This window comes from Bacillus sp. CFBP9009 (assembly GCF_036541465.1).
Taxonomy (GTDB): domain Bacteria; phylum Bacillota; class Bacilli; order Bacillales; family DSM-1321; genus Peribacillus.
This window is the reverse complement of record NZ_JAZHFU010000003.1, coordinates 230,687-288,357: the sequence shown is the minus strand read 5'-3', so window position 1 is coordinate 288,357 and position 57,671 is coordinate 230,687. Positions and strand designations below refer to the sequence as shown.

Below are 57,671 nucleotides of genomic sequence, written 5' to 3'. Positions count from 1 at the left end.
AAAAAATTTAGGATAACAGAAAATTGCTGATAATAATGGTACTGATCTCATTATGAGCCATCCTAATAAACTATCAAATCCTTAGCAACTTTCTTAATCCACTTTTATTTTTAACATTATCTAAAAGCAAATGAGATAGCTTCCCTAACATTTCGGTTAATTCGATTTCAAATTCAATGGTGTTATCATCCGTTCCTGTAAATGCGTGCACAAGTTCGTGTATAAGTGTGCCGGCAAATGCTTGTATACTGCTCAGTTGGCTTCGTTTAATAAGAATTCGTTTATTGGATTCGTCCCATAAACCCAAGGCGTCTCCACTACTATAATTATCCGGCCGCATCGTTTCAGTAATCACTATACTCTTCAGAACACCCTTTTTGTTGGGGAACCAACCCACAATGGTATCTTTATAAGCGAATATTTCTTTCTCTTTTTTGCTCAAATTTTTAACATCCACAATTTGAAACTCGAAATTTTCATTCCATTCTACCGCATAGGTTTCTAAATTTCTAAAAGTATTTCCATTTAAATCTTTATTACTCTGTAATTTGCTAGCCAGGTTGTCAGGGATAGTAACAATTCGCATTCCTTCATCTTTTGCATAACTGAGGTATTTGCCTCCATCCATCAAATCATATGCTGTTAAAAACATTACTTTTTCCTGACTGTTTAATATTTTACAAGCGTGTAGCTGAACGTCAACCCATTGCAATTCGTCGTGAGCATTTCCCGTTTGGATCCTTTGCAAATCATCGACTAATTTCCCCGCAGAAACCGGACTGGAGCATTCTAATAAAATCGATTTCACTCGATCAGAGTACGCACTTCTTCCTACATTTGTCCGCTCTCTATTTAGGGACTGGAGCAGCTTCTTCGTCATAGAGGTAATATTATAAGAAAACAACCAATTATCTTCTTCTGCTACACATATTCCGTTCACATAAATTCTAGCCGGTTTCTCTTTATTTTCGATGAGAGAACCATACTTTGTTTCTTCTATAACTTTCTCTCCTGAATACAATAAAAAGAAATCTTTGGCCTTTTCAATATCATCATCCTCAAGCCCCATAAATATAAAATCTGTTCCTATTGCGTTTGGGATGGATGGTTCATTAACAATAGCGTGTAGGGTAACTACATCATCAAAATCACCTTTAGGTAACTTTTTGATCGTAATATCACTGAATTTAGATTGAATGATGATCTCTATTTTTCTTCTATCGAACGTAGCCAGAGCATCTTTTAATCCGACTCCAAACTTCCCTATTACTTTATTAGGGTTTTGGGTTTTCTCTATATTTTCATTTTGAGTTAAATGCTCATACTTTAAACCTCTTCCAAAGTCTTTGATATGCCACTTACCTTCTTCATCTTTGAAAATAATGGGTTCCTCAGTTCCGGACAGATTCGATTCATCTAAAGCATTTGCAATGATCTCCCGCAATGCGTGCGGAACGGTCCAGTGCTCCAAAACCTTTTCAATATTTAGGTCGAATTTTTTCATTGGTATAGGACCCCCTTTATAAAAAATAGATAAATTTGTGTTTAATTGAATTTTAAACCATTTTAATAAATAAATAAAAAGAATCTTTTTAATTGTATGTATACATCTTTATGCCCATATTTGAATTGCATACCTAGTATTGAAAAAACGGTAAAGTCCCTTATAAGATATTTTGTTATTGAATGAAGGTTTTATTATGTTTAGTGCATTAAAAAAGAGCAACTCATAATAAAATTGCTCTTCATTCCACTATCTTGGCTATTCGAACAGCTCTTTGAGATGTACTTGTTAGTTCAACAATAGGTGATTGGGATTACAGTGATTCTAATCCTCCAATTTTAAATATTCTTGAAATTCTTAGAATGAAATTCATTTTTTTGTGTATTGCTTTAACTGACTCTTCTATATCTTCCACATCATCGTTGTCAACAGTATGGAAGTTGATGTCTATCCCCCCACCATCCTTTAGAGCTTTAATAACCATAGTAAATTGTTTACCTAAATCCTGATCATTCACTAACGACTCCCACTCATAATCATTAATTTGAGTGTTTCTTTGAGATCTAAACCTTCCTTCAAATAAATTGCTTATCAATTTTTTTACTTCCTTCCCTATCTCTTCTGTTTCTATCCTGAATTGTTCGCTCATTTCCTATCCTCCCTTTTATAACTTAACTACATATATTAGATTCGAGAGGTTAGTGTTTTAGAACAAACAAATTAGTTTATCTAAAAGGACATCATTCAATCAATACCTATTTAACGACATTCTAATTTAATTTTCAGGTCGGTTGGAAAGTAATCGCAATAAGGTTATATAATAAGCTGCACTTTACGGTTTATAAACAAAAGTATTAAAGTCATTATAAATTTCATCAGCTCTCTTAAAAAATTTCATTTTTTCTTTTAAAGCTTTTTGAGATGGATAATATCTTTTTTCTTTTGGTAAATTTATTTTCTTTCCATTCAATGATTTATAGTAATCAGATTTTAGTAGAGAACTCACTTGCACTATATAATTTTCATCAATGATTATATAACCATCATCAAATAATTTATGTATATCAGCTCTGAGCAATAAACCATTCTGAATATGATTGCTTTCTTCCTTAACGTAAGGTTGTATGTGACACCCTTCTAGGACACCGGAAAAACTTTCATCTGTGATTACACATTTATCATAAATCTTGATTAACGAATCCTTAAAAGCAGGACCATCAATTCTTTTCTTCCTTTCAATTGTTTCAACATCACTTTTATCGTTGTCTACTAATTCAAAATCTTTAACTTTATAATCCACTAACTCTCCATATAAATCCTTAACAAATTCACTATTTATATTGTCTGTTACACCTTTATATATCCCTTTATAGGGATATACATTAAATCTCTCGGCAACTTTAGACCAATGATCCTTATGATTAAATTTTTCCACCGGAACGTTATTTGCCGCACTAATATCGACTGCCAATTTTACCATTCCACTGTATCGTAATGTAGCAGGAGTTACTTTACTATATTTAAAAACTTCTTTTATGATAGCTACCCTTCTGGATACTAAAAATTTACGATATCTATCCTTTTTTTCTACATTTCTTAATCCAGGGTCTACACCTCTTATAACATAGTCACTTTCTATAAGTGGACGTTTTTTAATATACCCTTTAGATTTACCATTCTTATCAAAATAATTTTTTTCCTTGATTGCTCTTTTTAACAAATCAATACACTTTCCAGATACTTTTAATTCTCTTTCGCCTACTCCATCGTTTAAATACAGTGAATTCTTTTCCCAATTAATATCATTTTCTTTCAAATTTAACAATTCGCTATATGCAGGCCCTTCACCTTTCCATAAGCCTTCAAATAGTAACCTAAAAGTAAGTGCATCCTGGGCATTAACGCACTGCTCTATAATTTTATCTAGCTCTGTTTCTGTTAAAATACTTCGTTCAGTTTTATTAACAAACTGCTCGTGCCAATTAGGTTCAACCAATAAAAAAGGATTGCTTTTGTCTGCCCTAAAATGTTTATAAAAATTAATATAGTTAAACATCAAATAATATTTAGTTCTAGAAGCATTCACAGTTGTTGTACCCATTTGTCCCATTAATTTACCTAAATCCACTAAATTGAAATCATACAAATCCTTTCCCAATTCTACTTCCATAGGAGAACTGGCAGCAAAAATACTACGACTTTGCCCTCCATAACTATTTTTCATATGCTCTATAAAATCCGTTTTAAATTTGTCGTTATAAAACATCAAATCCCCCCAATTTTAATTCTTCATTACAACTAAAAGGCTCCCAATCATTAAGTTAACATAGACTTTCAAACCATTGGTTTGTTTACAGAGTGTTTACCAGCCTTACGATACATTGTCTGCTTCAATCATTTCATATCATTCATATGGTGAAAATTATACTTTCCGGGCCCGAAGCGATCATACATAAAATTTCATTCAATCGATTCTTTCACCGTATAAAGTTTGATTGATAAATGCCATCATATAAGCTCCTTACCCTTGGTTTAGCATTGCAAATAAAACAAATCCAATGCCTATCGAGATAAATAGTCCATAAAACCCATTATATGACGTACCAATCCGAAGTATAATAGGTTGTAAGAATCACGACTATTTTACAATAAGGAGAAAATGCCAACCATAACTAAGTGATTATACCCAAAATGATAATTTCATTTCGGTTTATAACAATTTCAAAGAAATGCAGGATAATTAATTCTTTCTTACTAGTTAGATATGACGTCGCTGAGGGTGAAAAAAAGACTCTTGCCAATAGACTTTGGAATCACTTATCGGTTAAGCATTGGATCTATTAGGAGGGTCTTAAAAAATGAAGAGGATATTGTATAGCCTGATCTGTCTTGTTGTTCTTATTATTCTTTTGGTGCCAACGAGCGGTATGGCGGCAGCAGATACCACAAAGCCAACGATTTCAGGTGCTGCCAATACTACGGTTTATTTGAATCAAACTTTCAATCCTAAAAAAGATGTCACGGCCAAGGATAATGTTGATGGAAACATCACCAGTTTGATTGGAATTTCAGGTAAGGTGGATACCAAAAAAACAGGGAAATACACGCTGACATATAAAGTTAGCGACACAGCAAAGAATAGCACTAGCGTAAAGCGGGTTGTTACCGTCAAAAAGGACACTACCAATCCAACCATCACTGGGGCCACTAACAAAACAGCCTATCTTGGATATTCGTTTGACGCGAAATCCGGTGTGAAGGCGTCGGATAACGCAGACGGTACCATTACTTCTAAAATCAAGATTACCGGACAGGTCAACACAAAAAAAGAAGGAACCTACAAGCTGAAATATTCTGTGACGGACAAAGGAAAGAATACAAGAACGGTCACTCGTGTAATTACCGTTAAGAAGGATAAAGAAAAACCAAAAATCACAGGTGCTACCAACAAAACCGTTTATAAGGGATATTCATTTAACCCGAAAACAAGTGTAACGGCTACAGACAATGTGGATGGAAACATTACGAGCAAAATCACCATTAGTGGTAAGGTCAATGTTAACGAAGCGGGGATATACAAACTTCAGTATACCGCAAAAGACAAAACCGGGAATAAGACAATAATGTCACGTACTATTACAGTAAAAAAGGATACGACGAAACCGCAAATTACCGGTGCTGGAGAAAAGACTATTAATTATGGTACGTCCTTTGATTCAAAATCAGGTGTGAAGGCTACTGACGATGTAGATGGGGCTATAACCAGTAAGATGACGATAACCGGCAGCGTAGAAGTGCGAAAGGTAGGGACGTATAAACTGGTTTACAGTGTTAAGGACAAGACGGACAATAAAACAACGGTTACACGCACCATAAATGTAGTCGATAAAGTAAAGCCTACATTAATGGGAACAGGACTTGAGGATGTAGAGATAGCATTCGGAAGTCCTTTGGACCTTTTACGCGGAATCACAGCCAATGATAATGCGGATGGGAACCTTACCTCTCAAATCAGAGTAGAGGGTACAGTGAACTTTAATAAGGCTGGAACCTATACTTTAATTTATTCCGTCACTGATAAATCGGGGAACAAAACGACCGCTCAACGAAAGGTAACGGTCATTGATAATATCGCTCCAACAATTAGTGGGGTCGATAACATATATGTCCAATATTTTGATCATTTTGATCCAATGGAAGGGGTCACTTCTTCAGATAATAATGATGGAGACCTCACCTCTAAAGTGGTTGTTAAAGCAATTGGCGAGAAGTTAAATACTTCAGATTTATCTCTTTCAGGAGCTTACACATTTGAGTACTCCGTATCTGATGAAGTTGGCAATGCCACAACAGTAAAGCGTCAAGTGTTTTTAACTTATAGAGAAGCGGATATTTTTGGAGCAGATAATGTAAAAATCAATTTAGGTGAAACATTCGATCCGTTAGAAGGGGTAACTGCTACAGATTTGGGGAATGGAAAAGATGTCACCTCTTTTATTGAAGTGACTGGAGATGTAGATGTAAACTTCATAGGTACCTATACATTAATCTACCAAATTTCAAGGGAAAAGGGGTTTAGGTCGGGAGTTCATCGCCAAGTAACGGTTGTTGATAACATCCCCCCGGTTATCACTGGGGTAAAGGATAGGACAGTTGGTCAAAAAGATAGTCTGCCTGATTTACTTAAAGGGGTAGAGGCAATGGACAACATTGATGGCGATTTGACAAGAAAAATCTATGTTAATACTACAAACTTGAATACTTCAATCGAAGGAGAATATGTAATTACGTATTCTGTAACGGATCAAGCTGGAAATAAGACGGAAGTTCAATCTACCATAACTGTCAAGAAGGTTCCAGTGACAGAAATAGAAGTTTTCTCTGATACTGATTCTAGAATCGTAAAACCAGGAGAAACTTTTGAAGTGCATACCAGTGCCTATCCGCATAACGCTACCTTTCCACAGGTAACTTCTTGGGAATCTTCTGATGAAACTGTTGCGACTGTTGATGAAAAAGGTGTCGTAAAAGCTTTGGCGGACGGAACGGTTACCTTTACGGCTACAGTCGATGGTGTCAAAGGCTCAGTCACGATTACCGTTTCCGGAAAACCTGACCTCCGTTTCGATTCCTGGGGATGGGGACCCGATTATAGCACGAAGTTTATGAGAGTTGGAGGAGTGAGTTTCGACCTCATTAATTATGACAAAGAAACGGTCGCTATAGATAGCGTGAAAGTTTTTAATTCAGACGGTTCGGTTCTTCAAACCTACTCACCAGATGACTTACTTAAGATGGGCGTTGTAACTAGCATTGCACCGACATCTTCAATGAAAATGAGAATCGACTTTGAAGACGGGAAAGGCCCGATTGTAAACGGCAGTAGGCTTTCTATTTTTGCCACAATACCAAACGGCAATACTTATGAACATTCAATAAATTTCAGTGAATAAATATAAAGCAATTCAACTAATAGGAGCAGCAGATTGTATATCTGTTGCTCCTATTTCTATTATTTGGACCTAACGCACAATAGAGATGCTACAACAAGTAGGTTAGAAGAGACCCGTTTATAACGATGGAGCGGCTTTTGAGAATGAGCTTCTTTCATTAATTTTATAATCGATAACGTTGGCCAAAAAAGCACCGGAATGTTCGTTTCCCGAGGTAAAGGACCTTATGGTTGAAGTTAATAAAAAAATAATGGTTTATTCAAATGACTAATTAGATAAAATGTATATATATGTTAATATGAGAAATATATTGAATAGTGTGCATATATGAGTAATAAAGAAGCGGATCAATATAAAATTAAAAAAATTGCATTGGATAGAGCAGGTCTAAGAGCTTTTATGGGAAATCCCGAGGACCTCGAACTTTCTTTTTACGGAGTATTTATAGCTTCCATCCCCATTCTCATATTTGTAGGTGTAGTTTGGTACAATTGGTAATTAGTAAGTTTTCAACATTCAAATGGCCCCCAATTTAGGTGGCCTTTTGAATGGATTAAAGCACACATTAGACCAACAAATACAGGTTCTGATTTTTTTTATTTCTTTTTTTTGCATTGAGTCCAATTTTTCTTCAATATGGTCTAATTGATTTCTTGTTCAACTAATCTGCCAGCAAGTTGAATAAAAAAAGGATTGCCGCAGCAACCCTTATTTACGTTTCACTATTATTAAATGGCGAGGTGATTACCCTTTTTTGATTGTAGGGTGTTAAATCTATCTCTTTAGCAATTCGTTTAAATATCACCCGATTATCCTCGATACGATCCCATTTAAAAATACCAACAAATTGATACTTATAAGTACCGAATACAGGATCTTTAACCTTCATAAAAGTAATTCGATCTCTTTTCGTACCCTCAGAGAGTTGATAAGGTGTATAATCACTTTCCATTCTTCTTTCTTCAATTTCCGTCCAATTTTGATTAAAAAGGTTAATCCAACCCCGAGCATTTGAAACTTTCCCTTTCCCAGTATCAAAAGATAGCTGGGGGAACCACACCATATACTGCTCATTAAACTTCCAATAAGCTCTTTGTATAGCCTTATAATTCTTTCCTAGGCAACGCATTGCCTCAGTAATTGTACGGAACGTGTAGTCATCATAAATAGACAATGCCCCATTCTTGACCGCTAACTCTGCATAATCTTCATCTTCTGACCAAGGAATAATTTTTCTGTTAGAAGCCATTTTATTGATAAGTTGAACAATCTCTTCAATTTTTGTATGTATCGCTTCGATTGATTTGGTAGCATCTATTCGCTCGATCCTAATTTCATTTTCCTTAACTGCTTGAAACATTTTTCCAATCTCTAATGTCCGTATTTCATCATTAAGTGCATTACTTTTGTGATGTCCCTCATCACATTCTATCCCTAAATGAATCTGTGGGAAATAAAGATCAAGTAAGGCGTATTTGCCATCAGCTCGTTTCACATATTGTTGAGTGACGGGCTTTAAATCTAGCCGATTTAACCGATTCCAAATCCGGTTTAAAATATAATTCTCGTAGTCTTTCCTTTTAGTTCTCGAAAATGTTCGAACTAAATATTCTCTTTTCGCAACCATCATTTTCCCCCACGTTGTTCATACTAGTTTGTATCAGACACTTCCTAAATTGCATACCGAAAAAATATAAGAGATCTTTTACCGGCATCATATCACCACATAATACACTCTTCCCTTTAGGTCCATCAGAATAAAGAACCTTAACAGATGCAAATATAAGAAAAGCCTACAAGAAATGGCCATCTTTATTCTAAATGATTGTTTTTTAGTATATCAGTCATTCTTCAACTATTCTGTTCCCTTAGTTTAATAGAAAAATCTACAGCATTCTTTTACAAAGCCGTACAAAAATAAAATGGACTGAGCTACAATCCTTCACGAAAAAGAAAAACCACCCCGCGTCGCAAGCATAGGTGGTTAATCTCGCTAAAGTCTTTAGTTTTATTATATCCTATTTTCCCCCACGCTATAAACTAACTGTTTTAAGAAGCTGTAGTACGGATTTTCGATCTTTATGAGGAGATAGCTACACCACCTACCTTATTACTTCGCTCGATATATTTTTCAATTCCAACTCATAACATTAATACCATCTTATTAACTTTTTTCGGATAACCCTTGAAAAAAAATATAATATCTCTGAATTAAATAAGTTAATTCAAATAAATGGCTATTAAACTAATAATTTTAAATTAAGAAGTATTCCTAAAAAACATCGAAGAATTTTAAATACCGTACACTTATCTTTTATCTATATTCCGAGACAATTGTCGGCAATTTTTTTATTTTTAACTTTTTTATTTTTTTCTAGTCTCCCCTTGAAAACGATTGTTTTTTAAAAATATAATGTGTCCGAATTAAATAAGTAAATTCAAATTAATTACTATTAAACTAATAAATTAGAACTAAGAGGAGAAATAAATTATGCCAAAAAACATCGAAGATTATCCAATGATTTTAACAGCCGTACACTTATCTGAAATTTTGATGGTGTCTAAGCCAACCGCTTATGAGTTAATGGAACAAAAATCTTTTCCACTTATTAAATTAGGTCGCAGCAAACGCGTGCTCCGTGATGAATTTTTTAACTGGCTGACGCAGCAACAAGTGAGCAGCTTATAAAACCGGAAGTGCGTAGTGGTCATATCTAATGAACTACTTACTTCCATTACATAATTATTATCAAACATTTACGGTGGTTAGCATAATGAGAGGTAGCTCAAAAAAGAGAGGAAACTCTTGGACATATCGTAGATTTTGAGAAAAATTCGCTAACAGGTGAATGTAGACAAAAAATAAAAAGCAGATTCATACGCCAAAAAGATTCACAAGCAATACTTTTCAAGCTGCAATCTGAAAACTAGAGGAAAAGAGCGGCTTATAGAACGGAAAGTAAGTGGTCAAACTGATACTAGACCACTTGCTTTCCATTGTTCTAACACGAACTATAATAGGATATGGGGGCAAGCAAAATGAAAGGCACTGTTAAACAAAGAGGAAATACTTGGACATATATTATGGATATAGGGCGAGACCCTATTACGGGTAAACGAAGGCAAAAAACAAAAGGCGGGTTCTCTCGAAAAAAAGATGCACAAGCTGCTCTTCGAAAGATTCAGACTGAACTGGATGAAGATCGATTTATCGATCCGAGTAAAGAATCCTTTTCATCCTATATGGAATTTTGGTTTACGTCCCATTATCAAAAAAGGATTAAAGAAACAACGGCCTCAAGCAGAAAGTATTTGATGGATAAGCACTTAATAAGGGAAAATCCTTTTGCCAACAAAATGCTTTCAAAAATTACGACCGAAGATATCGATGCTTTTTATAACCTCAAATTAGATGAGGAGTATAGTACAAGTACCATACGAAAATTACACCAGTTGTTAAATCAGGCCTTCGGTCAAGCTGTAAAGTGGAAAAAGATTAGTTTCAATCCGGTGATCAATGCTGATCCACCCTCGGTGAAAAAAGAAGAAATGAAGATATGGTCCTTGGATGAGATTGAATTGTTCCTTAATCAATGCAAGGGAGAACGACATTATCTAACCTTCTTGATCGCCATTTATACGGGTATGAGGAAAGGTGAGCTCCTTGGGTTAAAATGGAGCGATATTGACTTTGAAAAAAAAGTCATCCGGATACAACGGTCCCTTTCTCACATTCCTAATAAAGGGTATCAATTATCCACGCTGAAAACGAAAAAATCAAAACGGCAGGTTCCGATTCAAGATTTCCTGATCAAGGCATTAAAGGCACATAAGGAACGTCAAGAAATACAGAGAAAAAGACTTGGGGAACATTATCAAGACCAGAACTTAGTCATTTGTACGGAGATTGGCACCTTTCAAGATCCACGGAACGTGTTACGTGTGATGAAGCGTATCAGTAAAGCGGCTAACGTAACACCCATTCGGTTTCACGATATCCGGCACACACACGCTTCCGTCTTGATTTCTGAAGGGGTAGATATCGTCAAAGTACAAACTCGTTTAGGACATTCGAAACCTAGCATCACGTTAGAGCATTACGCCCATATGATGCCAAACCAAGATGATGAAGTGGCTGATATTTTCCACAACGCCCTTCAGAAGTCCCGTTAGCAAAATGTGAGCAAATCACTATCGTTGATCTAAACTCATCTAGCAAGACAAAATAAAAAAAGGCCCAAATCCTTGTTACATAAAGGATTTAAGCCTTTGTTAGTTGATGACCTGTGAGGGATTCGAACCCACGACCCCTTCCCTGTCAAGGAAGTGCTCTCCCACTGAGCTAACAAGTCGTATGTAATGACTGACTGGTAACTTAAGTACATAATTTATTATAAGTTTTTTTGTTAAAAAGTCAACGCATTATATTAAAAAAGTTTTAATTTTTTCTTATTTTATTTCCCCACTCCGCAAAACACGAACGAACATTCCCTTTTCACTTGCATATAAAACGTATGTTCGCATATAATGATAGCAAGCAAGTCAGCAAAGGAGTGACAGGGAATGAAATATATACTTCGTAAACATATGGAAGAAAATGCTCCATTGGAGATAATTTATCTCTCCGAACAAGGTAAGATTACGCAGCGGAAAATTCAGGTGCTTGAAATTTATCCAGGCCATATTCACGCATTCTGTTTTCTAAGGCAGAAAAAACGGACATTTAAAGTGGCCAACATCCTTTCTGCCCGCCTCATTAAGGCCAGGTTTGATAGGTCTGGCTGAAGAAGAGTTAATCAAGGTTCAACCGATTAACTCTTCTTCTTCCTGGATGCCCTTTTCCTGTTCGGTTAACGATTCTTCTTCATCTCTCAGACGGTGAGCTAACCTTGAGGCGGCACTCGCGGCAATGCTTGCAACGATATCATCCAGGAAGGTATGAACGATTCCTTCTTGCTTCTTATCAAGTTCGTGTATGACGCCTATTTTATTTTTATCCAAATGGCCAAAGGTCGTTACAGCAATGCTTCCGTAACCGAGTACTGCACCAAAGGCAATCGTTTCATCCACTCCGAATAGCCCTTCATCAGACTCAACAATCGATTGCAGGGGTTCTGATAGCTTTTTTTGCTCGGCCAGTTTATCCAGCTCCACACCGACTAAAATGGCATGTTGAATTTCCCTTTTCAACAGGACACGCTCAACGCTGTGGATGCATTCCTCCAGCTTAAGATCAGCTTTGTACGGGAACTGCAATTCATAAACGATTTTTGCAATTGCCTCCACACTGACACCACGCTCTAATAATGTTCGTTTAGCCGCCTTCGTTACTTCCCTGCTGTGTACCTGTACATCTGCCATTTTATTCGCCACCTTTTTTATTGTATTATTTTTCTATATCCTTTTATTATAACACCTTATTATTCAAATTTTTAGAAAATACAATGAAAATTTTCTATTCTAAAATCTTGTCACGGGAAAAAGTCGCAAGGCTATGCTAAAATAATCAAGTAAGTTGTTTTTCATAATTAATTATCATTGAGGTGCGGGAGAATGAGTTTACGCAAAGGCACAATTAAAGAGTACATGTTTAAAAGCGAAGCTTTAGCAGAAGAATTGGAACTGCTTGTTTACTTGCCTGCTAATTTTTCGCCACTGTATAAATATTCGCTTGTGATTGCTCAGGATGGCCGTGATTATTTTCAAATGGGTCGAATTGGTCGGGTAGCAGATGAACTGTTAGGGAACGATGAGATTGAGAATATCATCATTGTCGGCATTCCCTATAAAGACCGCTTTGACCGCAGGCGCAAATATCATCCGGACGGGGAACAGCACATTGCATACATACGTTTTCTTGCCCATGAACTTGTCCCGTTTTTAGATGATGAATTCCCAACCTATCAAATGGGACATGGTCGAACTTTGATCGGTGACTCTCTTGGCGGTACAGTTTCTTTATTGGCCGCCCTAAAGTATCCGCATACATTCGGGAAATGCATCATGCAGTCGCCACTTGCCAATGAAGCAGTAATGGATGCTGTACGTAATTTTGAGGATCCGCATCTCCTCGAACTTTACCATGTGATCGGGACTGGAGAAACAGATGTTCCGACGACGGATGGCAAGAAGGCAAACTTCATAGAGCCCAACAGGGAATTGCATAAATTAATAAATCAAAAAGGATTTCCTTACTTCTATGAAGAATTTGAAGGTAATCATACCTGGAAATACTGGCAGGCAGATTTAAAACGAGCACTATTGGAAATGTTCTAATCCTCTCTTTTTGAGATGGTTTCAAGAAAAACATGACCAACTATAAAAAAATATCAGGAGGTTTTATTTATGAAATATGGTGTTGCAATTTTCCCTTCAAAAAAACTTCAAGATTTAGCTAACTCCTATCGCAAACGGTATGATACGAAATATGCTTTCATACCACCGCATCTGACGCTTAAACCAACGTTCGAAGCGACGGATATGGAAATTTCAACAATCGCGGATCAATTAAAAGACATTGCTCGTAAGTGCAGGCCTTTTACGATAAGCGTTACGAAAACGAAGTCTTTCCAACCTGTAAGCAATACTATTTATTTCAAAGTGGAATTATCCGAAGGGCTTCAAGAGCTGCATGATGCACTTAACAATGAGGATTTCATGAAAAGTGAAAGTGAACATGCATTTGTCCCGCATATTACCATCGCTCAAGATTTATCCGATAATGAGCATTCTGATGTTTTAGGCCAATTAAGCATGCTTGACATCAGCCATGAAGAAGAGGTGAAACGAGTTCACTTGCTGTATCAACTTGAAGATGGGGCATGGACCGTTTATGAAACATTTAGATTAGGAGCTGAATGATTTCGTGTTTGTAAAAATCGCAGAGAACAGCCAAGAGCTTGAAAATGCTTATATGATCAGAAAAAAAGTGTTCGTCCAAGAACAAAACGTCCCTCTTGAAGAAGAGATTGATGAATATGAACAAGAGTCTACACATTTCGTTTTATATGATGATCAGCATCAGCCAATCGGTGCCGGCCGTTTCAGGGTCATCGACAACATCGGTAAAGTCCAGCGCATTTGTGTACTATCATCGGGCCGTAAGAATGGTGCCGGTGCCATGATCATGAATGCTATTGAGGAATACGCAATCCAGCAGGAAGTGCCTCAATTGAAGCTTGATTCCCAGGTGCATGCTATCCCTTTTTATTCAAAATTAGGGTATGAGATCGTTTCCGACGAATTCATGGATGCTGGCATTCCTCATAAAACGATGAAGAAAACCATTTTATGATATAAAAAAGCTGTCCTTTCAGTCTTCTGATTGGACAGCTTTTTTGTTCGTTCATGGACTTAAATTATCGTTTTATAAAAAAAAAACATTTCCGTTCAATGGCAATCTCCTCAAAAATACATAGTCTATATATAGAAAGCAAGAAGGAGGGAAAATTTTATGGGTAACAATGAATTTAACCTGGAGGAGTCTCAAAAAAGACTGATGGAACTGCTGGTTTCGAGGACTATGAGAAAACATGGTTTCAAAAAGGAAAAAGTCGATCTAACTGAAAAAGAGAGAAACAACCTTAAAGAAACCGTTCGTTATTTACAAGAGCAATCACTAAAAATCATAAACCAAGAAAAGAACATCACGGAACATGATGTTAATCCAGTTACAAATTCCATTCACAACAAATTCACGGATTCCAAAGATAAATGACGCACCATATCACCTAATCACCCTACTTGCTGGCGAGAAATAAGTAAACCGAGACATAGCAGCACTTACATTTCATTCCTAAAGCTCCAGCTTCTTTATTATTCATCCCCCACACACTGATACTTTCTCTAAGTATTTAAAAAATAGACGAATTAACTGATTTATTCGTCCAACCCGATTAACCATCAAAGCATATTTTAATAGGGAATAAAACCTAAGGAGGAAAAAACAACATGAACCAAAATGTATATCGTAGCAACTGTAACACACATGATGACTCTGAAAGATCATGGTCGGCTCTAGATTCCGCTTCCAGACATCCCCTGTCAGGATTCTGCAACGACGATGACACGAAGATTGACCAAGATGCAAAACAGGATAATAATCAAATTCAGCTTTCTGAAGAACTTATTTACATTAAAGATTCTTGTAATGTAAATATCACTTCAACGGATGTTAAAGCGGCCCTTTCTCTACAAGCTGCTCTACAAGCTGCAATTGCGGTCATCGTAAGCATTTCCATTTCAGATGGTGATAATGCTGAAAAGATCACTCAAGAATTAATCCAATCTTCTAATGTTAAACAAATCACGCGCCAAAAAACAATTGTTGAAAACAGCCGTGATATCGACATTTCAACAACTGATGCACAAATCGCTCTAAACATCCAACTTTTATTGCAACTATTGTTAGCTCTAATCGTTGAAATAGACATTCTCTAAGGAATCAACACAAAAAGGACACTTCGCGTGTCCTCTTTTGTTTTTGGTGGCATATCTAGACAACTTCGTTGAAAAACCTGCCTTTTCCTGTCATTTCCGCCGTTATTTCTTTACTGACCCTCATGCCCATTTGATATTTATATGTGCATGCCCCATATGTACTTTCCCGATTATTATCTTTAATTTGATGTAATCCTTCAAAGCTTCCCCTTTCCCTTTCCAGCACCTGATCAAAACGGACAGGTTGAATGGGTGTCGTCCCTTTAACAATTCTTACATTCTCTGCAGCTTCGATCGTCCGGTTGGCATATTGAATATAATCAAATTGTGTGAGAGGTGCTATGTACCCCATAGTTTTCCCTCCTTATATTTACATAGTTGTGTTGTCATTTAATTACCCGTCCGAAACAATATTTAAACACGATTTCCGCATTCTTTTTTCCTAATCTTCTGGTATGATGAGTATTGCCGATATTTTTAATAGATTAGAGGTATCCATTTATATGAATCAAGCAAAATCTGGCAATGAAATCGTACATTTACATACCGTTTCAGCTGGTGAGCTGCAGACACTTTTTGAAAAAGGAAAACGTGATCAGCTTTCTTGTATCATTTGTCATAAACCAGTGAAATTATTTATTGGAATCCATGAAACGCCTTATTTTTATCATAGTGATCCATCGCAGGTACCCTGTGACATGCCAATTTCAGAACCAATAAATGAGGAAAAGCCATTAGAATATATGGAACAGAATGGATTTAGGATTCCTACATCACGAACCATTACGGAAACGAAAACCATTACAGAACCTTTCCTTAAAAGCCGGCCCATAACCGGCAATCCGAAATATTCAGATAAACCATCCTGCCTGGCACAATCAGAGGAACCATACTTTCAAGAATTATCCTCATCAGGGGTTGTTCTCGATGCAGAGCAACTCAAGGCGGTAACGACGATCGATGGACCAATTCTTGTCCTATCGGGAGCAGGCAGCGGGAAAACCCGCGTATTGACGGTGCGCACAGCCTACATGCTTACAGTGAAAAAGATTGATCCTAAAAGTATCATGCTTGTAACATTTACGGCGAAATCAGCAAAGGAAATGCAGCAGCGTCTGCTCGGTTATCCTTATATGACTCCTTCCCTTGTTTCTCAAATCGTTAGCGGGACCTTTCATAGCATCTTTTATAAAATCCTGATTTTCCATGAACCAGCCAAATGGCAGCGTGATTTCCTATTGAAGTGGGAGTGGGAAAAAGAAAAGGTATTGAAACAGGCTGGCAGGGAATTGGAACTTGATGATAAGGAATTTGCATATGATCAAGCCCTTCAACAAATTGGGCTTTGGAAAAACTCATTGGCTTTTCCAGAAGATATCCAACCTAAGGACGATTGGGAGAAATCGTGTTTATTTTTATATAAGAAATATGAAGAATATAAACAGCAAACAGGGAAGTATGATTTTGATGATATGCTTGTAGGCTGTTATGTATTTTTAAAAAACCACCCGGATTTTTTAAAGAAATATCAGCAAAGGTTTAATTATTTTTTGGTAGATGAGTTTCAGGATATCAATAAAGTTCAATATGAATTGATAAAACTCCTCTCTGCTGAATCAAAAAATGTATGTGCAGTTGGAGATGATGATCAATCGATCTATTCATTCAGGGGAAGCGATCCGAAGTATATTTTGAATTTCAATCATGATTTCCCTCGTTCCCAAGTTGTGAAGCTGACGGAGAATTACCGCTCTTCCCATGAAATTGTCGCTACAGCGAACCGATTGATCAAGCGCAACCAGAACCGGATGGAGAAAAAGATGAGGGCACAGCATGATTCAGGAAATCCCCCTGTTTTATTTTATCCTTATGATGAGGAATTGGAAGCAACGATGATCGTATCCGATATCCAAGAGAAAATATCCAAGGGAGCAAACCCTGGGGATTTTGCGGTATTGTACAGGACACACACGATGTCCAGGGCCATTTTTGAACGGCTGGCCGCTTCCAACCTGCCATTCGTCATTGAAAAGGATGCGGATTCGTTTTATCAGCGCAAGGTCATTCGCGGCATGCTTGCCTTTATGCGTTTGAGTTTGTTCCCGCATGACAGCAAGGCAGCAGCTGATGTCCTTTCCTCCTTATTCTTAAAGCAAAGTATATTACAGGAATTAAAAGCAATGACAATATTGCAGGATTGTGATTTTATCGATGCATTTGCTTTTGTTAAGACAGGACATGCTTTTCAGGAACGAAAATTAAAAACGATTCCAGGACAGATACGCTCTTTAAAAATAATGTCGCCACTCGTAGCTTTAGAAATCATCGAAAAAGATTTAGGATACCAGGAATATGTAAAAAAACGCGGAAATGATGCGAACCTGGAAAAAGGGTCCGATGACATCCGTGACTTAAAGGTGGCGGCAAATCGTTTTCCCACCGTCGCCGCTTTCCTTGAACATGTCGATCATATGACTGCGATGGTCCAAGAGATTAAACAGCTATCGAAACATTTTAAGGATGCCATACAGCTTACCACCATACACCGTTCAAAAGGGCTTGAATACAAAACCGTTTATGTCCTTGCTGCTGTCGATGGCAGCATCCCTCATGATTTCGCACTTGAATCTTACCGAAAAGGGGAACTATCCCCTCTTGAAGAGGAAAGACGATTGCTCTATGTAGCGGCAACCAGGGCCAAAAAGGATCTTTACCTTTCCATCCTGCAAACCAGACGCGGACGGACCGCCCATCCATCACGTTTCTTGAAGCTTTGACCAAAAGCTGATGCTAACCATATATGGAAATAGATGCTTAAAACAAAAAAGGGTTCGGAATGGTCTCATCCCGAATCACTTACATTTTATGGAATGAAATCAAGCTGCAACTTTTTTTAAATAAAAAAACTGCAGGCAAACCCGCTTTCTTCGAGTTTGTCTGCAGTCTGAAGGCCTGCATGATAGCAGGCCTTTTTTCACTTTTTATTTATCATATTGGATATCGTCCCGAAATCGAGTTTATTCCCTTCAGCTACGATGGAATGAACGATTTTATCTTCCGTTTCTTTATCGACCGGTTTATTCGCGATTTTTGAAACGCGCTTAATGACATTTCTAACAGTCGTTTCATCTTTGAAATTGGCTCCTTGGAGCGAGTTTGCCAATTCTAATACATCTTTCATATTTACGCCGGTTTTACCTTCTATGTTTTTAAAAAAGTTATTATCCATACCTAAGCCCCTCCCTTTTCTGTACCTATCCTATGGCATTATCAGAAAAATGGTGCTAGGCCCATACAAATAAAAAAAAATGGAATAGGCTTCTTCTGCCTATTCCATTTACCTTAGCAGAAAGAAGCCCCTACAATGATCAATAGGATAAACAATACAACGATTATCGCGAAAGTGGAACCGCCGCCACCGTATCCTCCGCCATAACCGCCGCCGTATCCATTACCGCTGCCGCCACAACAACCGTAGCCACCAAAACCAAACATACATATCACCTCGCTCTCGCTAAAGCTTACTGATAACATATGTAGGTCTGGACAAATATGTATAGGCCATGTCCTAGTCCAGGCTGCCTATTTCCGCTTGTTTCATCCTTTTGGTCTGAAAACCAAAGCTCCGATGAATCCAAAGACGATTGCTGAAGAGATACCGGAACTCGTAATTTCAAACATGCCTGTCAGTACGCCGACGAGACCATGTTTTTCCGATTCCATCATCGCCCCGTTCACCAGCGAGTTCCCAAACGAAACGATTGGAATCGTTGCTCCAGCACCGGCAAAGTCAACTAGCGGCTCATATAAATCAAATCCGGCAAGAACAGCTCCTATTACAACGAACAAGCTTAACGTATGTGCTGGCGTCAGCTTAGCAACATCGAAAAGAAGCTGGCCGACTACACAAATCAAGCCACCGATGACAAAGGCCCAAAAAAACATTGCTAACATCGAAATCTCTCCTTTTTCATGAATTCATCCCATACTCAATGGCCACCGCATGGGCAATGCACGGAATCGTATCTTTTTGCTGAACGGAAAGCGGCGACAATAATGCACCTGTTGCGACAAGCAGGATTTTTTTATATTTACCGGAAATCATTTCATTTAATATATGACCGTATAAAACGACTGCCGAACATCCCGCACCGCTCCCTCCAGCCAAAACAGGCTGGTCCTTTTTAAAAATCATCAATCCGCAATCCTTGAATTTTTCCTGATTGATATCACAGCCCTTTTGCTTTAATAAGTCAAGAGCTGTCTCCCTCCCTATTTGACCTAAATCACCGGTAATGATGAAATCATAATCATCCGGGTTCAAACCAGTATCTTTAAAATGGGAAAGAATCGTATCGGCGGCCGCCGGGGCCATCGCTCCCCCCATATTGAAAGGATCTTTCAATCCCATGTCAATGACCTTTCCAATAGTGGCCGAGACAATATGGGGAAATTCCCCTTGCATGCTTCCATCAGGAGCAACAAGCGCCACCCCCGCTCCCGTTATCGTCCATTGAGCTGTAGGTGGTTTTTGCCCGCCATATTCAGTTGGATAGCGAAATTGTTTTTCAACAGCTGCATTGTGGCTCGAGGCGCCTGTCAACACATAGTTAGCCCCGCCATAATTAGTGATGAAGGCAGCTAGAGCAAGCCCTTCCATCGATGTGGAACAGGCTCCAAACAAGCCGAAATATGGAATTCCATTGGTTCTGGCTGCAAAGCTTGTCGGTGTAACCTGATTGATTAAATCACCCGCCAAGAAAAATTGCACCTGCTCCTTGCCGATCTTACCTTTCTCCAATGCAAGCTCTACCGCTTTCTCCATCAAATGCCGATGAGCCTTCTCATATGAATCCTGCTCCATCCACAAATCGTCGTATAAAATATCGAAATCACCCGCGATTTCTCCATTAGCTTCAAATGGCCCGCCTGTTACCCCTGTTTCCAAGATGACCGGTTTATTGGAGAACATCCATGTTTGTTTTCCCTTTAACACTGCTTAGCCCCCAATCATTAGGTAAATCGTTTTTATCAACGCCACGACAAAGGCTGAAAATACTCCAAATAAAATAACCGATCCGGCCAATTTAAACATATTGGATCCAACTCCAAGTACAAAACCTTCCGTCCGATGTTCGATTGCTGCAGAAATGACTGCGTTACCGAACCCCGTAACAGGGACGGCACTCCCTGCCCCCCCAAACTGGCCAATGCGGTCGTAAAACCCGAAACCGGTCATCAAAAGGGCCAGAAACACCATGGTAGCTGTTGTCGGACCTCCTGCTGTCTGCTCCGTAAAGTTGAAAAAATAAATATAGAAGTAGGAAATGGCTTGTCCCACTATGCAGAAAATGCCACCTACTAAAAAGGCCTTCAAACAATTCTTCACTATTGGTCTTTTAATTTCATGCTTCCCTTGAAGTTCTTGATACGCATCCTGTATTGGGGTCGTTTTATCCTTGCCGCTCATATTGCTGAACCTCTCTTCTAAATTAATTCTTTTTGAAGTTCTTCAATTTCCTTGAACTTCTTCCTTGCCTTTTTCTCGGGTACATCTTTTTCCTTAAGTAACTCGTTCAATCTTACCGATTCCAAAAAGATTTTATAATCGCTAGATACGATAAAATCATTTTTGGGAAACTTCTCTTCCAGATTTTCAGTCACAGTCTTTTCAATTTTCTTCATATGAAAACGTTGTAAGTGCTTAACTTTATAAGCGACGATAATCTTTTTGTCGTTTTTCACGACGATCACGTCATAGATGGTGTCTTCATTAGCAACTGTTTCCTTGACCTTTGAGATCAGTCCCTTTTCATCCTTCTCATCCATCCCATTAATGATATCCATCGGTTCAGGATTCGTTCGTTTAATCATTGCTAAATTCTCCGTTTTTCCATCATTCTTATTGCTGCATGCAGTAAGCACACACAAAACAACTATAAAAACCAGAAAGCTGACCTTAAAATACCTTCCTTGTCTGAACATAGAATCACATCCTAATTTATCGTTCTATTGTTATTTTCTTGTTTAACTGTTTTTTTATGAATGGTAGGATTAGGAAATAAAAAAAACCCTTCCAAAATGGAAAGGTTTTTTCTCTCAATAGCCTTTATTTTTATTGTTATTATTACAGCCACAATCTTTCTTGATTTTGATTGGCTGATCTTTTTTTATCGGTTTTGCATATGCCCATGGATTATTCTGTTTCTGATTCAATTCATGACTCCTCCTTTAAGATCTATATCATACTATATGAATGAATAGACAAGTTGTTTCCAATCAAATGTCCATAATTTTGCTGATTACGACCTCAATTATCGCTCCTACTGCTGCAACGGCAAGGATTAATATCAGTACGTCGCCTATAAACCAATGTTGGATATAAAGGAAAACCAGAAAAAGGCTGACCCAGACACCCACGCACCAAAAACAACTTAGCAATTGACCAATCCAGCCCAGCAGACCCTTTTCTTTGGGCATTAAAAATATTTCCACAATTCCTTCTTCATTTTTTTCCTCTATCTCTTTAAAAAAGGGGCTGCGCAGCGGCTCCATGATTTTATCGAAAACGATCAAGCGTGTCAGCCTGAAGGAAGCCAAGCCTAATATGATAAATAAGGTAAATTCACTTTGTGGGGGAAACATTTAATATTGCTCCTTCACTTGGATTCTTCAATTATTTTGGCATCGATAATATCCGGCAGACCCACGAAACGGATATGGTTCCCTCTTTTAATCTTCACTGATTCCCCCTTCATTCCCAACACATGAAACTGAAGCGTTTCCCCGTTAATAACAGCCTCACATAGTGGCTTTGGAAAACCTTGATGATTGGATAAGCGGGAAATGATATCCCGGGAAGAATCTTTCTTCTCAACCTTTTTCCTTTTTCTCTTAACTGGCTTTTCGTTTTCCTGTTCTAATGGTTCAGAATGTTCCATTTCTTCAACCGGAGTTTGCTCAGGGACATATTGTTCGGTGATTTTCCTTAATCCCGTAATCTCCTTTTCAATTTCCTTTATGGCATCATAAACACCAAATTCGCGTTTGACTTGTTCGATTTTTTCTTCTTTATGCTCGGCTTCTTCCTGAAGCTCCGGCTCAACGCTGTCTTGAGGTTTAGCCTTTTTCGTTCGAAAATCACTTTGCATATTTCCACGCAGATCTGATATTTTTGCTTGATCGACATATATAAGTGGTTTGGATTCCTTATCGCCATTTTTCTCTGACATGAAAACCCTCCTTAATATTTCAGAATATCCACGGACTGCAGCTGTTCCATTTTGTATTGGACAACTTTTTTCCCGAATTTATGCCTTATGAACAAAATGGATTCTTTTTTTTGTTCCAATTTCCCGAATAGTGTACGGTCATTGATGATGAACTTACAAACAGGCTTAGGTGCAAAGGCTGGAAGTCGGGACAATAGCTCCACCAATTCCTCGGCGGTATATGAAGTGCTGATATTTTTTTCATATAAATTGATATGTCTCTTCAGCGTATTTTGTATGGTTTGTTTTCCATCAGCACAAGGCAGACCAACTTTCTTCACGTCCATGATGCCCCTCCTTCTTTTTCACGAATGGGTTGAAAGCAGGTTTATGCCGATTCTCGCAAACAATGAATATCCGCTCTATGTATCATTTATATGAAACTCACCCTTCTTTATGCTGGAGATGTGACACTCCTTCAAAAAAGGACATCAACCAATCTTGGATATGCTGGGCATAAAACATTTGAAGATGAAAAAAAGCGGATAGATTTCAAATGAGGATACAGCAATTAAAGATTCCTGAGGAGTGGAAAATAAATAAAAAAGGGGACCGATATCGGTCCCCTTCTTTTACTGTCATCCGATTATATGGTAACCAGAATCCACATGGATATTTTCCCCGGTAATCCCGCGGGACATGTCACTTAATAAAAATACTGCCGTATCCCCTACTTCTTCTGGAGTCGTTGTACGACGAAGCGGTGCTTCTTCTTCAATCTTCTTTAAAATGGTATTGAAGTCGCGAACACCTTTTGCGGATAGGGTACGGATAGGTCCCGCTGAAATAGCATTCACTCGAATGTTATCTTTGCCAAGATCACTTGACAGGTAACGGACATTGGCTTCAAGTGAAGCTTTAGCCACTCCCATTACATTATAATTAGGCATGACCCTTTCACCGCCAAGATACGTCATTGTGACGATGCTGCCACCTTCCGGCATGATTTCTTTCGCCGCTTTAGCAACAGCCGTTAAAGAAAATGAACTGATATTATGGGCAAGCAAGAACCCTTCACGGCTCGTGTTGACGAACTCACCGTCCAGTTCTTCCTTGTTAGCGAATGCGACACTGTGTACCACGCCATGAATGATACCTGTTTCTTCCTTAATCGTCGCAAAGCATTTTTCAATGCTTTCATCCTTCGTTACATCACATTGTAAAATGATGGAGGGCTCCCCTTCCAATGTAGAAGATAGTTCCCTAACGCTTTTTTCCGTACGGTCTTTTCCGTAAGTGAAGATCATCTTTGCTCCTGCTTTATGTAAGGAACGGGCAACTCCCCATGCAATACTTCTTTTATTCGCAACACCCATTATGACAAACGTTTTTCCCTCTAATGAAAAAGTCATCGTATGTGACCTCCTAATTTTAATACAAGTTATTAGTACCTGCTACTAATGACATTATATCAAATTTCCTTTGATAAAAACACCGTTTTCTAAAGTCCTCTGGGAATGACCCTCCAAGAGGGCCTTCTTTGACTTATAGTAAATAGCCCATTAATAATGTAGCTAATCCGAAATAAATAAGAATACTGATAAGGTCATTTATAGTTGTAATGAAAGGACCTGAAGCTACTGCTGGATCGATTTTCATTTTATGCATGAGAAGCGGGACGATTGAACCGGCAAGTGTGGCAACGATTAGAGTTATGAAAATCGAAATACCGACCAATAACCCCAGCATTAAATCATTTTGCCAAAAGTAGACGATGAAAATGATGGCAATTCCGCATGTCAGACCAATAATAAGGCCCGTTCCAGCCTCTCGAAGGACTAGTTTCCACTTGCTTTCCTGTTCTAATTCACCTGTCGCGATTCCTCTGACCGCTACTGCCAATGCTTGTGTTCCTGTATTTCCAGCCATGCCGCCAATCAATGGAATAAATACAGCCAGAATCGCTTTTTGGCTTAGTGTCTCTTCGAATCGCCCGATCAAACTCGCAGTCAGCAAGCCTAAGAACAAGAGGATGACCAACCATGGCAGCCGTTTTTTTGCAGCTGAAAATGGACTCTTATCAACATGATCCAGATCAGATATACCGGCGAGTTTAGAATAATCATCGGATGCCTCTTCATCCATGACATCAATAATATCATCAACCGTAATAATCCCTAACAAATGGTTTTGGAAATCAACGACAGGCACGGCAAGGAAGTTATAGTCCCTTATTTTTCGTGCCACCTCTTCCTGGTCTTCAGATACAGGTACGGAAACTACCCTGTCATCCATTAAATCACCAATTAAAGCATCTTCATCTGCTATAATCAAAGTCCTGAGCGATAAAACACCAAGCAGCCTCTTATCCTGATCGGTAACGAACACATAATATATCGTTTCCGCATCCGGAGCTTCCCTTTTTAAGATCTGCATGGCTGATCGAGCCGTTTCATTTGCTTCAATGGCAATGAACTCTGTCGTCATGATACTTCCTGCCGTAGATTCCTCATAATTCAGAAGTTCCTGGATTTCGCTTGCCGCTTCATCATCCATGATGGTCAAATAGCTGACGGCCTGCTCATCATTGATTTCATTCAGGACGTCAGCAGCATCATCCGCATACATATGGGAAAGCATATCCGCTGCGTAAGAAGGATTCATTTCAGCCAGCAGGCTTTCGTAATCCTCTTCATCTATTTCTATATTCTCAAAAAGATCCGCCATTTCTTCCGGTGACAAATATGTGTAAATGACGGATCTGAATTCATCTGACAAGCTTGTATAAAATTGAGCCTGATCATAAGGATGCATTTCAAGGAACTCCGTACGAAACTGATCTAGATTTTCCGTTTTAAGCGCTTCAAGCAAAAACTCGTTATTCACTTGACTACTCTCCCGGTCCTTCATCTCCTCCATAACCATACACCTCCTAAAACATATTTTTTCATTTCCTCGTTTATATTTTATTTTTTAAATAATACTATACTAATACCATAAACATATACAAAACAAACAAAGGATGTGTCAAATGAACATCGATATCATAGGGGACATTCATGGATGTTTCGCTGAATTCAGGCAGCTGACCGAAAAAATGGGCTATACATGGGAGACTGGGGTTCCTGTACATCCCTCTGGAAGGATTCTCGGCTTTGTAGGGGATTTAACCGATCGCGGCCCCAATTCCCTTCAAGTAATCGAGGTTGTCCATGAATTAGTCATTAACCAAAATATAGCTAGGTATGCCCCAGGTAACCACTGCAATAAATTGTATCGTTATTTTTCAGGCAATAAAGTTCAAATATCACACGGTTTAGAAACTACTGTAGCTGAATATGAATCACTGAACAGTCGGGAGCAGAAGAAAATCCGAAAAAAATTCATGGATCTATATGAACGTTCCCCACTTTATCAAATCATGGATGAAGGGCGATTGATCATTGCCCATGCAGGAATTCGCAGTGACTATATTGGTCAATATAGCAGTAAAGTAAAAACCTTTGTCCTCTATGGTGATATAAATGGCTCCAAACATCCGGATGGGTCTCCGATCAGGAAAGACTGGGCCAAATCATACAAAGGGGAATCTTGGATTGTATATGGCCACACACCTGTCCCTGAAGCTAGACAAGTCAATCATACATACAATATTGATACAGGCTGCGTCTTCGGTGGAAAACTGACGGCTGTCCGTTATCCCGAAATGGATCTTCAAGAGGTCCCTTCAACCATGCCATATATAGCGGAAAAATTCAGGACATCTTTTGATTAACCAAAAAAACTCGCCATCTTGGTGAGTTTTTTTGCGTCTATGATTTTTTCAAAACCTTGAATCGTTCGTTTTAATGTGCCCCGTTATAAAATCAGGAATCCCATCCTTTACTTCCATCGAGCAAACGGGACATATCTTCTGGCAACTCTTCTTGAAACAACATCATCTTCTTTGTGAAAGGATGTAAAAATTTCAGCTCAAAACAATGCAGGGCTTGGCGAGGGATACCTCTCCTGTTCCCTCCATATAAATCATCACCAGCAAGCGGGTGACCAATATGCGCCATATGGACCCTGATTTGATGTGTACGCCCTGTTTGGAGTTCCAAATCAAGGAATGTATGGGACTCTGTGTGTGCCAATACCTTAAATAGAGTACAGGCATGCCGGCCATCCTCCCTAACTTCCCGTTCGATGATGCTGGTCGATTTTCGTCCGATTGGCGCCACTATCTCTCCTACAGGTCCTTCAACGATCCCCTCAGCTATGGCTTGGTATCTCCGTTTAACCTGTCCTGATTTTTGCTGTTCACTTAATAGGTGATGGATATGCCGGTGCTTGGCAATTAAAACCAGACCTGATGTGTCCCGGTCAAGACGTGTAACTATATGGATCGTCGCCTGTACTCCCGTCTTCCTATAATAACCCGCCAAGCCATTCGCCAGACTGCCGTTGGGATGCTCGCGGGAAGGAATGGTATTCATGAAAGGGGGCTTGGCCACCACCAATACAAACTCATCTTCATACCTGACATTCAGGGGGATCGGTTCCGGTAAAAGGCCTTCGCTTGCCTGCTCCGGCGGGAATATGACTGTGACGGTGTCACCAGTTTCAATTCGTTCCCTTACAGTTACTTCTTCGCCGTTCAACCGGATATATCCACCTTTAAACTTAATATCCGTTAATGCTCGTTTTGAAATATCGCATTTGCTGAGAAACTCTCGCAATAAAGAGCCAGAATCCTCTTCAGAAACCGACCAGGTCAAAGAAAAGTTTTGATTTGACATGAGGTGAGTCTATCTCCTTAATTAGCAATAAATGAATCATGCACTCTTTTCCAGAAAGGAAAAGGGCGGAATCTGGCAAATCGGATCTTCTCATCTGCCACCCGGCACTGTATCGACTTTACATTTTCCTGAAGCAAGGACAAATGGTCGACCGTAATTTGAAAATTGACCGCATTGACCGGCCTGAACATACATGTATGATGTGCCGGCAGCAGAAGTGGAGATCCTACCGTTCTAAACACCCGGTTATTAATGGATGCCAATTCGGTAATCTGGATGGCATCGATTGATGGATGGACGATGGCCCCTCCAAGCGCCTTATTATATGCCGTGCTTCCAGATGGCGTCGCAATGCATAAACCATCTCCACGGAACGTCTCGAAATGCTGGCCGCGTATTTCAACGTCCATTACAAGCGTCCCTTCAACACTTTTGACTGTCGATTCATTCAAAGCCAAAAATCTGGCTTCCCGTCCTCCATGCTGATAACGGACAATCGTTTCGAGCAGTGGATATTCCACTATTTGAAATGGGGTTTTCGCTAAAGCTATCACCAATTTTTCGATTTCATCAGGGGTCCAATCTGCATAAAACCCAAGATGTCCTGTATGTACTCCAACAAAGGCGGTTTTATCCAATCGATTCTTATAACGGTGAAAAGCATATAATAAAGTGCCATCACCACCGACAGAAATGACAATATCCGGCTGATCTTCGTCATATTCCAAATGAAAGTCCTGAAGATACGTTCGCATCCTTTGCATTAAAGTATTCGATTTCGCATCTCCTTTTGACGTAATCGCAAATTTCATGTAATCCCACCTTCAATTTAGATTTCTTCTCGTTTACCCATTTATTTGTTCAAGAATCTTTCTTCCGGGAAAAAAGACGCTGTGCTTCCTGGATTTCCGTACGGATTTGCGACATCTCTGCATCAAGCAGGAAGGCCGCTTCAGCTGCACGTTTGAGTCGCAGTTGAATATCTTCCGGGAAAATGCCTTTATATTTATAATTTAAAGAATGTTCGATCGTCGCCCAAAAATTCATCGCAAGAGTCCTGATTTGAATTTCGGCAAGGATATTTTTTTCGCCATGGATCGTCTGGACCGGATAGCGGATTACAACATGATAAGAACGGTAGCCGCTTGCTTTTTTATGGGAAATATAATTTCTCTCCTCGACTATCTCGAAGTCATTGCGGCCTCGTAATAGTTCAACTACCTGTTCGATATCATCCACGAACTGGCACATCATCCGAAGCCCTGCAATATCCTGTATTTCCGTTCCCAATTTATCAATGGGAATATCCTTCAGGCTCGCCTTATCCAAAATGCTGACAATCGGCTTTACCCTGCCTGTTACAAATTCGATCGGTGAGTGAATATTCTCTCTCTCAAACTGTTTCCTTAATCCTTTTAGCTTAACCTTTAATTCTTCGACAGCCTGAGTATAAGGCGCCAAGAAATCGTCCCAACTCTCCATTGCCACACCACCTATATCTATCTAAAAAGCGCCTGTTCAACTCTGGTATGGGCAGAACGCTCTCCTAAATCCAGCAGTCACATGACTTTATGCCAATTCACCACAGGATCCTATTAAATCTTTCTAGCAAAAAGTTATGTATTAAATTTCTATATATACGATATACCATTTCTCATGCTCAACGTTTATATTTTATCATATCCTGCAATTGATTCCTAAATATTCAAGTACAATAGCAAAAAATTATTGAATTCAATTTGACAGCTGGAATGGTTCTTATATGATTAACCTAAGAATCAGCCAGAAAGGATGGAACACATGAACCAGCATATTGAAATTGAATTTAAAAACCTCTTGAGCGAAAAAGAATTTCATCAACTGATCGAATACTTTCATGTCGGGGCATCGAACTTTAAAACACAGAAAAATCATTACTTCGATACACTCGGATTCACTTTGAAAAATCAAGACTCTGCCCTTAGGATCCGCGAGAAAAACGGGCGTTACGAGCTGACTTTAAAACAGCCCGCTACAGAAGGATTATTGGAAACGAATCAAGATATCTCTGAAGAAACCGCATATGCGTTTCTGAATCATAACACATTCCCTGATGGCGAGATCCAACTTCTTATCCTCGAATGCGGAATTGATCCAAAAGACTTTACCTGCTTTGGCACATTAAAGACGGACCGTTTTGAATTTCCTTACAAAGAGGGTTTACTTGTTTTAGATCATAGTTCGTATTTGAATCAGGAAGACTTTGAGCTTGAATATGAAGTGACGGATGCAAACGCCGGGAAAAAAAATTTCCTGACCCTCCTTGAAACCCTTCAAATTCCGGTAAGGGAAACCGAAAATAAAGTGAAGAGGTTTTATCGCGCCAAATTCCAAAAATAATCCTGTTTGAACCCATTCGGAGGTGGAGAGTTTGAAAATTCAAGATTTCAAAACGTTCATGGAATTGCAGGCAATCCAGCAATTCACAAATGGCAACAACACAAATGCAAATTCATCTCGGTCCATTTTCCAGGACATGCTCTCGGAACTGGTTTCGGGTGATGCTCTTGAAGGCACTTCGCAGACATTGGGTTCCCTTTTATCACGCGTGGAAGCGGAAACGAAGTCCTTCCTTCAACCCGGCGGCCTGACATCCATGAACATCAACCCGGTATCCACTGCCCCTGCTGACAATCAGAGCAGTGAAACCGCACCAAACTATGATCATATCATCAGCCAGGCGGCCAGCTTATATAATCTCCCGGAAAAACTGATTAAGTCCGTCATTAAACAAGAATCGAACTTTAACCCTGAAGCCACCAGTTATGCGGGTGCAACTGGCCTTATGCAGTTAATGCCAGCAACTGCAAAAAGCCTTGGGGTGGATGATGCAACCGATCCGGAACAAAACATCATGGGCGGGAGTAAATATTTAAGTCAAATGATGGCACGTTATGACGGGGACACCCAGATTGCCCTTGCTGCTTATAATGCAGGGCCCGGAAACGTAGATAAATATAACGGCATCCCCCCCTTCAAAGAAACTCAGAACTATGTTCAGAAAGTTTATGGCACATTTTCAAGCTAAAGCAAGCTGACCCTGTTTATTTGTGAAGGGTCAGTTTTTTCATGTCTATATATTCTTTTTCCACGAATTGTTAACAAATCGTAAAGCTCCCCAAAACCTGTCATTTCCGGATCATTCCCCTGTGTCATACTACAGATGTAAAATTTTCTTTAAGCTATATATTTGTTATATCAGGACGTCATTGATAAAATATGAATAAATATCAACCATCTTTCTTTAAAAGGAGTAATCAACATGATGCAAGGGAACCCTACACCATATGAATTAATTGGAGAAGGGCAATTACACAAGTTAATTGATGTGTTTTACTCCAACGTTAGTCAACACCCGGATCTGCAGCCAATATTCCCTGATGATTTAACAGAAACGGTCCGTAAACAAAAACAATTTATGACTCAATATTTAGGCGGTCCCTCTTTATATACAGAAGAGCATGGACATCCTATGTTGCGGGCTCGACATATACCTTTTGAAATTACACCAGAACGTGCGAAAGCATGGCTCTCATGCATGTATCAGGCTATGGACGAAGTTGGCCTTGAGGGTGAGATTAGGGAGTTTTTCTATCACCGCCTCTATTTGACGGCACAGCATATGATCAATACATCCGGAACTGACGGGAAAGGAGAAGGCAGTTGAGCGCACAAAAACCAGTTTTCAATATTTCCGATTGGATCAAGACGCAGCATTGCTATGATATAGGAAAAAAGCCAATTGAAATTTATGTTTTTGTTGATCCGCTTTGTCCCGAATGCTGGGGCTTAGAACCAATTATTAGGAAATTACAGATAGAATATGGCCAATTGTTCAGTTTACGCCATGTTTTAAGCGGTAAAATCGATTCTCTTAATATGGGGAAAAATAAAAATTATGAAAACATTGCTCAAGTTTGGGAAAAGACAGCCAGCCGCTCGGGAATGTCCTGCGACGGAAGCCTTTGGTCTGAAAACCCAATCTCTTCTCCATATACAGCTTCCATCGCAATAAAAGCAGCGGAATTGCAGGGCCGTAAATTGGCCATTCGCTTTTTAAGGCAGCTTCAAGAATATGTATTCATAGGAAAAAAGGATATATCCAATATCGAAGTCTTGACCGAATGTGCCAAGATGGTTGGATTGGATGTCAAAGAATTCCTTTATGACATTAATTCTTCCAGTGCAGCCAAAGGCTTTCAATGTGACATGAAAATCACGAGCGAAATGGAAGTGACTGAAATACCTTCCCTTGTCTTTTTCAATCAAAATATTGAAGAAGAGGGAATAAAAGTTTCAGGTGTCTATTCTTACGAGGTATATGTTCAAATTTTAGAAGATATGCTGAATGGTCTTCCAGCCCCTGCAACCCCCCCCTCTCTCGAAGAGTTTTTAAGCTGTTTCAAACTAGTGGCCACGAAGGAAATTGAAACCGTTTATAATATGAATAAGAATAACGTCGAGTTGGAAATGAAAAAGCTTGTTTTAAAACAGGTGGCAGAGAAGATACCTGCAAAATACGGAACGTTTTGGAGATATACAAAGAAGCAGTCATGAATTTGACTGCTTCTTTGTTATATTAAAGGAAAAACCATGCAATCAAAAGATTGCATGGCTTTTTATAAGAAAATAAGGGGATGGGAGAAATTTTTCACGATCAAACAAAGGGGTATAAGTTTGTTTGTGATTCACTTCACAATAAATAATATAACAGATAACCTATTTGTGTTTCAACTATATGTGTAACTTTTCACAAATTGTTCACAATATATATTTTTCATTTTTTTTATTATCCCTTCTGATATATAGCTAAATACGAGCCCTTTTTATTTAAAGCTATATGTGTTTTCGATATCCGCTTAATATCTGATCTAGATTGGGAATGAATCTATTTGTGAAACGCATCACATTATCTCTATTTATTGCCTAAGCCTTTTTTAACTTCTGTTAAAGCCGATCATTTAATTCTTTTTACTTTTCATGCAAATGAAAAACCCCCGCAAACCGCTAAATTTGCTGGGGTTTTCAACTATTTATACGAATAAGGGGATGGGAGAAATTTCACGACGAACAAACAAAGGGGTATATGTTTGGGATGTGATAACTTCTATATCTGTACTATAGCAGATTACATACCTTAATTGCAAGAACTTTGTGCGCAACTTCACATTATTGTCATATTCTTAGAATACTGCTTATTCTAAAACATACTATCTAATAAAGAGCAGATGAGCTTTTTCTGCTGCCAGGTTGGAGGTGACCAAATTGAAAGTCTTTATTCTACTCATACTCTTGATAGGGTCGCTATTTGTCCAGCTACTCGGTATCATGAACCTCATTCCCCTGTATTTTACCTCCCCTATTTTATTTTTTGTTTTCTTTATAATTCTTCATAGCTTAAATCAGAGAAATCGTTTTAAAGGATTATGACGGACATCCATATATGATGAAAAGGACCCGGCAGTGCTCGGGTCCTTTTCACAACCTATTTATTCAAAAGCTCTTCCAACTCATTTAATTTTTCTTCGAAAACATTCATGGCTTCTTGTACAGGCTCGGCTTTTGTCATATCGACACCAGCCTTTTTGAGTACTTCAATCGGATAATCAGAACTTCCTGACTTCAAGAACTCCAGATACCTTTTGACAGCAGGCTCTCCTTCTTCAAGGATTTGCTTGCTCAATGCTGTTGCTGCACTGATTCCAGTCGCATATTGATAAACATAGTAATTATAGTAGAAGTGTGGAATACGCGCCCATTCCAAACCAATTTCTTCATCAATGGTCACGTTCTCGCCAAAGTATTTCTTGTTCAGCTCATAATATTCCTTAGTAAGCATATCCGCTGTCAACGCTTCCCCATTTTGAGCCTTTAAATGTATGGTATGTTCAAACTCTGCAAACATCGTTTGCCGGAACAATGTGCCGCGGAAACCTTCCAGGTAATGATTCAATAAATAAATGCGTTTCTTTTCATCTTCGATTGAATTCAGTAAATAATCATTCAACAGGTTTTCATTACAAGTCGATGCAACTTCCGCTACAAATATTGAATAATTCCCGTATGGATATGGCTGATATTTACGTGTATAGTAGCTATGGACCGAATGTCCAAACTCATGAACGAGCGTGAATAAGTTATTGACGTTATTTTGCCAGTTCATTAAAATATAAGGATTCGTCCCATATGTACCAGAAGAATAGGCACCGCTTCGTTTCCCTTTGTTTTCATGCACATCGACCCAACGGTTTTCAAATCCCTCTTTCAAAACGTTCAAATAATCCTCCCCAAGCGGAGCAAGTCCTTTAAGGACATAATCCTTGGCCTCGTCATATGTCACTTCCATCTTCACTTCTTTAACAAGAGGAGTGAATAGATCATACATATGAAGTTCATCTAATTGCAGTACTTTTTTACGTAAATCAAGATAACGGTGAAGTAATGGCAAGTTGTCATTGACCGTTTTAACGAGATTATCGTATACAGTCTCCGGAATGTTGTTATTACTTAACGCCGCTTGGCGTGCTGAATCATATTTTCGAACAGTGGCATTGAAGTTATGGTTTTTCACCTCACCTGACAGGGTTGAAGCAAATGTATTGCGGAACTCCCCATACTTGCTGTATACCCCCTTAAATGCCTCCTCACGTACACGGCGATCTTCACTCTCAAGAAAACTGATATATCTTCCGTGAGTTATTTCCACTTCATTTCCCTTTTCATCCTTGATGGTCGGGAATTTCAAATCGGCATTGTTAAGCATACCGAAAGTATTGCCCGATGCATCGAGTACTTCTGATGCCTGTGCCAATAATTCTTCCTGCTCTGCAGATAAGATATGTGGTCTCTGAAGATTGATTTCCTCTAAAGAATGCTTATATAATTTCAATTCTTCTTTTTCTTCCAAAAACCCTTCCACTTTGCTTTCGTCAATACTCAATAGTTCAGGAACCATATATGAAAACGCAGCCGCTGCCTGGGCATATAAAGCTTTTGCCCGATCCTCCATCCCTTGATAAAAAGGATTGGTTGTATCTTGATCATTGCGCATATGTGAATAAGAATAAACTTTCCCTAGCTTCTCGAATACTTCATCTTGGAGTTGAAGCGCCGCGAATAATTTTTCTGCGCTTTCACCCAACGTGCCTTTATGTGCCTCCGCCTTCTTGAGGTCTTCCTTTACCGCTTTGAAGGCAGCTTCCCAATCTTCCTCGGTTGCGAAGATATCTTCCAGTCTCCAAGTATCTTCAGGAGCTATTTCACTTCTTGAGGGTAATGTATTCGTTTTTGTTTCCTGTGCCATAAAAAAATTCCTCCTCATTCTATAGAAACTTGCCATTGGGCTAACTCGTAAACCGGATAGACGCCGCAATGCTTCATTCGGCGTTCATTCTTTTTAAAACTTTTAATTCCCAGTTCTTATTACTATTTCTCCATTAACAAAAATAATCCTGCCATTTCATCTGAATTCAAGATAAATAGAGATGATATCACTGATTATACTGGATATTCCCCTTTTCCATCATCAATTTATGCTTATCATAGAAATTTTTTTCCAAAATTTGAGCTTGATCACTGGTGAAGGGAAGGGTAAATTGCCTTTCAACTTTAAAAACCCCTTTTTCCAGCTTTGATAGATAACCCAATTGCTCCAAAAGCATGATATATTGACCTACAGGATACTCGATTGGTTTTTCATGAAGCAATGGCAACGGTCTGAACTTTATTTCCCCTTTTTTTGAGCGCTTTCTAAAAATGCAGATAATATCAGCCATAGAAATCTTTTCCCCTGTTCTTTTCTCTTGAAACACATCCATGTATAACCATGCCTGCCATTCGATCGAGGCAGTTTCGATCAACAGCATCCCTCTGACGGGAACACCCACTTCAATGGGAAGTGTCGCAGGTGTAATATGATGTGAATAAAGCTCTTCGAAAAAAGGATCGCATCTGCGTGCTGTTTTCACTCGATGCAGGGACCAGCCATTTCGTTTATATCTCCACGCAGGCAGAAAAGGGAAACCAAAGCAATTTTGGGGCAATGCCCGACTAGGGGGAAGGAGCTTTAAAGAAGCTGTTGTCAATTCGGCAAAGACGGTTCTAGGGGTAAACGGAGTGAGGTTCTTTAATACTGATAAATGATCAGTTTCCGGGCAATACATCCAAAGAAACGGATGATGGAAGCTGCCGGTGACGAAGAGCCATTGGAAGCGGGTTAAACTGAATTCATACAAGCTTTTCCTTTTTAAGCGTTTTGCAGCGAGGATCCAAATTGGCTTGATGTCTATGCTTTGGTAGGCTCTTGTCCTTTCCATGAATTCCACCTCGGGGATAACTGAGCATTGAAATTCTATTGCATAGCGATTGCCTCCTATCCTAGCTAAAATATCAGCCCTTTTCTTAATTTCAGGAAGATAGGCTTCTAGATCCACTTGGTAACCATGTGATAATAACCACTGAAACAATTTTCTTTTTCCCATTAAATGATAGGCGGATTCCGGTTCTGAAGAAGCACGGCATGAAGTACTATTTTTATGTGCGAAATGAGGGATCCTGACGTTTCCCGCTTTGATGGTCATTTCCATCTTGCAGCATGGACAGTAATAATCTGCTGACTTTCTCCATCCATCAATCTCGTTTGCCGGTATCTTTTCAGGGAGGGTAATCCAAGTTCCATCTTTCTTTATCGCAGTTAGCATACATCTCCTCCTCATCCACTACATTCGCCTGCTTCGCTTAGGATTCCTTTTAATCCGCAAAAAAAAAATGCCTGATCGGCATAAAGGAAGTTACTATCTAAAGAAGGGGTGAAAGCAATCGGCATGTGGACTCCAATACTTTCAAACCGAAATTCCGTTTGGAAAACGCATCAATTTCCACTTCTTGGGATACCTTTATATCTTCCAAAAAATCATTCACCAGCTGCCGCGTACTTTCCGTCCTGTAGAGAAAAGCATTGACTTCGAAATTCAGGTGAAAGCTTCTCATGTCCATATTGGTTGTCCCAATTGACGCCAGTTGGTCATCAACGATGATGATTTTACTATGCATGAAGCCTTCATTATATTGGAATATACGAACTCCGGAAGCGAGCAATTCGGGAAAATAAGTTCTCGAAGCATGAAATACGATACGTTTATCGGGGTTCTTCGGTACGAGCAGCCTGACATCCAAACCACTTAAAGCAGCTACCTTCAATGCTTGAAAGATATCGTCATCAGGAACGAAATACGGAGAGGCAATCCAGACGGACTTTTCTGCCGAAGCGATCATTTTAAAAAAAATGCTTTTAATGATCGTCCACTCACTATCCGGCCCGCCGCCAATCAATTGAACTCCGCCATGTCCATGGTGGTTCGGCAGGCCAGCCATGAGATATTCATCACTTAAAAAACTATTATTGGTGCTATAATACCAATCCTGCAGAAATATGAGCTGTAAAGTCCTGACCGCTTCCCCCTTTATGATAAGATGCGTATCCCGCCAAGAACCGAATTTCCGATCTTGTCCCAAATATTCATCCCCAATATTGAGACCGCCGATGAAACCGACAGAGCCATCTATCACAATTATTTTACGATGGTTGCGAAAGTTGAATGTATTATTTAATAAAGGGAGATGCAACGGACCAAAAGCAACCATTTCAGCTCCCGCAATCCTCAGTTCATCGATATATGAACGAGCTAACTTCCAGGAACCAACCGCATCATAGAGAAATCGGACCACTACCCCTTCTTTTACTTTTTGTATCAAGATGTCCTTTAACAGACCGCCAATGCGGTCATCCCTAACAATATAATATTCTAAATGAATATGATGTGTGGCTTTTTTTAATTCTTCGATGATATTGGAAAATGTCTCATCACCATTCCTTAAAACCCGGGTTTCAGTCGTAAATGAAATAGGGCTATTCCCCAGCCTATTTGCAAGAGTGATTAACTGCTGAGGGTTCTCGCCCATTTCCTTAATTCGGTCATTATACTCCGCCTCGCCGCTTATTTTCACGAAACTCTGTTTATCCAAAAAGTACTTCTTGCGAAATATCCTTTCTTTCCGAAAATTACGGCCAAACAAAAAGTAAAAAATGAAACCGATGAATGGGAAAGCGCCAAAAATAACAAGCCATGTTATGGTCTCGATGGGATCTCTGTTTTCCAGGAAAATGTTGAATCCAATTACCACCAAGAAAAGGGTCAATATAAGGCTGGAATAAAAAATCACCCTGCCATCGACGCTATTTATTAGAAAATACCAAGAGCTGACCAACAAGAGAATAAGCAGACCGATGCCAACTATATTCTTCACCTAGACTACCTCCAATTAACAAACACAGGCACATGATAAAAACCTCCCTGCTAAGGTAAAACATTCATTCTTGGACGAAAAGGCCGATTTCTACTGAAATCGGCCTCAACAGTCTATGCGAAATATTTATCGACCGTTGTGAATACATCATTTTCGATAACTATCTTCCCGTACTCTTCAAGCATGTGCACCGTTATAGGTGACTCCTGACTATATTCCAATAAAAGACTTAGAACATTATCGATTTCTTCCTCATCAATCTCTGCCTCGGAAAATTCGATATAAAGATAATATTTATTCTGATAAACATAAAGTTTTGTCGTCCAGTCATCCAAGCCATGACGCTTGCTTAATGAAATGACATCTTCAAAATCCTCGAAAGTCGTGATGAATTCAATCATACCATCTTCGAATGTCATACCGCTTTCTTCATCTTTCCCATGAAAATGTTGATCAAGAAGCGTATCCATCTTGTCTGATACATTCAAATCCCTTAACTTATCATCTGAAAGAGGCAGCTCGAGTTTCTGACCATCTTTGGCAAGCTGGGCTTTTGTGACCAAAACTTCCAAGCCTTTTTCAAGGGCTTGAACTTGAATCCATAAAGGTCCTTCAATCATGAATTCTTCTTCTTGATGCACTTCATCCATCATTTCCCAAAAAAGTTCCTCACTTCGCTCACGGCTGTACCAAATTTCTTCGCGATCAAAGCCTCTTTCCTCAATATCTATATAGGAAATATAAAATTTAACTGTATCATCATTAATGCGTTCGATTTCCATGATTCCCCTCTCCCTTCCTATCTCATTTTGAAGGGATAATAACCCCCAAGCGAAAATTGCTCTTAAAAGCTCTTTACCCGTAAGTGAATACTGTAAATCATGATAGTCATTAAAACAGACTATTTTACATCATTTTATGACAAAACCTTGAAGAAGGGAAATAAAAAACATTACATCTCTAAAAAACAATTGTTTGCCTAATATTCCATTCATTCTATAAAAAAATTCATCCGCATGCAACTATCATAATGCTTTCTTCAATTTTAAACTTACTGCCATTAATGCCTTATTATATACACGGCATGATGGGGTGCATTCTTATTTTTTCTTTAAATGATGACCGGTTCAAGGGACCTGCTGCAAACCCGAAAAGTCTGCTGTCGCCTTTGAATCCTGTTATGTTACCCGTCATTAAGTAAAAAAAATCAGCAGAAAATCGGTTATGTATAAAGAAAAAGCCCTGCACATTTCCTGGCAGAGCTTGAAAGACCTTATTAGTTGACCATACGTTGTGCTTCCCGTAATTGGAAGGTACGAACTTTACGTGGTAAAAAGCGTCTTATCTCATCTTCGTTATAACCAACTTGAAGCCGTTTCTCGTCAAGGATAATTGGACGTCTCAACAGACCTGGATTTTCCTTGATCAATTTATATAATTCTTGAAGAGGCAGGCTCTCTAAATTTACGTTTAACTTTTGGAAAGTTTTTGACCGTGTTGAAATGATTTCATCGGTTCCATCTTCAGTCATTCGAAGAATTTCTTTAATTTCATCAATCGTTAACGGTTCTGAAAAAATGTTTCTTTCTTTATATCCAATCTCATGTTCCTCTAACCATGCTTTTGCTTTCCTGCATGAAGTACAACTAGGTGATGTATATAATGTTACCATGTTTACTCACACTCCCTAAATATAGAATCGGTGATCTATGAGGAGAAATCTACTATTAGTATTCATAAGTACCACTCTAATTTGAAATAATTTTAATTAAGTATTTCATTTTCTTTATTATACACTAAATTATTTAAAATGAATACCCTTTTTGATATTTGGAAAAATCCTTATAAACTTCTAGTTTAGCCTGTACTATAGCTTTTTCTGTTTTTTATGTAATACATTAAAACCGCTTTTTCTAATTGAAAATACCTACCTACCATTCTCAGTTAACTCTCAATTCGGCCCTCATGATTTTTTTATTAACTCGTTACTTTTATTTACCCCCCTATCTTTGTCAATAAACAAGAACATGTTAATATATTTTCTTTAATAAAAAGCAAATTCCTCCTTTTACAAGAAAAACCATTCTTTTAGCACATATATTTCCAAAAGTAAAAAAGTAATCCGAAAAAATCAGCGATAAGTGAGTAATCTACCATCCGAGAAGTTAAAGATATTCATTTGCCCGAAAAAAAATTCACAATAAGAAAAGACAGTTTGCCTGCAGTCGAAAAGAACATTACAGTTGTTTTCAGAAATCGCAAGAGTGTCGCAATTTTCTTCAATCCATTGAGGGTTTTCATAGAACAGTAAAAAGCCATAAACGATAACCAAGTCTTATTTTAAAATGGTTGTTGGGTGAGACCATTCCGAACCTCCTTTATGGACAAATTTTAAAAAAGAACAGTTTGCCTCAATTTTTCTTTAAAAAACGTTCCAGTTGTTTTTTGCTGGAACACTTTTTTCGGCCCTTACTGTACTTTTTCGACATACTGAGCTGTTTTTTCAGCCGTTCACGCAGTTTTTTCTTCCGTTCCCGCACTTTTTTCGACCGTTCGCGAATTTTTACGAACTTCCCCGCACTTTTTTCGACCGTTCACGATTTTTTCGACCTGCACCGCACTTTATTCGTCCGTTCACGAATTTATTCGACCTACACCGTACTTTTTTCGACCGTTCACGAATTTATTCGACCTCTACACCGTACTTTTTCCGACAAACTAAAAAGGGCCGGTTAAACGCCCGGCCCCTTTTTTTCTTAAATTTCCATCTCTTTAAAAATATCCGTTTCCTGACTTGCATTCAAGCTTAGTACATCCTCTACATCTTGATAAGATTTCCCATATAGGTCATCATCTTTGTAAGTATGGATTTCAGAATAAATCTCTTTCATGAAATCAAATACGTCTTCTTCATCAACTGATGGATTTGCTGGCCAAAATAGGATTTCCATAGGCGTATTCTCCTTGGTGGCAAGGGATTTTCTGCTGTAGGAAATTGAAGAGGCATGCTGGAATCCTTCCCTTTTATAAAATTTCAGCCTTTTCAATGTATCGTCATCATTTTCTTGTACTGGTTCTACTTCCAGCAAGATCGTTTTCTGCTTTTTTTGCAATTTTTGAATTAATTTCCTTCCTAGTCCCTGCCCCCTTGAATTCTTTGATACAAAAAGGTAATCAACGAATATAAACTCTTCTCCTTCCACATACAATAAAACATGGTCGGGACCTTCATCCTTTTTATATATTTCCTGCTTATCTTCTAAAAGAACTTCTATATGTTCTTTGGACTTCATTTCTTCAATAGGGAAATACTGGTTCAACTTATCATACCAATTCATAATTTAATCTCCTCATTTGCTAGATTATACTTTCCAGATTTTTTCTTATCCACTACAATGGAACTTGAATAGCTTGAAAATATTAGGAGGGTTTTGATGATCAGTTACTTTTTGGACTTTTTTTTAGTCGCTGCTTGCGTTATTGGCATTACAGCTGTGAATGGCGTTGTGACGAATGGCATCGGCGAAAAATGGTTTGGCGGGAAACGTCACTCTCATATTTTCGATCAATCGAAAAGAATTCAGTCAGGGTGGAGTAAAGTTGGCGGGAATAAAAAGCGGTAATTCAGAGAGAAATTGGATGACCGGAAGGATCTTCCAAGGTCATCCTTTTTTTCATGGGGTATAGTCTACTCCCTTTGTATATCGATTTGCAGCATTCCATAATAAGTATTCATCAATACCATTATCATTCAATGCTTTTATTTGGGCTTCCACTTCTTCCTTTCCATACCTTTGGTAATTCCCTTCACCTAAATATGAGGCAGTAAAATCTTGTAGCCAAGGTCTTGAAGTAGGTGGAGTTTTTAATTCCTTCAGCTTCCCGCTCTCCAATTTCGCATATTCCTTAACGAGATTATAAGGTTCCAAATCAGGCTTATCGATACCAAAATAAGACGTCCAGTGACTCGGATAGATCATCGAGGAAATTACATCGACATTCTCAGAGATTTTTGTGAAGTTTTGCCCTATTCCGGGAGCTTCAGGCAATGTAGCTGCATATCCAAAAATATCCACTGATACTTCCACATCATATGGCTCCAGTTGTTTCCTCGCATAACTTACGAAGTCTGTCACAGCCTGAACCCTTTTGGCTGTATGACTCACTTTCGCTTCATCATATTCACCGACATCATATTTCAAATCATCTTCTTTATTTTCGAATCCTTCGGGAAAACGGACATAGTCAAATTGAATTTCTTTAAAACCCATCTTTGCCGCTTCAATGGCAATACCGACATTATAATCCCACACCTCTTTTAAGAATGGGTTAACGAATGCTTCCCCTCGACCATTCTTCCATACCTTTTCACCATCTAAAAAAGATAATTCAGGCTTCTCTTTGGCCAAAAGTGAGTCTTTAAAGACGACTACCCTTGCAATCGGATAAATCTGTTTATCCTCCAATTTTTTCAGCATTGCCCTTGGATTTTTTATGTAGTCTTTACCAATCCCTGCATATGGAGAATCTGGATCTTCGGTTTTAAACGTAACGTTCCCCTTGTCATCCTTAATGTCAATGACCATCGCATTCAAATCGGTTTCATCTACATATTTAATAAGTTCATTCAATTTACTGCCGCCCGCTGCAGGCCCTGTCACATATATTCCGCGCACAGCATCCGGATAGTCGAATTTCAACCCCGAATCAAAAACAAAACGCGGTACGCTCGCAGGCAATTCTTTATTTTCTAATGCTACCTGCCTGGTTTCTTTCATGCCTTGTGCATGAACTGGCTGTTGAATCAGGAATATGCACATTCCTGTCATCAACCATTTACACATTGGTTTCATCTCTCCACCTCATTCGCCATCAGTCATCAATATTCAACAAATATAATAAACCCCTTTCTTTAATACCACAAACAATTAACTTTACTCCTATATATTATAAATAATTAAAAAAACTGACTTACAAAATGCGAATACGTTCAACAACCCCGTATTCCCTTGTGAGTATCCTTCCCTAAAATGGTCCGCTCATTGTGAAATATGTTAAACGGATTGATTTTCCTTGAACCCTTCATTTCTTCCATATTCAAAAAAAGAAGCGGAAAATCCGTTCTATTGGCTTGTTTGCCGTTTCGATTATACATTTAATATGAATAAATGCTAAAATACAGTATAGTGGACATTTCGTATTCTCAAAATGGCATCGATACAGGACAAAACGGCCCTCCACAAGATTTAAATGAGCGTTTCCCCATCACAGGAATATGCACATTTCTTTCAAAGAAAGTGGATTCATTTTCTATTTATCCTTACAATAATGAAGAGCGAATATCCATTTATCAATAAACGCATTTAGAGGAGTGACTAGCAGTTGAAAAGGATTTTCTCCGGCATTCAGCCATCCGGTTCCGTTACTTTAGGAAATTACATCGGAGCAATGAAACAATTCGTTAACTTACAAAATGAATATGAATGTTTCTTTTGTATTGTTGACCAGCATGCAATTACAGTTCCACAGGATCGTATTAAGTTAAGGAAAAACATTAAAACTTTGGCCGCTTTATATTTGGCCATTGGCCTGGATCCTGAAAAGAATACCATCTTCATTCAATCAGAAGTACCAGCACATGCCCAGGCAGGCTGGATTTTACAGAGTATATCCTATATTGGGGAACTTGAGAGAATGACGCAATTTAAAGACAAATCCGCTGGCAAAGAAGGGGTATCCGCATCACTGCTTACTTACCCGCCGTTGATGGCTGCCGATATTCTCCTTTATAGTACAGATGTAGTTCCTGTCGGGGAAGATCAAAGACAGCATCTTGAATTGACACGCGATTTGGCTGAACGGTTCAATAAAAAGCATAATGATATATTTAAAATCCCGGAAATCAGCCTCCCTACAGAAGGGGCCCGTATCATGTCCCTTCAGGAACCAACCAAGAAAATGAGCAAATCCGATCCTAATAAAAAGGCAACGATTGCCTTATTGGATGATCCGAAGCAAATCGAAAAAAACATCAAGAGCGCAGTTACCGATTCGGAAGGAATTGTCCGTTACGATAAGGAAAACAAAGCGGGTGTTTCCAACCTTATGTCCATATACTCCATCTTCAGTGGTAAAACCTATACAGAAATTGAAGAAATGTATGAGGGCAAAGGTTATGGTGACTTTAAAAGTGATTTGGCTGAGGTGGTACTTGGAGAAATCCTGCCAATTCAGGAACGCTATAATGAATTGATCGATTCGCCTGAATTGGATGAAATTCTGGACCGCGGTGCAGAAAAGGCGAACATTGAAGCCAATAAAATGATCAGAAAAATGTATAATGGCATGGGGCTTGGCAGAAAGAGATAAAAAAAAGACGATCCTCAACGGATCGTCTTTTTTTCATAATATCGATGGGCTATCGCCAGCCTCCACTTGCCACAGCTTTTCAAAAAAAGGCTGCCCCTTCACAAGGTTTTCACAAAGCTGAAGGTGCTTCTCTGACCAGCCTTCCTTCATTTCTTCATATAATTCAAGCCAAGCTATCTGAAAATCCATTTCTTGAATGCTTTCATATTTCTCAGGAGCCCATTCTGTATACCAATAGCGGATTTCAGCAGTGTTTTTCGCCGTGAATAATTGGTCCATGGCCATGAATAGCAATTGCTTAAGCTGTCTTTCTTTTCTTGTCAAACCGTTCATGAATAAGGGAGACGGCGACAAAATATGATATTCTTTCTCAGATGTAGGTTTTTCAGTAAAGGTGTAATCCATCTCATCATGGTTTTCTATCATGTCATAAACAATTTGTTCCTGCCGGGGAATTATTCTGCTTTTCCTAATCGGAATATGATACCCTATCGTATCAACAGCTAAGATTCCATTTCCGTCAGTCACGATAAAACAATAGTCGAGCTGAATTCGTTCATGGTTTTTCCTTGCATATGCTTTTTGATATACATCATTCAGCAATGGCTTAGGTAATTCTGACAAGTCGTTTTCTATGTAGTGGAACAATGTTGATGACACTTTCAACAAAGGAACTTGATCTAGTAGTTCGATCCCGTCATCCTTCCTCCATTCATGAAAATGACAAATATTATAGCCGTTTTCTTCTCCTTCAAACCAGTTAACCCATACATCATGAAGATATAGCATCATTCATCCCTCACTTAAACAAATTTCTGTTTGTCAATCAGTATAGGCAGGAACCATACAATTTATTCCTATTCTAGAAAACAGATTAAGAAAAAAAGAACGTATATATTAACTCTTTTTAGATAGGAATTCTTCAGATTGAATAATGAACGATTTTTTCACAGAGAGTTTCTCAGAATTTTTCACCAGGTAATAGCCACTACAGTATCCAAGCATATATGGATATCCTTTCGTCCCGAGCAGAAGTGCATCATGAAGAGGATCTGTACGTTTTATCGTGTGCTTTTCCTCTAAATGCTTGCTCCAAAATTCTCTTAGTTTATCTTCCTGATATAACTTAGTCCAATTAGCTAAAAATTTTGTTCCTAAATACTTCCCCACCGTTCTTTCCGCCAGTCCTTCCATGATCATCGTATCCAGGAGAGTGAATTCTTTTTGGTCCTTTTTCAAATGATGCAGACGGCAAACATGATGATATTCATGAATCAACAGCGCCTCCATTTCCTTTTCGGCTATCCCCTTTCCGTAAAAAAGGAATAGTTTATCTTTAAATGCCAGCCCTGACTTCGTTTCAATTTTTTTATTCCATATCCCTGAAGACATGAGCGGAAAAATATATATGGGAACATCAGGCCCACCCCATAGCTTCTTATAAGCTGTAAACAAGCTTTGTGTTTTTTCCCAGACATTATTTTCGTTTAAGTCTTCCCATGTTTGTTTTGTTTTTTGATTAGGCGAATACATGCCATGCTTCAATAAATGATGATAAATCATGTCCGCATCAAGGGTATTGTTGAATGTACTTTTAACTCTTTCCATCATCTGGACCGGGCGGTTGAAATCCTTCTTCATCCATTCATTGGTTGAAATGACTCCCATTTCCCATACACCTCCGCTTCTATTGACTATCGTATGATTTAAAAAAGGCGGTTGACACATTTTATATCCCTTGTATTTGCAATTTTCCCTTCAACATAAAAAGAGCAGATCCCTAAAGATCTGCTCTTCCTTCAAACTTATTGATATTTTTTGAAAAGAATAGTTGCGTTATGACCACCGAATCCAAGTGAATTGCTGATGGCTGCATTGATTTCGCCCTTCCTTGCTTGATTCGGGACATAGTCCAAATCACACTCAGGGTCTGGTGTTTCAATATTGATGGTTGGAGGCAAAATGCTGTCCCTGATTGCCTGAATCGTGAAAATCGCTTCCACACCGCCTGCAGCCCCTAACATATGGCCTGTCATCGATTTAGTGGAACTTATTGCAAGTTTATTAGCATGGTCCCCAAAGACTTCTTTGACTGCCATCGTTTCGTATTTGTCATTGTAAGGCGTACTCGTTCCGTGGGCATTCACATATTGGATGTCTTCCGGATTCAAACCTGCATCCTCGATTGCAATTTTCATCGCTCTTGCCCCGCCTTCTCCACCTGGTGCCGGAGCAGTAATATGGAAGGCATCTCCAGTTGAACCATAACCAGCTATTTCAGCATAAATCTTGGCTCCTCTATTCAATGCATGTTCAAGATCTTCCAGAACGATGATTCCAGCTCCTTCGCCTATTACGAAACCATCACGGTTAAGATCAAAAGGACGGCTAGCCGTTTGTGGATCAGGGTTTGTCGATAAAGCCGTATTTGCACAGAAGCCTGCAACCGACATTTTTGTGATTGGCGCTTCGGCCCCGCCTGTAATCATCACATCTGCATCGCCCCGTTGAATGGCTTTAAACGCATCACCAATTGAATTAGTTCCTGTAGCACAGGCTGTTACCGTACATGAATTGATTCCTTTTGCCCCCAGTAAGATAGAAACCTGGCCAGCTGCCATGTCCGGAATCATCATTGGTACGAAAAATGGGCTTACACGTTTATAACCTCTGTTTAAAAAGTTTTCATGCTGTGTCTCAAGTGTCTCCAGCCCGCCGATACCCGAACCGATCCAGACCCCGACACGTGCAGCATTTTCATCGGTTATTTCCAGCTTGCTATCATTATATGCCATAACGGAAGCTGCAATTGCATAATGGGTAAAACGGTCCATTTTGCGTGCTTCTTTACGATTTATATATGTTTCTATATCAAAATCCTTGATTTCAGCAGCCACTTTAACGGGAAATTCTTCAGCATTCAAACGAGTTAAAGGTCCTATCCCCGATTTCCCCTCGATTATATTTTTCCATCCAGTTTCTGCATCATTACCAACTGGAGAGATTGCTCCAATACCTGTTACAACTACACGGCGATTAGTCATTTAAAAATGGCTCCTTCCTATTTTTAAAGCTCTTACGTTTTGCTTCTTCTTTTATTTACCCCACCTAAGAGCGATCGCTCCCCATGTAAGGCCACCACCAAAACCGACCATGACGATTAAGTCATTGTCCTTGATTCTTCCTGCTTCCATTTCTTCCACAAGGGCCATTGGAATGGACGCTGAAGAAGTATTTCCATATTTATGAATCGTTTTTGTCATTTTTTCAAGCGGGAGATCCAAGCGTTCCCTAGAGGCTTCCATAATTCGTATGTTAGCTTGATGCGGGACAAGCAGATCCACATCTTCTTTCGTCAAACCAGCTTTGTCCAAGACACCCAGGCTGGATTCACCCATCTGACGGACAGCAAATTTAAATACTTCACGTCCATTCATATGAATGAAATCTCCTTCCTGTAATAAGTGCTTCCCACCGGTTCCATCTGCGCCTAATTCAAAGGAAAGGACTCCTTTGCCTTCAGATACAGGTCCAAGTACAACTGCACCAGCTCCGTCACCAAAAAGTACAGCAGTATTGCGGTCTTCCCAATTGGTTACTTTCGAAAGTTTTTCAACACCGACAATCAGCACATGCTTATATGCACCTGTCTTAATAAATTGCTGTGCCGTGATCATTGCATACATAAAACCGGCGCATGCAGCACTAACATCCATTGCAGCTGCCTTCATCGCTCCCAATTTCTCTTGAATCATGCAAGCGACAGAAGGAAACGACTGATCCGGTGTAACAGTGGCAACAAGAATTAAATCTATCTCTTCAGCCGAAATTTCCGCATTTTTCAATGCAGCTTTTGCGGCTTCATAAGCCATATCTGATGTATCAATATCATCTTTGGCAATTCTTCTTTCCTCAATACCCGTCCTAGTCCGAATCCACTCATCGGAAGTGTCCATAATCTTCTCTAGGTCCGCATTTGTAACGATTTTGTCGGGTAAGTAGCGGCCAAGCCCTAGTATTCCAGCATTCATCTTGCCATCCCCTTATATTTTAATGAGTTATTATAATCATCTATTATTACCTGGTACTAATTTTATATAAAAAAAGACTTCCTTGCAAGAGTTAACAGTTTGAAAAGCTTAAGAAATCTCTTTCGGAAGTCGGACAAGCGCCTATGCCAAGGGAAATTAGGGACATACATTATAAATAAAAGGAGAATAGGAGGAATTCATTTTGGACATCTTCAATCGCAACAGGGAGAGAAACACGGATGATCATTTTTCGAATTTGATGTTTGGCAGGAAAAATGAACCGGAGCAAGAGGAAGCGCAGGTTGATTACATGCAATTGATGGCAAGCGTTGAAACATTGATGGGCTTATACAGTCAATACAAACCTACCATTGATAAAATCAATCTGAGCCCACTGATCTCCAAGTTCTTGAAAAAAGAATAAAAAAATTTAAGGCTGCCCTTTTACCGGACAGCCTGCCTTTAATTAACGCTGAGCATCTTGTTTACCAAGCTCATAAGCTTCTTGCATAACGCTTTTAAAGAGCTCCATGAATGGCTCTGCCATCTCCATTGAGAATGGAATCCCGCTTGCTTCAAGCTTCGCTTTAGCCTCTGGGAAGTATTTCATGGCGATTCCCATAAATTCAAGAGTTTTATCTGAACTCATTCGCATTTCCCCCTATCTTTTGAATATTCATCAATTGATCATTTTGATGCCAAAATAAGCTCAATATTATCATAATTCCACTGAACCCTTTCGTAAAGGGCGTACATATAAAATCATGAATATCTTTTGATGTTAATTCCTATCCTTGAACATTATAGTACAAGACATATAGATTAGAGGCAAATATACAGTTTTGTCCTTCCCAAATAACGCAAATGTTAATCACGCTTTCTCCACTTTTTAAGTAAGTTTAATCGTTTATTATGTTTTCTCTGTAATGCAATACCTTCTTCCGGTTCCATTTTGCATTGCACTTCAAATATTGTTCCTTTATTGATTTTAGTTGTTGATTGGGAAGTGAATGAATCCATACTTTCACCAAATATTAACTTGGCACATTTATCCCAATGATCATCAATACTGCTGCACAATTGGATGTCTCTATCGGAACTTGTGGTAAGCACCGCTTCCAAAGCATTTACAAAATCAGTGATGTAGAGAGCATCTTCGGTATATTCGGCAGCAATTGCCGCTTTGATATCAGACTGTCCAAGCTGATTGATTCCAGCTTCAAAGCTCATGCCTTCCGATTGCCAAGGTCCATAAATCGTCGGTAAAAATATGATTTTTGCAGAATCCATTCCACGAATCGAGCTTAATATGGACTGAAATATACTGACATCTTTTTCAATGGGCATGAAAAGTACGAAATTTGGCGTTTCATTCTTGCCATTTTTTTTGCATTTCTCGATGAAGGAAACGATTTCTCCTATTACAAAATCGATTTTGTCCATTTTTCCTCTTTGAATATCATAACAAGATATGAACACCGTGTCCTGCTGTGAAATATCCAATAATTTAAGTTTATTTATCGGAAAGTATATATAATTTGAATTCCTGCCTATTTCAAGTTCCTTTTCTTCCTTAATATATTGACTTGCTTCGGAATCAGCCCAATCGATTCCGATTACTTCTTCACCTTGGTTCAAAAAGAATTGAGTCACATAGAATCCCACGAATCGATAAGTGCCAATGACAATGTTTGTTTGCATAAATACAGCCTCCTCGTATGCCATCAAGCCCACTTCACCCGGCACGTCTAGTTTTTTTAGATGCTGTATCGTATGCAAACTATTGTAAAAATATATCTCTTCTCATAAAGTCTCTTCATTCTCATTGAAAAACTTCTGTATTTGATAGGGGATTTTATAACGTTTTTCGGGCAATATATACGTCAGCTGCAAGTCTGCTTTTCTAGCCAGCTGGATTTGCCGATAAAGGGAGGCTTGCTCTTTCCGTAAGCTTCCAAAAACCTGAATCACTTTCATGGGGATATTCTCTGCGATCATTGAATCTTCAGTGTCCAGTATATGCTGTTCACATTCTGCCGGATCGAGCTCATAAGCAGCAGCGACCTCGGACAGCCACTTTTTATAGAAGAACTTATTTTCCTTTTCTTTCTCCAGTTGTGCTTTCAAGGAAAAAACCGGATCTATCAACACAACAGACCTTATTTTATTACCAAGTTCATTCATTAACTTTAAGGCAAGGAGCGCGCCTGTCCCCTCTGCCAATATATGAACCCTTTGATTGACTATTTCTTTTTTCATGAACAGAATATATAGGTTAAGGGAAAGCTCGAGTGCTTTAGGACTGCCCCAGTTGGCTCCGTAAAAATTGGATGAAAATAGGGTGTATCCGTATTCCTTTAAATATTCCAATATCTGCAGCCTGCCAGGATGCTGCAGCCAAAAGCTGCTTTCTTTCTCGACAAAATGACTACGGTCTCCAATTACCATTACGGAAAAACCACTGGGCCGCTCTGGATAATAGATGATATTCCATTGGTCATCAATTTGAAAAGTTCGTTGTTCCATCGTTCAAACTCCTTTAAGGAATATTACTACTACTATATTAATTTATGACGAAAAATAGAAAGGGTCAGTGGAAACGCCTAACTTCTTATCTTAAATTAACCAAGCATGGAGTTTTTGCTTTTATTTTTTCCGTATGATTTCCCTTTTGAAGTTTGAAACCAATTAGTCTGCCTGAAAAAGTTCTCTTATGATTTAATGTATTGAATTATTTAAAGGTTATTATTAAAAACACGTTTTAACTGTATATTAATTATGGTAAGATAAAAATGAATGTAGTGGAATGAGGTGAAATTCGATGCGTTATGCTTGGACAATTTTTTGGACATTCTTATTAGTGCATATGACTGTATATGTTGTTTCTTCCATGATCGGAGTTTCATACGATGCTGCGCAGGGAACGATTTTAGGATTAGCTGCTGCTATCCTGATTTGCATCATCCCGGCTATCATGCCTGCTGGGCCAGCTAAAGACTCTCATCAACATTAAGAAGCAAAAGAGGACATCCTTTATAGGATGTCCTTTTTGTTATACCGTACTTTGCTTACGGGTAAACTACATTTCAACGTTTTTATATGAGAACCAATTCATCATGATCATAATCAATCGTTATTCCTTCTTTAATCTCAACAGTCCCGGCAATGATTTTACGGGCGATTTTCGTTTCCAGATGCTTTTGGATGAATCGCTTCAGCGGTCTTGCCCCATATACCGGATCATATCCTTGTTCCGCAATGAATTCCTTAGCCGCTTCAGTAACATTCAGGACTATATTTTGTTCAGTTAACCTTACTTGTAATTGATGAACCATTTTATCTACGATTTCAACGATTTCTTGTTTTGTCAGAGGTTTGAATAAAACAATGTCATCAACGCGATTCAAAAATTCCGGACGGAAATGCCCTCTTAACTCTTTAAAGACCTGATCTTTTATTTCTTCTTCAATGCCGCCATCCACCCGGTTGGACTGCAATAAGAAATGGGATCCGATATTGGAAGTCATGATGATCACCGTATTTTTACAGTTGATTGTTCTTCCTTGGGAGTCCGTTATCCTTCCATCATCCAGCATTTGCAGCAAAATATTGAAGACTTCCGGATGCGCCTTTTCAATTTCATCCAATAATATGACTGAATATGGGTTTCTCCTAACAGCCTCCGTAAGTTGGCCGCCTTCCTCAAATCCAACATATCCAGGAGGTGCACCGACAAGGCGGGACACGGAATGTTTCTCCATATATTCCGACATATCGATTCGAATCATATGTTCCTCACTATCGAATAACGTTTCTGCCAAAGCTTTTACCAATTCGGTTTTACCTACACCCGTTGGCCCAAGAAAAATGAATGAACCGATTGGTCTGTTTGGATCTTTAATTCCAGCCCTTGCTCTTAAAACAGCATCGGATACGAGTTCCACCGCTTCTCCTTGACCTATTACGCGTTCATGCAAGATATCAGATAGGCGAAGCAGCTTTTCCCTTTCACTTTCCACCAGCTTGCTAATCGGAATCCCCGTCCACCTTGCAACAATCGAGGCAATTTCCTCCTCCGTCACTTCCTGGCGAAGCAATCGTGATTCCTGTTTTTCCTTTTCCAATTCGTCTTCCATTGCGTCCAATTCTTTTTGAAGCTGCGGAATCCTTCCATGTCGTAGTTCAGCTGCCCGGTTAAGGTCATAGTCATTCTCTGCCTGTTCCAGTTCATGACGCAGTTTCTCAAGCTCTTCACGTTGATCCTGCACCTTTTGAAGCGCTGATTTCTCCATTTGCCACTTCGATTTCATGCTATTCGCTTGATCCTGAAGTTCTGATAGTTCTTTTTGAAGCACTTCCAGCCTTGCTCTGCTTTGAGGGTCCTCCTCATTCTTCAAGGCCGCCTCTTCAATTTCAAGTTGCATGACTTTTCTCGTGATTTCATCCAACTCGGATGGCATTGAGTCGATTTCCATTCGGATCATAGCACATGCTTCATCCACAAGATCTATCGCTTTATCCGGTAAAAATCGCTCCGTTATATATCGGTTCGAAAGGACAGAGGCCGCAACGATCGCCCGATCGTGTATCCTGACGCCATGGTGAATTTCAAACCGTTCCTTTAATCCCCGCAAAATTGAAATCGTATCTTCAACATCCGGTTCAGGAACCAGAACCTGTTGGAAACGGCGTTCCAGAGCCGGATCCTTTTCAATATATTGCCGATATTCATCAAGGGTCGTTGCCCCGATACAATGCAGCTCACCGCGTGCAAGCATCGGCTTTAACATATTTCCGGCATCAAGTGCGCCATCCGTTCTTCCTGCACCGACAATTGTGTGCAATTCATCAATGAATAATAGAATTTTACCGTCACTCTTCTTGATCTCATTCAAAACCGCTTTTAGGCGTTCCTCAAATTCACCGCGGAATTTGGCGCCAGCGACAAGCGCACTCATATCCAGTGAAAAAACGGTCTTGTCCTTTAATCCCTCAGGCACATCCTTCCTGACGATCCTTTGTGCCAGCCCCTCGACGATGGCTGTTTTACCTACTCCGGGTTCTCCTATTAATACAGGATTATTTTTCGTTTTACGTGAAAGGATCCGGATGACGTTACGGATTTCCGTATCACGGCCGATTACGGGGTCGACCTTCCCCGATTTAACCTCAGCAACGAGATCTCTGCCGTATTTTTTCAGTACTTCATAAGTGCTTTCAGGATTTTGACTAGTCACTCGCTGATTCCCCCTTATATCGTTTATAACCTGTTTTGCTTTATCATAATCAATTCCATATGATGAAAAAAGCCTGTTTACATTCGTTTTATTGACCTGCAGCGACGCAAGGAGTATATGTTCGACAGATAAGTATTCATCCTCCCACATCTGCATTTCCTTTTCGGCAGCCGTCAAAATTTGCTGCAGGGAGGATGACATGTAAACCTGGGAAACACTACCGCTCACTTCCGGTAATCGATCCAGTTCCTTATTTAGCTCTATATTAAATAGATTCATCGGTTTACCAGATTCCGATAAAATCCTGATTAATAAACTTTCATCCTGTTCCATTAAGGCCTTTAATAAATGAAGCTCCGTCAGCTCGGGATTCCCTCTATCTTTGGCTAGTTCCTGGCCGCCGATGAACGCCTGTTGGGTTCTCTCCGTCATTTTATTAATATCCATCTTAAAACCTCCCATTCATCTATATCATGAACGAATTCCCACTTGGTTTGACCAAATTTGACCTTTATATTTTCATTATACTTTTAATTTTCCCCATGTAAAGAAAAGTTATAAAAAATGCAGGAGGTATGGACGATAAACGGCAAAAGCCTTTCTTCATATAGAAGAAAGGCAGACTCATTTGTAAACTGCATAAGGATGAAACAAAACGGATTATGCTTTCACGGCCGTTTTATTATAACCATGAAATTCATCGACGAATTGGAAATCCCTATCCGTACGACCTGCAAGGATCGTATCTCGGAGCAGAATGCCTGCATCGGTCGTATTGTGGATGATTTCCCCCCACATTCTTGCGCTCGATTGAACATTAGCCGTGCGCGGTATGCGTTCCTCTTGATATTCCAAAAATGCCTGTTCAATGTCATTCCCATGCTTATGAAGCATATCCGACAAATAAGCTGCATCTTCTAAAGCCTGGCAAGCTCCTTGTGCCAAGTATTGAAGCATCGGATGTGCCGCATCTCCCATAAGCGTAATTCTTCCTTTTGTCCAATTATCAATTGGTAAACGGTCATACATTGGCCAGCGGCGTTGCCTTTGAATGAATGAAATCGCATTCTGAACAAGCTCACAAGTTCCGGCAAATACACGGTCCATTTCTTCCGGGGTTCCCCATTGATCTGTTTTTTCGTTTTCTTCCGTATATTGAGAACTTTTGAAGACCACTACTTGGTTGTATAGTTCTCCCCTTCTAACCGGGTATTGAACAAGATGAAGGTCTGGCCCAATCCACATGTATACATCATCTAAATCTCCATGACTCGTAACCTCTTCCATCGGGATCGCTCCCCTGTATGCAACATATTGAGAGCAGACCGGCTGATCTTCCACAAAAAGTTTCCGTGCCTTGGACCATAATCCATCGGCTCCAATGACAGCAGTTCCTGAATGTTGGCACCCGTTGGCAGAAGTAACCGTCACTTCACCTTCATTTTCTACTGTCTCAATAATGGTTTGATTCGTAACCAGTTCGATATACGGGTTCTTTTCACAGGCTTCAGCCAGTACTTTATGCAAATCGGAACGATGCAAAACAACATATGGAGCTCCATATCTTTCTTTATAAACATCACCTAAATCCAAAGCGGAAAGCTCTTTTCCGGAAAAGGCATCCATCAGCACCAATCTTTTTGGAAATACTGCAATTTCATTGATTTTATCCATGACGCCTAAACGCTGTAAGACGTTGGTGGCATTTGCTGCAAGCTGAATCCCTGCACCGATTTCGCCAAATTCGGGAGCTTGTTCAAGGACTTTTACATACTGTTTTGTTTCTGCGATTCCTAAAGCAGTTGCCAATCCGCCAATTCCCCCACCGATAACGATGAATGGTTTATTTTCTGTGTTCATCATCAATTCCCCCTATATTAGTTGTTTTTAGCCAATGTTGCGGACCACTACCACAGTAAGCGTTTTCATTCGATTGGCATTCCATATATTTCAGGATCTAAGCTGAAGATTCCAAACAGATTATTTTCAAACCAAAACAGGCTTGAATTCACTTTCAACCTTTTGGTAACCATTGTTTGCGTCTAATGCCTGTTGCTGCTCCAAATCGAACCTCTCCATTATTGGTAGGTCGTTTACCGAGAATAAGTAAGAATCGGCTTCTGCAACGTGCTCATGCCATGCCCAATTTGGAACGACGAAATAATCTCCCTTGGACCAGTCAAAACGCACGCCATTAATGACCGTATAGCCTGATCCTTGGTGCACTTGATAAATTGTGGAATGGGTATGGCGATGTGCTTTCGTATGGAAACCTTTCGGCAGTTTCTGCATCCATGCCCCCATCGTCGGATTGGCCGTTTGGCCATTTGATGGATTGATATATTCCACGGCGAAACCATCATATGGGTCCGGTTCGAAATTCATTAATCCTTCTATCGCTGCTTTGGTGCCTTTCCACTTGTAGTTGGCAAGCGGTGCCACTTGTGAATAACGGTCGGATACTGGACGAACCATTCCGCCTTGATAACGGAGCTCTGAAAAATTATCGGGCCGTTTAGGCGTTTCAATCCGATCAGGATATGGTTCAAAGAAAGTGCCGCCTATGGAATAGATGGTTGGGATATCAAGGGCATCCATCCAAATCATCGGTTTATCGCCAACATGTCCATGACCATGCCATAGGTTTTTAGGCGTGATCAAGAAATCTCCTTCTTCCATGAAGATCCTTTCTCCCTGCACGATGGAGTAGGCACCTTCACCATTCGTAATGAAACGAAGTGCACTTTGGGAGTGACGGTGGGAAGGGGCCACTTCACCTGGCAGCAATAGCTGGACCGCTGCATATAGCGTTTGTGTTGTCGATGCCCATCCCCAAGGCTGACGATATGTGAGTCCAGGGTTCTGAAAATAAATGGCCCTGCGCTCCCCGCCTCGGTCAGGTGTGAATATTTCAGCTGCTTCCATCAATTTTTTTGTCAAAAGCTCTTCTTTCCATAAATAAGCATGTGCATGAGGTTTAGGTTCATGGTCCATCAGAGCGGGAATGGCTTCCCACAGCGGCCCAAGGTTATACTGCTGAATATCCTTTGTAAAATCTTTTACGATTGTACTATTCATGTATTCCGATTTTTCAGCCATATTAATCCCTACTTTCTTTTTTATCTTGCCTCACTGGATTTTAGAAAGATTTCGCTTAATTTGATCATAGTGTCCTGAAACATGCTCATCGATGAAGTGATTGACTATATAAGAAACTGGTTTGTTTCCGAATTTAGCGAAATTCCGGTGTGGCGATTCTTTGGATAGTGTTTCTTCATCTAAATTCCCAAGACTGCTCTCCACTTTATATTTAAGCTCCTCCACTTGCTTCATGACATCTTCAACAGCAAGTTTGTCTGTATCGGTAACTGCTGCCAATCGGGCTGGATCTTGCAATCCACGCCCCCATTCGGCTCCAGGCATCGCTATTACAGTTGCCACTTCACCTAACCAATAAGGAATGGCTTCAGCTAAATGGGAAAGTATCTGCATGATTGACCATTCATCCTCTGCTGGTTTAAATCGGATCGTTTCTTCCGGTAGGTTTGCCGCTGTCTCAAGAATGTGGTCGATTGATTGTTGAACCGATTGGATTGATGTCCCGATTTCCTGATAAGCCATTTTATTTTCCCTCCCCGACACGTCGCACACGGTTTTCAAGATAACCTATTTTGTCGATTTCGATTTTGACAACGTCACCATCTTTTAAGAACACTTGTGGATCACGGGCTACTCCTACCCCACCCGGTGTTCCTGTGAGGACGATGTCACCTGGTTCAAGAGTCATTAAGTTCGATAAGAATTCAACTAGATACTTCACATCGAATACGAAGTTGGATGTATTCGTTTTTTGGCGTTCTTCACCATTTACCGTTAATCGGACATTTAAGCCAGATGGATCGGAAAGTTCATCGGAAGTGACTAACCAGGGCCCCATCGGAGCACTTCCTTCAACCGTTTTCCCTTGTAGCCACTCAAGTGTACGCCGTTGGATATCACGGTAAGTGACATCATTCGCAATTGTATAACCAGCTACATAATCAAGAGCATCTTCTTTTGAAACATTACGTGCCCTTTGTCCGACTACAAAAGCGAATTCCGCTTCATAATCCAGTTGTTCAGAGATTGGGAAAAACGGTATATCATCCTGGGGACCGATTACTGTATTGGCGAACTTTGCGAATACCACAGGGAATGGCGGCAGTTCACGACCCATTTCAGCAATATGCTCACGGTAGTTATGTCCGACACAAATAATTTTGCTTGGCTTTTGGACAGGGGCCTCAAGCTTTATATTTTCAA

Annotated in this window: 58 protein-coding genes and 1 tRNA gene (1 of these 59 cut by a window edge); 19 read left to right on the top strand and 40 right to left on the bottom strand. The window is 39.4% G+C overall.

The window, feature by feature from the left end:
* Positions 1-73: 73 nt before the first annotated feature.
* The 3 genes from V3595_RS10750 to V3595_RS10740 all read right to left on the bottom strand — a co-directional run bounded on the left by V3595_RS10750 (position 74) and on the right by V3595_RS10740 (position 3,770).
* The gene (locus V3595_RS10750; RefSeq protein WP_485907141.1) at positions 74-1,504 is read right to left on the bottom strand and encodes an ATP-binding protein; all 1,431 of its coding nucleotides are present in this window, start codon (positions 1,502-1,504) and stop codon (positions 74-76) included.
* Between the two features lie 313 nt (positions 1,505-1,817).
* The gene (locus V3595_RS10745; RefSeq protein WP_485907140.1) at positions 1,818-2,153 is read right to left on the bottom strand and encodes a hypothetical protein; all 336 of its coding nucleotides are present in this window, start codon (positions 2,151-2,153) and stop codon (positions 1,818-1,820) included.
* Between the two features lie 183 nt (positions 2,154-2,336).
* Entirely contained in the window at positions 2,337-3,770 is a 1,434-nt protein-coding gene (locus V3595_RS10740; protein WP_485907139.1) for a phage lytic cycle repressor MrpR family protein, read from the bottom strand.
* Between the two features lie 592 nt (positions 3,771-4,362).
* Here V3595_RS10740 and V3595_RS10735 point away from each other — a divergent pair.
* Positions 4,363-6,957, top strand: a complete 2,595-nt coding sequence (locus V3595_RS10735; protein WP_485907138.1) for an immunoglobulin-like domain-containing protein — start codon at positions 4,363-4,365, stop codon at positions 6,955-6,957.
* Positions 6,958-7,669: 712 nt separating this feature from the next.
* On the opposite strand, the gene V3595_RS10730 is transcribed toward V3595_RS10735, so the two are convergent.
* Positions 7,670-8,584: an AbaSI family restriction endonuclease gene (locus V3595_RS10730; protein ID WP_485907137.1), complete on the bottom strand. Its 915-nt coding sequence runs from the start codon at positions 8,582-8,584 to the stop codon at positions 7,670-7,672.
* 864 nt (positions 8,585-9,448) lie between these two features.
* Here V3595_RS10730 and V3595_RS10725 point away from each other — a divergent pair.
* Entirely contained in the window at positions 9,449-9,646 is a 198-nt protein-coding gene (locus tag V3595_RS10725; protein ID WP_100533856.1) for a helix-turn-helix domain-containing protein, read from the top strand.
* A gap of 350 nt (positions 9,647-9,996) precedes the next feature.
* The gene (locus V3595_RS10720) at positions 9,997-11,130 is read left to right on the top strand and encodes a site-specific integrase (protein ID WP_485907136.1); all 1,134 of its coding nucleotides are present in this window, start codon (positions 9,997-9,999) and stop codon (positions 11,128-11,130) included.
* A 107-nt stretch (positions 11,131-11,237) separates the two neighbouring features.
* On the opposite strand, the gene V3595_RS10715 is transcribed toward V3595_RS10720, so the two are convergent.
* A tRNA-Val gene (locus tag V3595_RS10715) sits at positions 11,238-11,309 on the bottom strand.
* A gap of 211 nt (positions 11,310-11,520) precedes the next feature.
* Between V3595_RS10715 and V3595_RS10710 the strand changes: the two genes are divergently transcribed.
* Complete coding sequence (locus tag V3595_RS10710) at positions 11,521-11,742, top strand: hypothetical protein (protein WP_485907134.1); 222 nt, start codon at positions 11,521-11,523, stop codon at positions 11,740-11,742.
* Between the two features lie 18 nt (positions 11,743-11,760).
* Here V3595_RS10710 and V3595_RS10705 read toward each other — a convergent pair whose 3' ends face one another.
* Positions 11,761-12,318 carry a phosphatidylglycerophosphatase A family protein gene (locus tag V3595_RS10705; RefSeq protein ID WP_485907132.1) on the bottom strand — a complete coding sequence of 186 codons (558 nt, stop codon included), beginning with the start codon at positions 12,316-12,318 and terminating at the stop codon, positions 11,761-11,763.
* A gap of 192 nt (positions 12,319-12,510) precedes the next feature.
* On the opposite strand from V3595_RS10705, the gene V3595_RS10700 reads away from it, so the two are divergent.
* From V3595_RS10700 to V3595_RS10680, 5 genes are all read left to right on the top strand, one after another.
* Positions 12,511-13,233, top strand: a complete 723-nt coding sequence (locus V3595_RS10700; RefSeq protein ID WP_101224090.1) for an alpha/beta hydrolase — start codon at positions 12,511-12,513, stop codon at positions 13,231-13,233.
* A gap of 69 nt (positions 13,234-13,302) precedes the next feature.
* Positions 13,303-13,818, top strand: a complete 516-nt coding sequence (locus tag V3595_RS10695; RefSeq protein WP_101224091.1) for a YjcG family protein — start codon at positions 13,303-13,305, stop codon at positions 13,816-13,818.
* Between the two features lie 4 nt (positions 13,819-13,822).
* The gene (locus V3595_RS10690) at positions 13,823-14,251 is read left to right on the top strand and encodes a GNAT family N-acetyltransferase (RefSeq protein ID WP_350301761.1); all 429 of its coding nucleotides are present in this window, start codon (positions 13,823-13,825) and stop codon (positions 14,249-14,251) included.
* 159 nt (positions 14,252-14,410) lie between these two features.
* Positions 14,411-14,674: a hypothetical protein gene (locus V3595_RS10685; protein WP_485907130.1), complete on the top strand. Its 264-nt coding sequence runs from the start codon at positions 14,411-14,413 to the stop codon at positions 14,672-14,674.
* A gap of 233 nt (positions 14,675-14,907) precedes the next feature.
* Complete coding sequence (locus V3595_RS10680) at positions 14,908-15,396, top strand: spore coat protein (RefSeq protein ID WP_485907128.1); 489 nt, start codon at positions 14,908-14,910, stop codon at positions 15,394-15,396.
* Positions 15,397-15,451: 55 nt separating this feature from the next.
* Here the strand turns inward: V3595_RS10680 and V3595_RS10675 are convergent, their stop codons facing one another.
* On the bottom strand, positions 15,452-15,748 hold the full coding sequence (locus V3595_RS10675; protein WP_485907126.1) for a hypothetical protein: 297 nt from the start codon (positions 15,746-15,748) through the stop codon (positions 15,452-15,454).
* Positions 15,749-15,899: 151 nt separating this feature from the next.
* Here V3595_RS10675 and V3595_RS10670 point away from each other — a divergent pair, with 151 nt between their 5' ends.
* Positions 15,900-18,173 (top strand): ATP-dependent helicase, encoded by a 2,274-nt coding sequence (locus tag V3595_RS10670; RefSeq protein ID WP_485907124.1) that lies wholly within the window; start codon positions 15,900-15,902, stop codon positions 18,171-18,173.
* A 197-nt stretch (positions 18,174-18,370) separates the two neighbouring features.
* Here the strand turns inward: V3595_RS10670 and spoVIF are convergent, their stop codons facing one another.
* The 11 genes from spoVIF to mgtE form a co-directional block, all read right to left on the bottom strand.
* Positions 18,371-18,625, bottom strand: a complete 255-nt coding sequence (gene spoVIF, locus V3595_RS10665) for a sporulation-specific transcription regulator SpoVIF (protein ID WP_403084329.1) — start codon at positions 18,623-18,625, stop codon at positions 18,371-18,373.
* 113 nt (positions 18,626-18,738) lie between these two features.
* Entirely contained in the window at positions 18,739-18,891 is a 153-nt protein-coding gene (locus V3595_RS10660) for a YjcZ family sporulation protein (RefSeq protein ID WP_485907122.1), read from the bottom strand.
* A 102-nt stretch (positions 18,892-18,993) separates the two neighbouring features.
* The gene (spoVAE, locus tag V3595_RS10655; protein WP_485907120.1) at positions 18,994-19,350 is read right to left on the bottom strand and encodes a stage V sporulation protein AE; all 357 of its coding nucleotides are present in this window, start codon (positions 19,348-19,350) and stop codon (positions 18,994-18,996) included.
* A 16-nt stretch (positions 19,351-19,366) separates the two neighbouring features.
* Positions 19,367-20,392 carry a stage V sporulation protein AD gene (gene spoVAD, locus V3595_RS10650; protein WP_485907118.1) on the bottom strand — a complete coding sequence of 342 codons (1,026 nt, stop codon included), beginning with the start codon at positions 20,390-20,392 and terminating at the stop codon, positions 19,367-19,369.
* Between the two features lie 3 nt (positions 20,393-20,395).
* On the bottom strand, positions 20,396-20,866 hold the full coding sequence (spoVAC, locus tag V3595_RS10645) for a stage V sporulation protein AC (protein ID WP_034314464.1): 471 nt from the start codon (positions 20,864-20,866) through the stop codon (positions 20,396-20,398).
* Between the two features lie 17 nt (positions 20,867-20,883).
* The gene (locus tag V3595_RS10640; RefSeq protein WP_350301754.1) at positions 20,884-21,381 is read right to left on the bottom strand and encodes a YhcN/YlaJ family sporulation lipoprotein; all 498 of its coding nucleotides are present in this window, start codon (positions 21,379-21,381) and stop codon (positions 20,884-20,886) included.
* Positions 21,382-21,675: 294 nt separating this feature from the next.
* A complete protein-coding gene (locus V3595_RS10635) occupies positions 21,676-22,041 on the bottom strand; it encodes a DUF1360 domain-containing protein (RefSeq protein ID WP_485907116.1) in 366 nt (121 codons plus the stop codon).
* Between the two features lie 14 nt (positions 22,042-22,055).
* Complete coding sequence (locus V3595_RS10630) at positions 22,056-22,628, bottom strand: hypothetical protein (protein WP_485907114.1); 573 nt, start codon at positions 22,626-22,628, stop codon at positions 22,056-22,058.
* Positions 22,629-22,639: 11 nt separating this feature from the next.
* Positions 22,640-22,954, bottom strand: coding sequence for a hypothetical protein (locus V3595_RS10625; RefSeq protein ID WP_485907112.1), 315 nt, complete (start codon positions 22,952-22,954; stop codon positions 22,640-22,642).
* Positions 22,955-23,245: 291 nt separating this feature from the next.
* Positions 23,246-24,019: an enoyl-ACP reductase FabI gene (fabI, locus tag V3595_RS10620; RefSeq protein ID WP_034314473.1), complete on the bottom strand. Its 774-nt coding sequence runs from the start codon at positions 24,017-24,019 to the stop codon at positions 23,246-23,248.
* A gap of 133 nt (positions 24,020-24,152) precedes the next feature.
* Positions 24,153-25,526 carry a magnesium transporter gene (gene mgtE / locus V3595_RS10615; protein ID WP_485907109.1) on the bottom strand — a complete coding sequence of 458 codons (1,374 nt, stop codon included), beginning with the start codon at positions 25,524-25,526 and terminating at the stop codon, positions 24,153-24,155.
* 112 nt (positions 25,527-25,638) lie between these two features.
* On the opposite strand from mgtE, the gene prpE reads away from it, so the two are divergent.
* Entirely contained in the window at positions 25,639-26,382 is a 744-nt protein-coding gene (gene prpE, locus V3595_RS10610) for a bis(5'-nucleosyl)-tetraphosphatase PrpE (RefSeq protein WP_485907107.1), read from the top strand.
* 91 nt (positions 26,383-26,473) lie between these two features.
* On the opposite strand, the gene V3595_RS10605 is transcribed toward prpE, so the two are convergent.
* From V3595_RS10605 to yjbM, 3 genes are read right to left on the bottom strand one after another with little or no spacing between them, the layout of a single operon-like run.
* A complete protein-coding gene (locus tag V3595_RS10605) occupies positions 26,474-27,388 on the bottom strand; it encodes an RluA family pseudouridine synthase (RefSeq protein ID WP_063591814.1) in 915 nt (304 codons plus the stop codon).
* Positions 27,389-27,405: 17 nt separating this feature from the next.
* Positions 27,406-28,200 carry an NAD kinase gene (locus V3595_RS10600; protein ID WP_053534153.1) on the bottom strand — a complete coding sequence of 265 codons (795 nt, stop codon included), beginning with the start codon at positions 28,198-28,200 and terminating at the stop codon, positions 27,406-27,408.
* A 49-nt stretch (positions 28,201-28,249) separates the two neighbouring features.
* Positions 28,250-28,870, bottom strand: coding sequence for a GTP diphosphokinase (gene yjbM / locus V3595_RS10595; protein WP_034314484.1), 621 nt, complete (start codon positions 28,868-28,870; stop codon positions 28,250-28,252).
* 318 nt (positions 28,871-29,188) lie between these two features.
* Between yjbM and V3595_RS10590 the strand changes: the two genes are divergently transcribed.
* The 4 genes from V3595_RS10590 (at position 29,189) to V3595_RS10575 (ending at position 31,984) form a co-directional block, all read left to right on the top strand.
* The gene (locus V3595_RS10590; protein ID WP_485907105.1) at positions 29,189-29,767 is read left to right on the top strand and encodes a CYTH domain-containing protein; all 579 of its coding nucleotides are present in this window, start codon (positions 29,189-29,191) and stop codon (positions 29,765-29,767) included.
* A 22-nt stretch (positions 29,768-29,789) separates the two neighbouring features.
* Positions 29,790-30,455, top strand: coding sequence for a lytic transglycosylase domain-containing protein (locus tag V3595_RS10585; protein WP_485907103.1), 666 nt, complete (start codon positions 29,790-29,792; stop codon positions 30,453-30,455).
* Positions 30,456-30,689: 234 nt separating this feature from the next.
* Positions 30,690-31,094 carry a globin domain-containing protein gene (locus V3595_RS10580; protein ID WP_048686552.1) on the top strand — a complete coding sequence of 135 codons (405 nt, stop codon included), beginning with the start codon at positions 30,690-30,692 and terminating at the stop codon, positions 31,092-31,094.
* On the top strand, positions 31,091-31,984 hold the full coding sequence (locus V3595_RS10575) for a ClpXP adapter SpxH family protein (RefSeq protein WP_485907101.1): 894 nt from the start codon (positions 31,091-31,093) through the stop codon (positions 31,982-31,984). Before V3595_RS10580 ends, V3595_RS10575 begins: the two co-directional genes overlap by 4 nt.
* A 928-nt stretch (positions 31,985-32,912) precedes the next feature.
* Here the strand turns inward: V3595_RS10575 and pepF are convergent.
* From pepF to V3595_RS10545, 6 genes are all read right to left on the bottom strand, one after another.
* Positions 32,913-34,730, bottom strand: coding sequence for an oligoendopeptidase F (pepF, locus tag V3595_RS10570; RefSeq protein ID WP_241590608.1), 1,818 nt, complete (start codon positions 34,728-34,730; stop codon positions 32,913-32,915).
* Between the two features lie 187 nt (positions 34,731-34,917).
* Positions 34,918-36,126, bottom strand: a complete 1,209-nt coding sequence (locus V3595_RS10565; RefSeq protein WP_485907099.1) for a competence protein CoiA — start codon at positions 36,124-36,126, stop codon at positions 34,918-34,920.
* 97 nt (positions 36,127-36,223) lie between these two features.
* Positions 36,224-37,732: a cardiolipin synthase gene (gene cls / locus V3595_RS10560; protein WP_485907097.1), complete on the bottom strand. Its 1,509-nt coding sequence runs from the start codon at positions 37,730-37,732 to the stop codon at positions 36,224-36,226.
* A gap of 113 nt (positions 37,733-37,845) precedes the next feature.
* The gene (mecA, locus tag V3595_RS10555) at positions 37,846-38,514 is read right to left on the bottom strand and encodes an adaptor protein MecA (protein WP_034314498.1); all 669 of its coding nucleotides are present in this window, start codon (positions 38,512-38,514) and stop codon (positions 37,846-37,848) included.
* A gap of 494 nt (positions 38,515-39,008) precedes the next feature.
* Complete coding sequence (gene spxA, locus V3595_RS10550) at positions 39,009-39,404, bottom strand: transcriptional regulator SpxA (RefSeq protein WP_034314502.1); 396 nt, start codon at positions 39,402-39,404, stop codon at positions 39,009-39,011.
* Positions 39,405-40,488: 1,084 nt separating this feature from the next.
* Positions 40,489-41,070, bottom strand: coding sequence for a GNAT family N-acetyltransferase (locus tag V3595_RS10545; RefSeq protein ID WP_485907096.1), 582 nt, complete (start codon positions 41,068-41,070; stop codon positions 40,489-40,491).
* Between the two features lie 96 nt (positions 41,071-41,166).
* Between V3595_RS10545 and V3595_RS10540 the strand changes: the two genes are divergently transcribed.
* Positions 41,167-41,355 (top strand): hypothetical protein, encoded by a 189-nt coding sequence (locus tag V3595_RS10540; RefSeq protein ID WP_101224111.1) that lies wholly within the window; start codon positions 41,167-41,169, stop codon positions 41,353-41,355.
* Positions 41,356-41,406: 51 nt separating this feature from the next.
* Here the strand turns inward: V3595_RS10540 and V3595_RS10535 are convergent, their stop codons facing one another.
* Entirely contained in the window at positions 41,407-42,510 is a 1,104-nt protein-coding gene (locus V3595_RS10535) for a putative glycoside hydrolase (protein WP_485907579.1), read from the bottom strand.
* A 604-nt stretch (positions 42,511-43,114) separates the two neighbouring features.
* Between V3595_RS10535 and trpS the strand changes: the two genes are divergently transcribed.
* Positions 43,115-44,101, top strand: coding sequence for a tryptophan--tRNA ligase (trpS, locus tag V3595_RS10530; RefSeq protein ID WP_485907093.1), 987 nt, complete (start codon positions 43,115-43,117; stop codon positions 44,099-44,101).
* 33 nt (positions 44,102-44,134) lie between these two features.
* On the opposite strand, the gene V3595_RS10525 is transcribed toward trpS, so the two are convergent.
* From V3595_RS10525 to V3595_RS10510, 4 genes are all read right to left on the bottom strand, one after another.
* Positions 44,135-44,890, bottom strand: a complete 756-nt coding sequence (locus V3595_RS10525; RefSeq protein WP_034314514.1) for a YjbA family protein — start codon at positions 44,888-44,890, stop codon at positions 44,135-44,137.
* Between the two features lie 108 nt (positions 44,891-44,998).
* Positions 44,999-45,769, bottom strand: a complete 771-nt coding sequence (locus tag V3595_RS10520) for a DUF2268 domain-containing putative Zn-dependent protease (protein WP_485907091.1) — start codon at positions 45,767-45,769, stop codon at positions 44,999-45,001.
* Positions 45,770-45,906: 137 nt separating this feature from the next.
* Positions 45,907-47,145 (bottom strand): beta-ketoacyl-ACP synthase II, encoded by a 1,239-nt coding sequence (gene fabF, locus V3595_RS10515; RefSeq protein ID WP_063232185.1) that lies wholly within the window; start codon positions 47,143-47,145, stop codon positions 45,907-45,909.
* 51 nt (positions 47,146-47,196) lie between these two features.
* A complete protein-coding gene (locus V3595_RS10510) occupies positions 47,197-48,132 on the bottom strand; it encodes a beta-ketoacyl-ACP synthase III (protein ID WP_402901062.1) in 936 nt (311 codons plus the stop codon).
* A 202-nt stretch (positions 48,133-48,334) separates the two neighbouring features.
* On the opposite strand from V3595_RS10510, the gene V3595_RS10505 reads away from it, so the two are divergent.
* Positions 48,335-48,556: a hypothetical protein gene (locus V3595_RS10505; RefSeq protein ID WP_402901065.1), complete on the top strand. Its 222-nt coding sequence runs from the start codon at positions 48,335-48,337 to the stop codon at positions 48,554-48,556.
* A gap of 42 nt (positions 48,557-48,598) precedes the next feature.
* Here V3595_RS10505 and V3595_RS10500 read toward each other — a convergent pair whose 3' ends face one another.
* The 3 genes from V3595_RS10500 to V3595_RS10490 all read right to left on the bottom strand — a co-directional run bounded on the left by V3595_RS10500 (position 48,599) and on the right by V3595_RS10490 (position 50,658).
* Positions 48,599-48,781 (bottom strand): ComZ family protein, encoded by a 183-nt coding sequence (locus tag V3595_RS10500; RefSeq protein WP_034314525.1) that lies wholly within the window; start codon positions 48,779-48,781, stop codon positions 48,599-48,601.
* 218 nt (positions 48,782-48,999) lie between these two features.
* On the bottom strand, positions 49,000-49,833 hold the full coding sequence (locus tag V3595_RS10495) for a hypothetical protein (protein ID WP_485907088.1): 834 nt from the start codon (positions 49,831-49,833) through the stop codon (positions 49,000-49,002).
* A gap of 102 nt (positions 49,834-49,935) precedes the next feature.
* Positions 49,936-50,658 carry a hydrolase gene (locus V3595_RS10490; RefSeq protein WP_402901071.1) on the bottom strand — a complete coding sequence of 241 codons (723 nt, stop codon included), beginning with the start codon at positions 50,656-50,658 and terminating at the stop codon, positions 49,936-49,938.
* A 295-nt stretch (positions 50,659-50,953) separates the two neighbouring features.
* Between V3595_RS10490 and V3595_RS10485 the strand changes: the two genes are divergently transcribed.
* Positions 50,954-51,145 (top strand): YjzD family protein, encoded by a 192-nt coding sequence (locus tag V3595_RS10485; protein ID WP_048686917.1) that lies wholly within the window; start codon positions 50,954-50,956, stop codon positions 51,143-51,145.
* 82 nt (positions 51,146-51,227) lie between these two features.
* Here V3595_RS10485 and clpB read toward each other — a convergent pair whose 3' ends face one another.
* The 5 genes from clpB to V3595_RS10460 all read right to left on the bottom strand — a co-directional run.
* Positions 51,228-53,816, bottom strand: coding sequence for an ATP-dependent chaperone ClpB (clpB, locus tag V3595_RS10480; RefSeq protein ID WP_485907086.1), 2,589 nt, complete (start codon positions 53,814-53,816; stop codon positions 51,228-51,230).
* A gap of 213 nt (positions 53,817-54,029) precedes the next feature.
* Positions 54,030-55,229, bottom strand: coding sequence for an FAD-dependent monooxygenase (locus V3595_RS10475; protein WP_485907084.1), 1,200 nt, complete (start codon positions 55,227-55,229; stop codon positions 54,030-54,032).
* A gap of 126 nt (positions 55,230-55,355) precedes the next feature.
* Positions 55,356-56,468, bottom strand: coding sequence for a cupin domain-containing protein (locus tag V3595_RS10470; protein WP_101224122.1), 1,113 nt, complete (start codon positions 56,466-56,468; stop codon positions 55,356-55,358).
* A gap of 30 nt (positions 56,469-56,498) precedes the next feature.
* Entirely contained in the window at positions 56,499-56,990 is a 492-nt protein-coding gene (locus V3595_RS10465; protein ID WP_485907082.1) for a DinB family protein, read from the bottom strand.
* A gap of 1 nt (position 56,991) precedes the next feature.
* A protein-coding gene (locus V3595_RS10460) for a fumarylacetoacetate hydrolase family protein (protein WP_485907080.1) crosses the window boundary here: on the bottom strand, positions 56,992-57,671 show its 3' portion. 268 nt of this gene lie beyond the right edge of the window; the window shows 680 of its 948 coding nt (coding positions 269-948); its start codon lies beyond the right edge, outside the window — the gene reads right to left on this strand; its stop codon occupies positions 56,992-56,994.

What these genes read in the sequence shown, in the direction of transcription:
- V3595_RS10750 (WP_485907141.1), bottom strand. Translation starts at nt 1,504, where the DNA reads ATGAAAAAATTCGACCTAAATATTGAAAAGGTTTTGGAGCACTGGACC.
- V3595_RS10745 (WP_485907140.1), bottom strand. Translation starts at nt 2,153, where the DNA reads ATGAGCGAACAATTCAGGATAGAAACAGAAGAGATAGGGAAGGAAGTA.
- V3595_RS10740 (WP_485907139.1), bottom strand. Translation starts at nt 3,770, where the DNA reads ATGTTTTATAACGACAAATTTAAAACGGATTTTATAGAGCATATGAAA.
- V3595_RS10735 (WP_485907138.1), top strand. Translation starts at nt 4,363, where the DNA reads ATGAAGAGGATATTGTATAGCCTGATCTGTCTTGTTGTTCTTATTATT.
- V3595_RS10730 (WP_485907137.1), bottom strand. Translation starts at nt 8,584, where the DNA reads ATGGTTGCGAAAAGAGAATATTTAGTTCGAACATTTTCGAGAACTAAA.
- V3595_RS10725 (WP_100533856.1), top strand. Translation starts at nt 9,449, where the DNA reads ATGCCAAAAAACATCGAAGATTATCCAATGATTTTAACAGCCGTACAC.
- V3595_RS10720 (WP_485907136.1), top strand. Translation starts at nt 9,997, where the DNA reads ATGAAAGGCACTGTTAAACAAAGAGGAAATACTTGGACATATATTATG.
- V3595_RS10710 (WP_485907134.1), top strand. Translation starts at nt 11,521, where the DNA reads ATGAAATATATACTTCGTAAACATATGGAAGAAAATGCTCCATTGGAG.
- V3595_RS10705 (WP_485907132.1), bottom strand. Translation starts at nt 12,318, where the DNA reads ATGGCAGATGTACAGGTACACAGCAGGGAAGTAACGAAGGCGGCTAAA.
- V3595_RS10700 (WP_101224090.1), top strand. Translation starts at nt 12,511, where the DNA reads ATGAGTTTACGCAAAGGCACAATTAAAGAGTACATGTTTAAAAGCGAA.
- V3595_RS10695 (WP_101224091.1), top strand. Translation starts at nt 13,303, where the DNA reads ATGAAATATGGTGTTGCAATTTTCCCTTCAAAAAAACTTCAAGATTTA.
- V3595_RS10685 (WP_485907130.1), top strand. Translation starts at nt 14,411, where the DNA reads ATGGGTAACAATGAATTTAACCTGGAGGAGTCTCAAAAAAGACTGATG.
- V3595_RS10680 (WP_485907128.1), top strand. Translation starts at nt 14,908, where the DNA reads ATGAACCAAAATGTATATCGTAGCAACTGTAACACACATGATGACTCT.
- V3595_RS10675 (WP_485907126.1), bottom strand. Translation starts at nt 15,748, where the DNA reads ATGGGGTACATAGCACCTCTCACACAATTTGATTATATTCAATATGCC.
- V3595_RS10670 (WP_485907124.1), top strand. Translation starts at nt 15,900, where the DNA reads ATGAATCAAGCAAAATCTGGCAATGAAATCGTACATTTACATACCGTT.
- spoVIF (WP_403084329.1), bottom strand. Translation starts at nt 18,625, where the DNA reads ATGGATAATAACTTTTTTAAAAACATAGAAGGTAAAACCGGCGTAAAT.
- V3595_RS10660 (WP_485907122.1), bottom strand. Translation starts at nt 18,891, where the DNA reads ATGTTTGGTTTTGGTGGCTACGGTTGTTGTGGCGGCAGCGGTAATGGA.
- spoVAE (WP_485907120.1), bottom strand. Translation starts at nt 19,350, where the DNA reads ATGTTAGCAATGTTTTTTTGGGCCTTTGTCATCGGTGGCTTGATTTGT.
- spoVAC (WP_034314464.1), bottom strand. Translation starts at nt 20,866, where the DNA reads ATGAGCGGCAAGGATAAAACGACCCCAATACAGGATGCGTATCAAGAA.
- V3595_RS10640 (WP_350301754.1), bottom strand. Translation starts at nt 21,381, where the DNA reads ATGTTCAGACAAGGAAGGTATTTTAAGGTCAGCTTTCTGGTTTTTATA.
- V3595_RS10635 (WP_485907116.1), bottom strand. Translation starts at nt 22,041, where the DNA reads ATGTTTCCCCCACAAAGTGAATTTACCTTATTTATCATATTAGGCTTG.
- V3595_RS10630 (WP_485907114.1), bottom strand. Translation starts at nt 22,628, where the DNA reads ATGTCAGAGAAAAATGGCGATAAGGAATCCAAACCACTTATATATGTC.
- V3595_RS10625 (WP_485907112.1), bottom strand. Translation starts at nt 22,954, where the DNA reads ATGGACGTGAAGAAAGTTGGTCTGCCTTGTGCTGATGGAAAACAAACC.
- fabI (WP_034314473.1), bottom strand. Translation starts at nt 24,019, where the DNA reads ATGACTTTTTCATTAGAGGGAAAAACGTTTGTCATAATGGGTGTTGCG.
- mgtE (WP_485907109.1), bottom strand. Translation starts at nt 25,526, where the DNA reads ATGGAGGAGATGAAGGACCGGGAGAGTAGTCAAGTGAATAACGAGTTT.
- prpE (WP_485907107.1), top strand. Translation starts at nt 25,639, where the DNA reads ATGAACATCGATATCATAGGGGACATTCATGGATGTTTCGCTGAATTC.
- V3595_RS10605 (WP_063591814.1), bottom strand. Translation starts at nt 27,388, where the DNA reads ATGTCAAATCAAAACTTTTCTTTGACCTGGTCGGTTTCTGAAGAGGAT.
- V3595_RS10600 (WP_053534153.1), bottom strand. Translation starts at nt 28,200, where the DNA reads ATGAAATTTGCGATTACGTCAAAAGGAGATGCGAAATCGAATACTTTA.
- yjbM (WP_034314484.1), bottom strand. Translation starts at nt 28,870, where the DNA reads ATGGAGAGTTGGGACGATTTCTTGGCGCCTTATACTCAGGCTGTCGAA.
- V3595_RS10590 (WP_485907105.1), top strand. Translation starts at nt 29,189, where the DNA reads ATGAACCAGCATATTGAAATTGAATTTAAAAACCTCTTGAGCGAAAAA.
- V3595_RS10580 (WP_048686552.1), top strand. Translation starts at nt 30,690, where the DNA reads ATGATGCAAGGGAACCCTACACCATATGAATTAATTGGAGAAGGGCAA.
- pepF (WP_241590608.1), bottom strand. Translation starts at nt 34,730, where the DNA reads ATGGCACAGGAAACAAAAACGAATACATTACCCTCAAGAAGTGAAATA.
- V3595_RS10565 (WP_485907099.1), bottom strand. Translation starts at nt 36,126, where the DNA reads ATGCTAACTGCGATAAAGAAAGATGGAACTTGGATTACCCTCCCTGAA.
- mecA (WP_034314498.1), bottom strand. Translation starts at nt 38,514, where the DNA reads ATGGAAATCGAACGCATTAATGATGATACAGTTAAATTTTATATTTCC.
- spxA (WP_034314502.1), bottom strand. Translation starts at nt 39,404, where the DNA reads ATGGTAACATTATATACATCACCTAGTTGTACTTCATGCAGGAAAGCA.
- V3595_RS10545 (WP_485907096.1), bottom strand. Translation starts at nt 41,070, where the DNA reads ATGAATTGGTATGATAAGTTGAACCAGTATTTCCCTATTGAAGAAATG.
- V3595_RS10540 (WP_101224111.1), top strand. Translation starts at nt 41,167, where the DNA reads ATGATCAGTTACTTTTTGGACTTTTTTTTAGTCGCTGCTTGCGTTATT.
- V3595_RS10535 (WP_485907579.1), bottom strand. Translation starts at nt 42,510, where the DNA reads ATGAAAGAAACCAGGCAGGTAGCATTAGAAAATAAAGAATTGCCTGCG.
- V3595_RS10525 (WP_034314514.1), bottom strand. Translation starts at nt 44,890, where the DNA reads ATGCTATATCTTCATGATGTATGGGTTAACTGGTTTGAAGGAGAAGAA.
- V3595_RS10520 (WP_485907091.1), bottom strand. Translation starts at nt 45,769, where the DNA reads ATGGGAGTCATTTCAACCAATGAATGGATGAAGAAGGATTTCAACCGC.
- fabF (WP_063232185.1), bottom strand. Translation starts at nt 47,145, where the DNA reads ATGACTAATCGCCGTGTAGTTGTAACAGGTATTGGAGCAATCTCTCCA.
- V3595_RS10510 (WP_402901062.1), bottom strand. Translation starts at nt 48,132, where the DNA reads ATGAATGCTGGAATACTAGGGCTTGGCCGCTACTTACCCGACAAAATC.
- V3595_RS10500 (WP_034314525.1), bottom strand. Translation starts at nt 48,781, where the DNA reads ATGAGTTCAGATAAAACTCTTGAATTTATGGGAATCGCCATGAAATAC.
- V3595_RS10495 (WP_485907088.1), bottom strand. Translation starts at nt 49,833, where the DNA reads ATGCAAACAAACATTGTCATTGGCACTTATCGATTCGTGGGATTCTAT.
- V3595_RS10490 (WP_402901071.1), bottom strand. Translation starts at nt 50,658, where the DNA reads ATGGAACAACGAACTTTTCAAATTGATGACCAATGGAATATCATCTAT.
- V3595_RS10485 (WP_048686917.1), top strand. Translation starts at nt 50,954, where the DNA reads ATGCGTTATGCTTGGACAATTTTTTGGACATTCTTATTAGTGCATATG.
- clpB (WP_485907086.1), bottom strand. Translation starts at nt 53,816, where the DNA reads ATGGATATTAATAAAATGACGGAGAGAACCCAACAGGCGTTCATCGGC.
- V3595_RS10475 (WP_485907084.1), bottom strand. Translation starts at nt 55,229, where the DNA reads ATGAACACAGAAAATAAACCATTCATCGTTATCGGTGGGGGAATTGGC.
- V3595_RS10470 (WP_101224122.1), bottom strand. Translation starts at nt 56,468, where the DNA reads ATGGCTGAAAAATCGGAATACATGAATAGTACAATCGTAAAAGATTTT.
- V3595_RS10465 (WP_485907082.1), bottom strand. Translation starts at nt 56,990, where the DNA reads ATGGCTTATCAGGAAATCGGGACATCAATCCAATCGGTTCAACAATCA.